This window comes from Desulfonatronospira sp. MSAO_Bac3, assembly GCF_003838035.1.
Lineage (GTDB): Bacteria > Desulfobacterota > Desulfovibrionia > Desulfovibrionales > Desulfonatronovibrionaceae > Desulfonatronospira > Desulfonatronospira thiodismutans.
The window spans coordinates 1-52,178 of sequence record NZ_QYZY01000304.1; the positions used below are offsets into that span (position 1 = coordinate 1).

The 52,178-nt window shown below is 52.2% G+C and carries 50 protein-coding genes; 46 read left to right on the forward strand and 4 right to left on the reverse strand.

All coding sequences use genetic code 11. The features are described 5' to 3' along the window. The first annotated feature begins 788 nt into the window (after positions 1 to 788). From tsoR to D5S03_RS10520, 19 genes are all read left to right on the forward strand, one after another. Positions 789 to 1,115: an ArsR/SmtB-type metalloregulator TsoR gene (gene tsoR / locus D5S03_RS10420; protein ID WP_287043887.1), complete on the forward strand. Its 327-nt coding sequence runs from the start codon at positions 789 to 791 to the stop codon at positions 1,113 to 1,115. A gap of 13 nt (positions 1,116 to 1,128) precedes the next feature. Then, on the forward strand, positions 1,129 to 1,602 hold the full coding sequence (gene tsoA, locus D5S03_RS13810) for an LULAXC motif selenoprotein TsoA (protein WP_353745155.1): 474 nt from the start codon (positions 1,129 to 1,131) through the stop codon (positions 1,600 to 1,602). A 44-nt stretch (positions 1,603 to 1,646) separates the two neighbouring features. Beyond that, positions 1,647 to 3,398, forward strand: a complete 1,752-nt coding sequence (gene tsoB, locus D5S03_RS10440) for a rhodanese/DsbD fusion-like selenoprotein TsoB (RefSeq protein ID WP_332113279.1) — start codon at positions 1,647 to 1,649, stop codon at positions 3,396 to 3,398. A 2-nt stretch (positions 3,399 to 3,400) separates the two neighbouring features. Next, complete coding sequence (tsoC, locus tag D5S03_RS10445) at positions 3,401 to 3,712, forward strand: NEPxGxxU motif selenoprotein TsoC (RefSeq protein WP_353745156.1); 312 nt, start codon at positions 3,401 to 3,403, stop codon at positions 3,710 to 3,712. 38 nt (positions 3,713 to 3,750) lie between these two features. Then, a complete protein-coding gene (locus D5S03_RS10450) occupies positions 3,751 to 4,464 on the forward strand; it encodes a TVP38/TMEM64 family protein (protein WP_287043896.1) in 714 nt (237 codons plus the stop codon). A 194-nt stretch (positions 4,465 to 4,658) separates the two neighbouring features. Further along, entirely contained in the window at positions 4,659 to 4,886 is a 228-nt protein-coding gene (locus D5S03_RS10455) for a hypothetical protein (RefSeq protein WP_287043898.1), read from the forward strand. A gap of 216 nt (positions 4,887 to 5,102) precedes the next feature. Continuing rightward, a complete protein-coding gene (locus D5S03_RS10460) occupies positions 5,103 to 5,546 on the forward strand; it encodes a DMT family transporter (protein ID WP_287043900.1) in 444 nt (147 codons plus the stop codon). A gap of 28 nt (positions 5,547 to 5,574) precedes the next feature. After that, positions 5,575 to 6,834: a glutamate-5-semialdehyde dehydrogenase gene (locus tag D5S03_RS10465; RefSeq protein ID WP_287043902.1), complete on the forward strand. Its 1,260-nt coding sequence runs from the start codon at positions 5,575 to 5,577 to the stop codon at positions 6,832 to 6,834. A gap of 224 nt (positions 6,835 to 7,058) precedes the next feature. Then, on the forward strand, positions 7,059 to 9,098 hold the full coding sequence (ligA, locus tag D5S03_RS10470; RefSeq protein WP_287043903.1) for an NAD-dependent DNA ligase LigA: 2,040 nt from the start codon (positions 7,059 to 7,061) through the stop codon (positions 9,096 to 9,098). Positions 9,099 to 9,285: 187 nt separating this feature from the next. Next, positions 9,286 to 10,068 (forward strand): 4-hydroxy-tetrahydrodipicolinate reductase, encoded by a 783-nt coding sequence (dapB, locus tag D5S03_RS10475; RefSeq protein WP_287043904.1) that lies wholly within the window; start codon positions 9,286 to 9,288, stop codon positions 10,066 to 10,068. A 520-nt stretch (positions 10,069 to 10,588) separates the two neighbouring features. Beyond that, positions 10,589 to 11,098, forward strand: a complete 510-nt coding sequence (locus D5S03_RS10480; protein WP_287043905.1) for a DUF4390 domain-containing protein — start codon at positions 10,589 to 10,591, stop codon at positions 11,096 to 11,098. Positions 11,099 to 11,281: 183 nt separating this feature from the next. Beyond that, the gene (locus D5S03_RS10485; protein WP_008868781.1) at positions 11,282 to 13,507 is read left to right on the forward strand and encodes a sensor histidine kinase; all 2,226 of its coding nucleotides are present in this window, start codon (positions 11,282 to 11,284) and stop codon (positions 13,505 to 13,507) included. A 116-nt stretch (positions 13,508 to 13,623) separates the two neighbouring features. Continuing rightward, positions 13,624 to 14,610 carry a diguanylate cyclase domain-containing protein gene (locus tag D5S03_RS10490; RefSeq protein WP_287043906.1) on the forward strand — a complete coding sequence of 329 codons (987 nt, stop codon included), beginning with the start codon at positions 13,624 to 13,626 and terminating at the stop codon, positions 14,608 to 14,610. 152 nt (positions 14,611 to 14,762) lie between these two features. Next, positions 14,763 to 15,326: a 16S rRNA (guanine(966)-N(2))-methyltransferase RsmD gene (rsmD, locus tag D5S03_RS10495; protein ID WP_287043907.1), complete on the forward strand. Its 564-nt coding sequence runs from the start codon at positions 14,763 to 14,765 to the stop codon at positions 15,324 to 15,326. Then, positions 15,302 to 15,805, forward strand: coding sequence for a pantetheine-phosphate adenylyltransferase (gene coaD / locus D5S03_RS10500; protein ID WP_040417822.1), 504 nt, complete (start codon positions 15,302 to 15,304; stop codon positions 15,803 to 15,805). The genes rsmD and coaD overlap by 25 nt, the downstream gene beginning before the upstream one ends. 39 nt (positions 15,806 to 15,844) lie before the next feature. Then, positions 15,845 to 16,786: a tRNA (adenosine(37)-N6)-dimethylallyltransferase MiaA gene (gene miaA, locus D5S03_RS10505; protein WP_287043910.1), complete on the forward strand. Its 942-nt coding sequence runs from the start codon at positions 15,845 to 15,847 to the stop codon at positions 16,784 to 16,786. A gap of 79 nt (positions 16,787 to 16,865) precedes the next feature. Further along, positions 16,866 to 17,714 carry a TP0624 family protein gene (locus tag D5S03_RS10510; RefSeq protein ID WP_287043912.1) on the forward strand — a complete coding sequence of 283 codons (849 nt, stop codon included), beginning with the start codon at positions 16,866 to 16,868 and terminating at the stop codon, positions 17,712 to 17,714. A 2-nt stretch (positions 17,715 to 17,716) separates the two neighbouring features. Beyond that, the gene (locus D5S03_RS10515; RefSeq protein WP_144311422.1) at positions 17,717 to 18,616 is read left to right on the forward strand and encodes a hypothetical protein; all 900 of its coding nucleotides are present in this window, start codon (positions 17,717 to 17,719) and stop codon (positions 18,614 to 18,616) included. Next, a complete protein-coding gene (locus tag D5S03_RS10520) occupies positions 18,600 to 19,238 on the forward strand; it encodes a CDP-alcohol phosphatidyltransferase family protein (RefSeq protein ID WP_287043915.1) in 639 nt (212 codons plus the stop codon). The genes D5S03_RS10515 and D5S03_RS10520 overlap by 17 nt, the downstream gene beginning before the upstream one ends. 40 nt (positions 19,239 to 19,278) lie before the next feature. Here the strand turns inward: D5S03_RS10520 and D5S03_RS10525 are convergent, their stop codons facing one another. Beyond that, a complete protein-coding gene (locus D5S03_RS10525) occupies positions 19,279 to 19,512 on the reverse strand; it encodes a twin-arginine translocase TatA/TatE family subunit (RefSeq protein WP_008868789.1) in 234 nt (77 codons plus the stop codon). Between the two features lie 289 nt (positions 19,513 to 19,801). Here D5S03_RS10525 and D5S03_RS10530 point away from each other — a divergent pair, with 289 nt between their 5' ends. From D5S03_RS10530 to D5S03_RS10655, 26 genes are all read left to right on the forward strand, one after another. Next, positions 19,802 to 21,418 carry a rhodanese-like domain-containing protein gene (locus tag D5S03_RS10530; RefSeq protein ID WP_287043917.1) on the forward strand — a complete coding sequence of 539 codons (1,617 nt, stop codon included), beginning with the start codon at positions 19,802 to 19,804 and terminating at the stop codon, positions 21,416 to 21,418. A gap of 20 nt (positions 21,419 to 21,438) precedes the next feature. Further along, entirely contained in the window at positions 21,439 to 21,819 is a 381-nt protein-coding gene (locus tag D5S03_RS10535; protein ID WP_008868791.1) for a hypothetical protein, read from the forward strand. Between the two features lie 81 nt (positions 21,820 to 21,900). Then, positions 21,901 to 22,713, forward strand: a complete 813-nt coding sequence (locus D5S03_RS10540; RefSeq protein WP_287043921.1) for a hypothetical protein — start codon at positions 21,901 to 21,903, stop codon at positions 22,711 to 22,713. A gap of 2 nt (positions 22,714 to 22,715) precedes the next feature. Further along, a complete protein-coding gene (locus D5S03_RS10545) occupies positions 22,716 to 23,285 on the forward strand; it encodes a cupin domain-containing protein (protein WP_008868793.1) in 570 nt (189 codons plus the stop codon). Between the two features lie 36 nt (positions 23,286 to 23,321). Further along, positions 23,322 to 24,974: an AMP-binding protein gene (locus tag D5S03_RS10550; RefSeq protein WP_008868794.1), complete on the forward strand. Its 1,653-nt coding sequence runs from the start codon at positions 23,322 to 23,324 to the stop codon at positions 24,972 to 24,974. A gap of 33 nt (positions 24,975 to 25,007) precedes the next feature. Next, complete coding sequence (locus tag D5S03_RS10555) at positions 25,008 to 25,664, forward strand: HAD family hydrolase (RefSeq protein ID WP_287043924.1); 657 nt, start codon at positions 25,008 to 25,010, stop codon at positions 25,662 to 25,664. 86 nt (positions 25,665 to 25,750) lie between these two features. After that, a complete protein-coding gene (locus D5S03_RS10560; RefSeq protein WP_008868796.1) occupies positions 25,751 to 26,053 on the forward strand; it encodes a YggT family protein in 303 nt (100 codons plus the stop codon). Between the two features lie 93 nt (positions 26,054 to 26,146). Next, positions 26,147 to 26,647 carry a DivIVA domain-containing protein gene (locus D5S03_RS10565; RefSeq protein ID WP_008868797.1) on the forward strand — a complete coding sequence of 167 codons (501 nt, stop codon included), beginning with the start codon at positions 26,147 to 26,149 and terminating at the stop codon, positions 26,645 to 26,647. A 66-nt stretch (positions 26,648 to 26,713) separates the two neighbouring features. Beyond that, a complete protein-coding gene (locus D5S03_RS10570; protein ID WP_287043926.1) occupies positions 26,714 to 27,007 on the forward strand; it encodes a DUF167 domain-containing protein in 294 nt (97 codons plus the stop codon). A 22-nt stretch (positions 27,008 to 27,029) separates the two neighbouring features. Continuing rightward, on the forward strand, positions 27,030 to 27,263 hold the full coding sequence (locus D5S03_RS10575; RefSeq protein ID WP_287043928.1) for a DUF465 domain-containing protein: 234 nt from the start codon (positions 27,030 to 27,032) through the stop codon (positions 27,261 to 27,263). A 1-nt stretch (position 27,264) separates the two neighbouring features. Beyond that, positions 27,265 to 28,956 (forward strand): biosynthetic-type acetolactate synthase large subunit, encoded by a 1,692-nt coding sequence (gene ilvB, locus D5S03_RS10580; RefSeq protein ID WP_287043930.1) that lies wholly within the window; start codon positions 27,265 to 27,267, stop codon positions 28,954 to 28,956. 10 nt (positions 28,957 to 28,966) lie between these two features. Then, positions 28,967 to 29,449: an acetolactate synthase small subunit gene (gene ilvN / locus D5S03_RS10585; protein ID WP_008868801.1), complete on the forward strand. Its 483-nt coding sequence runs from the start codon at positions 28,967 to 28,969 to the stop codon at positions 29,447 to 29,449. A gap of 225 nt (positions 29,450 to 29,674) precedes the next feature. After that, positions 29,675 to 30,664: a ketol-acid reductoisomerase gene (gene ilvC, locus D5S03_RS10590; protein ID WP_287043933.1), complete on the forward strand. Its 990-nt coding sequence runs from the start codon at positions 29,675 to 29,677 to the stop codon at positions 30,662 to 30,664. Between the two features lie 239 nt (positions 30,665 to 30,903). After that, positions 30,904 to 32,688 (forward strand): GspE/PulE family protein, encoded by a 1,785-nt coding sequence (locus D5S03_RS10595; RefSeq protein WP_287043935.1) that lies wholly within the window; start codon positions 30,904 to 30,906, stop codon positions 32,686 to 32,688. 207 nt (positions 32,689 to 32,895) lie between these two features. Continuing rightward, a complete protein-coding gene (locus D5S03_RS10600) occupies positions 32,896 to 35,226 on the forward strand; it encodes a cysteine synthase (RefSeq protein WP_287043937.1) in 2,331 nt (776 codons plus the stop codon). Continuing rightward, positions 35,223 to 35,891, forward strand: a complete 669-nt coding sequence (locus D5S03_RS10605; RefSeq protein WP_287043939.1) for a metallophosphoesterase family protein — start codon at positions 35,223 to 35,225, stop codon at positions 35,889 to 35,891. Before D5S03_RS10600 ends, D5S03_RS10605 begins: the two co-directional genes overlap by 4 nt. Next, positions 35,888 to 36,652, forward strand: coding sequence for an exodeoxyribonuclease III (locus D5S03_RS10610; RefSeq protein ID WP_287043941.1), 765 nt, complete (start codon positions 35,888 to 35,890; stop codon positions 36,650 to 36,652). The genes D5S03_RS10605 and D5S03_RS10610 overlap by 4 nt, the downstream gene beginning before the upstream one ends. 9 nt (positions 36,653 to 36,661) lie before the next feature. Then, on the forward strand, positions 36,662 to 37,315 hold the full coding sequence (locus D5S03_RS10615; protein ID WP_287043942.1) for a succinate dehydrogenase/fumarate reductase transmembrane subunit: 654 nt from the start codon (positions 36,662 to 36,664) through the stop codon (positions 37,313 to 37,315). A 9-nt stretch (positions 37,316 to 37,324) separates the two neighbouring features. Further along, positions 37,325 to 39,145 (forward strand): fumarate reductase flavoprotein subunit, encoded by a 1,821-nt coding sequence (locus tag D5S03_RS10620; protein ID WP_287043944.1) that lies wholly within the window; start codon positions 37,325 to 37,327, stop codon positions 39,143 to 39,145. Between the two features lie 118 nt (positions 39,146 to 39,263). After that, positions 39,264 to 40,010 (forward strand): fumarate reductase iron-sulfur subunit, encoded by a 747-nt coding sequence (locus D5S03_RS10625; protein ID WP_008868810.1) that lies wholly within the window; start codon positions 39,264 to 39,266, stop codon positions 40,008 to 40,010. A 27-nt stretch (positions 40,011 to 40,037) separates the two neighbouring features. Beyond that, complete coding sequence (locus D5S03_RS10630; RefSeq protein WP_287043947.1) at positions 40,038 to 40,874, forward strand: fumarate hydratase; 837 nt, start codon at positions 40,038 to 40,040, stop codon at positions 40,872 to 40,874. Next, a complete protein-coding gene (locus D5S03_RS10635) occupies positions 40,871 to 41,413 on the forward strand; it encodes a FumA C-terminus/TtdB family hydratase beta subunit (RefSeq protein ID WP_287043949.1) in 543 nt (180 codons plus the stop codon). Before D5S03_RS10630 ends, D5S03_RS10635 begins: the two co-directional genes overlap by 4 nt. Positions 41,414 to 41,438: 25 nt before the next feature. Beyond that, entirely contained in the window at positions 41,439 to 41,882 is a 444-nt protein-coding gene (locus tag D5S03_RS10640) for a pyridoxamine 5'-phosphate oxidase family protein (RefSeq protein WP_287043951.1), read from the forward strand. Between the two features lie 73 nt (positions 41,883 to 41,955). Further along, a complete protein-coding gene (locus tag D5S03_RS10645) occupies positions 41,956 to 42,483 on the forward strand; it encodes a hypothetical protein (RefSeq protein WP_008868814.1) in 528 nt (175 codons plus the stop codon). 336 nt (positions 42,484 to 42,819) lie between these two features. Then, on the forward strand, positions 42,820 to 43,179 hold the full coding sequence (locus D5S03_RS10650; protein WP_008868815.1) for a molybdenum cofactor biosynthesis protein MoaE: 360 nt from the start codon (positions 42,820 to 42,822) through the stop codon (positions 43,177 to 43,179). Positions 43,180 to 43,311: 132 nt separating this feature from the next. Further along, positions 43,312 to 44,388, forward strand: a complete 1,077-nt coding sequence (locus tag D5S03_RS10655; RefSeq protein WP_008868816.1) for an NAD(P)H-dependent flavin oxidoreductase — start codon at positions 43,312 to 43,314, stop codon at positions 44,386 to 44,388. 31 nt (positions 44,389 to 44,419) lie between these two features. On the opposite strand, the gene D5S03_RS10660 is transcribed toward D5S03_RS10655, so the two are convergent. Next, complete coding sequence (locus D5S03_RS10660) at positions 44,420 to 45,817, reverse strand: coiled-coil domain-containing protein (RefSeq protein WP_008868817.1); 1,398 nt, start codon at positions 45,815 to 45,817, stop codon at positions 44,420 to 44,422. Between the two features lie 337 nt (positions 45,818 to 46,154). Between D5S03_RS10660 and typA the strand changes: the two genes are divergently transcribed. Then, entirely contained in the window at positions 46,155 to 47,981 is a 1,827-nt protein-coding gene (gene typA / locus D5S03_RS10665) for a translational GTPase TypA (protein ID WP_008868818.1), read from the forward strand. Here the strand turns inward: typA and D5S03_RS10670 are convergent. After that, positions 47,978 to 50,041 carry a molybdopterin-containing oxidoreductase family protein gene (locus D5S03_RS10670; protein ID WP_008868819.1) on the reverse strand — a complete coding sequence of 688 codons (2,064 nt, stop codon included), beginning with the start codon at positions 50,039 to 50,041 and terminating at the stop codon, positions 47,978 to 47,980. The two genes, typA and D5S03_RS10670, sit on opposite strands and share 4 nt — an antisense overlap. A 364-nt stretch (positions 50,042 to 50,405) precedes the next feature. Beyond that, positions 50,406 to 51,344, reverse strand: a complete 939-nt coding sequence (locus D5S03_RS10675; protein ID WP_008868820.1) for a methyltransferase domain-containing protein — start codon at positions 51,342 to 51,344, stop codon at positions 50,406 to 50,408. Positions 51,345 to 52,178 lie beyond the last annotated feature (834 nt).

Here is a 52,178-nt window from a genome sequence, read left to right on the forward strand (position 1 = left end):
AAGAGATTGAAGAAGCATGTTTTTTCCTTGCGGGAATAAGAACCCGCAAGGAAAAGGCATCAGCCGCTTGCGCGGGGGAAGATTACTCCCCGGTATCTACCGCGGATGCGGTGGAGGCCATGTGCATACCAGGTTCTTCATTCCTGGTATGCACATAAAAGACCTCTCTTATCTGTGTCAATCTGTGTGATCTGTGGGCAGTAGTCTTTTTCTTAAAAAATAAGTGAGGCACAGTCCCAGTGCCAAGCGATGAACCCCTGTCATGGCTCAAATTTTTCTTGTTTTTTGTGACAGGGTTTCAGGAGTAAGTCACTGACTGCCCATACATGATGTGACTGCAAAAAATCATTTTGTTACGCGAACTACGCGAACCACGCGAGGCGCGTGGCAGGGCGCTTGACAGACCTCTGATTTGCTGACCTCCCAAAACATAGCCATGGTGAGTTGTCATGAGAAAAAGCAACTATTCAACATGGTCCGGAAACTTTGCAAACAGGACGTAAAAACTCACTCCAAGGAAGCGTAAATCAAAACCTATACACGCGTTTGATTGCCAGGATATTTCCTATAATATGCTTTGAATCAAGTTCGGTGTTGAACGGTTTTGATTAACGCTTCCTACGTCGTTCAGACAGTTTACGCCCTGTTTGCAAAGCCCCCGGATCATGCAGCTTGACGCTTAGATTGTTCAGCTTTTGCAGGTGGCGAGTAGTTACGAGAAAATAATATTTGACATGATATAAACAACAATTTATATGTTTATACAACAGATGTAAGAGGCCTATGAAGTGACTGATTCTAAAAACAACCAGCCCAGGGAAAGCCTGCAAAATGCCGCCCAGCTGGCCAAAGCTCTGGGAGATGCCAACCGTCTGCGCATTCTCAGGTGTCTGGGAAGTGAAAGGCAATCGGTGAGCGCCCTGGTGGAGCAGCTGGATCTATCCCAGCCCCTTGTCTCCCATCACCTGCGTGAACTCAAAAGGCTTTTGCTGGTCATTGTGGAAAGGCAGGGGCCTTTTGTCTACTACAGCTTAAACGACCCCAGGGTGCTGGATGTTCTTGATCAACTTGAACAGCTGGCTCATCTGGTTCTGGATAAGCGCAGCAATCTTTAGATAGGATACATTTATGAGTGCAGATACTGAAGCCCTGAAAAAAAATATCCTGGATCTGGTCCTGGATCTGGAGCCTGAAGAGGCCCTGGACGCCTTTTCCGGTGCTCTGCGGGAGGTTTTATCCAGGCTGGAAGACGAGCAGAGGGTAAGGTTTGTCCTGGCACTTCTGGAAAAAGGAGATGAGGACAAGATCTCCAGCATGGTGCATCTGTGAATGGCCAAATGCCTGGACGAAGGTGTCGATCCAACGCATATGTGTCAGAGCCTGGTGGACAGGATCTCCAGGTCCCGGGCCTTGAACAGTATTGCCGAGCCGGAACTCCTGCCTCTTTTCGAGGACTGGCTGGAAGAGCTGGAAAAGGAGTTTGTCAGGCAGGCAGAAAAGTCACAAAGCTCAGATGCCGCCCTGATGGCGGAGAAACTGGGAATAAGCATGGCCGGAGCCCAGTTTTTGAAGGCCAAGCTTGAGCAGGAAGGCAGGATCTAAAAGCCCAGGCAGCATATCCTGCAATTTCAAAACGTGGAGGAGTTATGAGCCCCAGGCGCATTATTGTTCTCATGGTACTGTCTCTGGTGATTTCCGGAACAGCCTTATGGCTTACCAATCTGGAAATTGAATTCGAAGATGCAACCTGGGAAGAAGTGCATGAAGAAGCTGAAGCAGGCGGGTATCAAATCCTTACCACTGAAGAGCTTTATAAAATGCACCAGGAAGTCGAGGACCTGGTGATAGTGGACATCAGGCAGGAATGGGAATACCGCCTGGGACACGTTGAAAACGCAGAAAATTTCTTTATGCAGCCCTGGTTCTGGGACCGGTGGATGAAAAAAGGTGATCTGCGCGACTTTTTAAGCGAGCATGCCAGGGACAAGGAGACGGCCCTGGTCTTTTATTGAGACGGCATGGACTGAGTCGTAAGCGACTCCGCGGCCCGGGTGGCCGTAAGTCTTGGTTATGAAAACGTCTACCGCGACCCCAAGGGCTTCGAGGCATGGGAAGAAGAAGGCTATCCCGTGGACAGCCTCCCGGCTGAAGCTCCGGCCACACCCCTTGAGGCTGAAGGCCCAGGCACTCTGGAAGGCCTGGCCCTTTTCGGCACCCTGGCAGCGGTCTTTGCCGGTGGTCTGGCCCTGAACCTGACACCCTGCGTCTATCCCCTCATCCCCATCACCGTATCCTTTTTCGGGGGCATGGGTGGTCAGGGCCGGGGCAGGCTGCTGATCCACGGCGGGCTTTACATCCTGGGCCTGGCTACAACCAACTCCATCCTGGGAGTGGCCGCAGCCCTGACCGGCGGGCTTATAGGCGGACTGCTGCAAAACCCCTTAGTGCTGGCCGGCATTGCCCTGGTTCTGCTTATCTTCGCCCTGAGCATGTTCGGATTCTGGGAGCTGCGACTCCCGGCGTCTCTAAACCAGGCCGCTTCCAGGTCATTCGGAGGATATTTCGGCAGTCTGTTCATGGGTCTGACCATCGGAGTGGTGGCCGCGCCCTGCATAGGCCCCTTTGTCCTGGGCCTTCTGGCCTGGGTGGCCACCATGGGCAACCCGCTTCTGGGATTTGCCGTCTTTTTCACCCTGAGTCTTGGTCTGGGGGTCCCGCTGTTCTTTCTGGCGGTATTCTCCGGCAAGCTGCAGAGCCTGCCCCGCTCGGGTGAATGGATGATCTGGGTCAGAAAACTTCTGGGCTGGATCCTGGTGGGCATGGCTGTTTATTTTCTCAAGCCGCTGCTGGGAGATCCCGCCGGGACCTTTGTCATGGCTGCTGTTTTTCTGGCTGCAGCCCTTCATCTGGGCGTTCTGGACAAGACTCAGGCCGGGTTCAGGGCTTTTGTCTGGATGAAATCCGCTGTTCTCCTGGTGGGCATGACTCTGGCGGTCTTCATTGCCGGGTCCTACGCCCTGCAGGGACCCGGAGTGGCCTGGGATGATTATTCCGAGGCGCTGCTGGAACAGGCCGGGGAAGAAAACAAACCGGTGATGCTGGACTTTTATGCTGACTGGTGCGCACCGTGCAGACAGTTAGAGAATGTAACATTTCAGGATCAGGATGTAGTTGAGCTTTCCCGGGAGTTTATCACCATCAAGGTGGACATGACGCGCGGGGGAGTGGAGCTTCATGACAGGCTTGTGGCTGAGTACGAGGTGCGCGGAGTTCCCACGGTAATATTTCTCACCCCTGAAGGGCAGGAGATGGAGGATCTGCGCGTGGTGGACTTCATTCCGCCCGGCGAATTCCTTGGACTTATGCACAATGCTTTGCAGAAAACAGAGAAGGAGTGATTATGCTCAAGGTCATGTTTTTCCTCAATGAGCCCAGGGGCAAGCCCTGAAAGAATTTTCTGAAGATGATGCCCAGGCTGGGCGAAAAATACGATGTGGAAATAGAGACGGTTTCCAAGCCCATGCAGGAATACCATACCGATGAATACTTTGAGCAGGACCTGCCTGTGGCTCCGGCAGTGATGGTGGGCGATGAGGTGGTTGTGGAAGGGGCCAACGTGGATCAGTACACAGTGGAAGAGGCCATCTGCCGTCACCTGGGGCTTCAGCCCCCGGAGAAAAAGGGTTTGCTGGGACGCATGTTCGGAAGCTGAGGCCCGGCCCGGCTGTAAAAAATCAAGGGAGTACAGAAATGGCGGAACAAAACGGATCCACCAGAAAAGGCCCCGGGCGCGGGGCTATATTAAAGATCCTGGCTCTTTTGCTGTTTATCGTTGCGGCTGTTTATTCTGTTCAATTTACCCAGCTGCGGGAATACTTCACCCAGGAAACCCTGGGGGCCTTTCTGGAGGATATCGGATGGTGGGCCCCGGCCGTATTCAGTCTTTTATACGCCATCGGGGTGTGCCTGTTTGTTCCGGGAACGCTTTTGACCGGTGTGGGAGCAGCCCTTTTCGGTCCTTACGTGGGCTTTGTCTTCGTCTGGATCGGGGCCATGCTGGGGGCCAGCACAGCGTTTTTCATCGGGCGCACCCTGGGCCGGGAATTTGCCGCCTCCCTTGTAGGCGACAGACTTAAAAAATACGACGAGGCCATAGAGAGAAACGGCTTTGCAACTGTACTCTATCTGCGCCTGATCTACTTTCCTTTCACCCCCATGAACTTCGGGATGGGACTTACCAGGGTCAGGTTCTGGGACTATTTCTTCGGCACCGCCTTTGGAATAGTCGTGGGGACATTTATTTTCACTTTCTTTATCGGCACGCTGCGCGATGTATGGCTGTCCGGGGAATGGAGCGGGCTTCTTTCCTGGCAGGTATTTCTATCCGTGGCCCTGTTTGCTTTTTCCCTTTATCTGCCAAGGCTGGTAAAAAAGATAAGGGGTGAAAACGGGACTCAAGAATAAAACCCTCAAAAAAGGTTCTGCATCCCCTTATACGCAGGGTATCCGGGACGGCGGGATATTTAACTTGACTGAACAGGTGAAAAAAAGCATTCATTCAGTCAGTTTTGAACCGATACTGACGCCGACCCCGGCAAAAGCATTTTCATGGCGAGAGGCTGTGAATTTTCTTTAAATATCAGGCAGGGAGTACTGGTATGTTTTTTTCAAGGAAGCAGGAAGGTTTTTCCTTTCTGGGATTTGTTGTTGTTCTGGCCCTGATTGCTTTTTTGCTTATGATAGCAATTCCCCAGTACCTGGAATACCACGACAGGGATCAGGATAACACAGGCTTGCTGGATGATCCTGTAAAAATTTCTCAGGCCTGGGATAAGGAAATAAGTAATAATAACCTGTACGTTGTCTTATCCAGCACTCACTTTTGAATACTATTATTTACCTGGTACTTCTCCATTGTCAAAAGTGAGTGCCGGATCGAAAAACGTTCCCACGCAGAGCGTGGGAACGATAAAGAAGAGTTTTATCTTTGAAAAGGGCTTAAATATTACCATGAATTAAACATTATCCGGCGGCTGTGCAGCATAAAGGGTAACTATAAAGAATTTGACCGTTTTTTTCTTTTGAATTAAGCGGGGCTGATTGTGAAATTTCTGTATATTTTACTGGCCCTGGCAGCCGGTATAATGATGCCGGTGCAGGCCGGCATCAACGCGTTGCTGGGAGCCCAGATCAAAAGCCCCATCATGGCCGCAGCAGTATCCTTTACAGTGGGTGCTGCATTCCTGATCCTGCTTTGCATCATGCTTCGCATCCCTGCACCGGCTATGTCGCTCTGGGGCAAGCTCCCCCTCTGGATGTGGACCGGAGGTCTGCTAGGGGCTTTTTTTGTGACCACCACAATTATTCTGGCTCCCAAGCTTGGGGCAGTAACCCTTCTGGCTTCACTGATCACGGCCCAGATGACCGCTTCTATTATTCTGGACCATTATGGTCTCATAGGTTATCCTGTACAACCGGTAAGCACGGGACGGATACTCGGGGTCATATTCCTGATTCTGGGAGTCCTCCTTGTGCAGAGATACTGACACAAATCCTTGATATCTGGAGGTTTAAATGAGTTTGGAGCAACAGGTCAAAGATGTTTCCCGCAAGGCCCGGGATGCCGGCAGGCTTATGGCCAGGGCGGACTCGGAAAAGAAAAACAGGGCCCTGGAAATACTGGCGGATTTGCTGGAGCAAAATAGCGCAAAAATCCTTGAGGCCAATATCAAAGATATCCAGGAGGCGGAAACAAGGGGGTTGGACAAAGCCAGGGTGGAGAGGCTCAAACTCGATTCCGGCGCCGTAAAATCCATGGCCGGAGCCTGCAGGGAAGTGGCTGCCATGCATGATCCCGTAGGAGAAATCGAGTCCATGCACAGAAGACCCAGTGGTATTACTGTGGGCAGGATGCGCATCCCCTTAGGCGTGGTGGCCATCATTTATGAATCCAGGCCCAATGTCACCATTGATGCGGCTATTCTCTGCCTCAAGGCGGGCAATGCCGTAATTTTAAGGGGCGGATCCGAGGCGGCCAATTCCAATGAGGCTCTGGCCGGGCTTATATCCACAGCTCTGGCCCAGAGCGGGTTGCCAGAAAGCGGAGTCTGCTGCCTGCCCTCCACTGACCGGGAAGCGGTACGCATAATGCTCAAGCAGGACGACTGCATAGACGTGGTCATCCCCAGGGGTGGTGAGGGGCTTATCCGTGCCGTGGTCCAGGATGCGACCATGCCCGTGCTCAAGCATTACAAGGGAGTATGCCACATCTATGTGCACAACGACGCCGACCTGGATCGGGCTGTAGATATTATCCAGAACGCCAAGGTTCAAAGACCCGGAGTGTGCAACGCCCTGGAGTGCCTGCTTGTGCACTCTGACGTTGCCGGAAACTTTCTGCCCCGTTTGAGCTACAGGCTGGCAGGTGACCAGGTGGAATACAGGGCCTGTGAGAGGTCCCTGCCTCTTCTCGGAGACGCTGCCAGGCCTGCTTCTCCTGAGGACTTCGGCTGTGAATTTCTGTCCCTGACCATGGCTGTGCGGGTTGTAGACAGCCAGGACCAGGCCCAGGAGCATATAGATAAATACGGATCAGGACATTCCGAGGCTATCCTGACCAGGGACTATTCCAGTTCCATGCGATTCATGCGGGAAGTGGATGCTTCAGCGGTCTTTGTAAACGCCTCCACCAGGTTCAATGATGGCGGACAGTTCGGACTGGGAGCTGAAATAGGCATATCCACCTCCAAGCTGCACGCATACGGACCCATGGGAGTGCGGGAACTCACCAGCACCAAGTTTGTGGTCCTGGGGGAAGGACAGATACGTGGTTGAGCATAGGGCATAGGGCATGGAGCATGGGGCATGGAGCATAGGGCATGGGGAAGATGGCATAGGGCATGGGGCATGGGGAAGATGGCATGGAGCATGGGGCATGGGAAAGAAGTATGCAGGTATGGGAGTATCGGTGTATGGGAGTGGGAAAAGGCTGTGTACGGGTGTGGGAATCTGGGCGTGTGGGAGTATGTAAACCTGGATTTTGAGATGGAAACCCTCGCATGAATCAGGGTCAGGAACATATTGAGCACAGGGCGGAGGAGCTTCGCCGGGAAATCAACCTGCATAATTATTATTATTATGTCCTGGATGATCCGGTGATAAGCGACGCCGAATATGACCGGATGCTGGCGGAGCTGAAAGACCTGGAAGAAAAGCATCCCGGACTTAAGCATCCCGGATCGCCCACCATGAAAGTCGGTGCCCCGCCGGCAGGGCAGTTTGAGCACAGGGAGCACTCCCTGCCCATGTACAGTCTGGACAACAGTTTTTCCCTGGACGAGGTCCGGGATTTTGTTCAAAGAATTAAGAAGCAGATTCCGGACGCGGACCCGTATTTCTGGGCGGAGCCAAAGCTGGACGGACTTGCGGTGGAGATAATTTATGAAAACGGACTGTTTGTTGCCGCCAGTACCAGGGGGGACGGGTACGTTGGCGAGGATGTCACCGACAATATCAGGACCATCAGAAATCTGCCCCTGACCCTTTTTTATACCGAATTTTTTCCGGAATACCTGGAGGTGCGCGGCGAAGTGGTCATTCCCAGGCAGGAATTCACCCGTCTCAATGAGGACAAAGCCCGGAAGGGGGAAAAGGTCTTTGCCAACCCCAGAAACGCAGCAGCCGGGTCTGTGCGTCAACTTGACTCCAGGATTACAGCCTCCAGGCCTGTTTATTTTTTTTCCTATGGTACAGGTATAAGCAGGTTCAAGTCCGGGGCCGGCTGGCAGAGCCAGGAGGAAATAGCCCGGGGACTCAATGCACTGGGTCTGCCTGTGGTTCCGGGAGGGCGGATCTGCAGGGATCCGGCAGAAGTGGAAGAATGCTACAGAGAACAGCTGGACCGTCGCGAACAAAGCGACTTTGAAATAGACGGCCTGGTTATCAAGGTCAACGATATAGGCCTGCAGCAAAGACTGGGCTTTACCTCCAGGGCTCCCAGGTGGGCCATGGCCGTTAAGTTTCCGGCCCTGCAGGGCAGAACTAAGCTCAAGGATATCCAGGTGCAGGTGGGAAGAACCGGGGTGCTGACCCCGGTAGCCATACTCGAACCCCTCAACCTGGGCGGAGTTGTGGTTTCAAGGGCCAGCCTGCATAATGAAAACGAGATACGAGCCAAGGACCTCAAGGTCGGGGACACGGTCCTTGTTCAGCGCGCAGGCGACGTTATCCCGGAAGTAGTCCGCCCGGAGACCCGGGAAAGAGACGGTACCCAAAAAGAGTTTGTTTTCCCGGAAAAGTGTCCGGCATGCCAGAGCCCTGTTGCACGCATAGATGACGAAGCCGCCATTCGCTGCCTGAACATGTCCTGCCCGGCCAGGCTGGAGCAGCAGCTTATATATTTCGCGGGCAAACAGGGGCTGGATATTGAAGGCCTGGGCAGGCAATGGATAAAAGTCCTGGTAAAGAAGGGGCTTTTATGCAGTCCGGCGGATATTTTCCGGCTAAGCCTTGATGATCTCCTGCCCCTGGATAAAATGGGCAGGAAGCTGGCGCAAAACATGCTGGACTCCATCAGGCTTGCGGCTCAAAAAGCCACTTTGCCACGGCTGATTGCAGCCCTGGGCATCAGGCATGTGGGAGTGGAGACCGCCAAGAGACTGGCTGCTAATTACAAAGATCTGGATGAACTTGCTGCTGCTGATAAGAACAGCCTGCAGATGATTGAAGATATAGGCCCGGAGGTGGCTTCATCCATCGCCGGATTTTTCGCTAACCCTCAAAACAGAAAGCTGCTGGAAGAGTTTAAGGAAATCGGCCTTTGGCCTGAGCATGCAGCCGCCGCCGGAGAGGATCTTCCCCTTAAAGGAAAAAAGCTTGTTTTCACCGGCGGCATGCACAATCTTTCCAGGGACAGGGCCAGAGAAATAGTGGAGAAGCTGGGAGGAAAGGTATCCGGTTCTGTTTCTGGCAACACAGACATGGTGATTGCCGGGGACAACCCCGGTTCAAAGCTGAGCAAGGCCCGCGAGCTGGGCCTGGATATCTTAAGCGAACAGGAGTTCCTGGACCTGATAGAAAACTGGTCCGCCAGCGCCTGAGCCCTGCTTATGCGCCTTTGAACATGCTCAAGGTTCAAGAAGAACTTCAGGGTTTGCGGATTTTCATTGCAGTTCATGCCTGCTCTTCCCCTTGCAAAAAAGTCATGCTTAGCAGTCAATTGTTTTGAGTTAAGAAAAAATACGCTATACTGGACAGGATCAAATCAATATATTTCAAGGAGGCTTTATGCAGACACAGGTAATAGTCATGGGAGCCAAAGGCCGCATGGGAAGCACTATTTCTAAGCTGGCCATGGAGGATTCTCAGCTTGACCTGGTGGGAGTGGTTGAAAGAGAGGACAACCTGGACGGCCTGGACAGCTTGTCGTGCAAAGTGGACAGCGATCTTTCCAGGATACTGGATTCTTTTCCAGGTGCAGTAGTGATTGATTTTACTGTTCCAGAGGCAAGCATGGAAACCGTGGAAAAATGCTCCAGTGCTGGTGCCGCGGCTGTAATCGGCACCACCGGCTTTACTGCTGAGCAGTCACAAAAGCTTGAAAGCCTGGCCGCATCCACCAGGCTTTTCTGGGCTCCGAATATGAGCGTAGGCATTAATGTCCTCATTCAGATCCTTCCGGAACTGCTCAAGAGCCTGGGTGAGAAGTACGACCTGGAAATAATGGAGATTCACCACAAGTTCAAAAAGGATGCTCCTTCAGGTACTGCGGTCAAGCTGGCCCAGATCCTGGCTGAAACCAAAGGGCTGGATATTGACAGGCACGGCGTATACGCCCGTCACGGCATAATCGGAGAAAGACAGAAAGACGAAGTGGGAGTTCAGACCCTGCGCGGTGGGGATGTAGTGGGAGAGCATACTTTTTATTTTCTGGGACCCGGCGAAAGGGTGGAGGTGACTCACAGGGCCCATTCCAGGGAGACTTTCGCCCAGGGCGCTCTAAGGGCTGCAAGATGGCTTGCAGAGCAGAAACCCGGGAAGCTTTATTCAATGGCGGATATTTTTGCCTGAAAACCATCAGGATAAACACTGAGTAACCATTCAGGTTGGGCAGGTACTGGCCAGGGGACAGTCCCGCACTTATTTTTTTCTGATGAACAATTTACAGATGCGAGCGTTAGAAAAATAAGTGCGGGGACAGTCCCCTGGCCTAATGCCATGAGTCACCACCGAGCACTCCCTGAATGGTTACAACACTAAAAACAGTAGCACCTGGTCAAGGTACGGAACTAAAGGAGTTTAACATGAAAGAAGGATTGATACTTTTTTTGAAGGTTATGGCTGTTCCTATTATAGCCATAACTGTAGTGCTGATTCTTATATTTACCAACTGATATTGCCTTCAGCTACAGTTAAATCAGGGATATGTCCCCGTGCCACATGCAAAAAGCTGAACAGATACAATTTGTAATTATTTGCAAGCTGAAAATAAAGCAACCACACAAATGTGATTCAATCAAAATATGAATTAATGTACAGATCACTTTTTAAATACATTTTGGTCTTTTTTGTGTTTACTGGAATGTCATTTTTGCATGTCTATGAATCCAGAGCACAACCGCTGGACTTTTCCAGCTTCTTGATCGATACTCAGGAAGACTATCTTGTGGCCATGTTTTCCATTGATATCGAGGAGTTTGAAAAGATTCAGAAGGCTTTGCACGATGGAAACAAGATAAGTATGATCTGTACAATAAAGTTGAAAAGGCACAGGACCCTTTTCTGGAATAAAAATATACAAGAGAAGACCATCGAGGTCGACATGGCAAAAGACCTCTTGTCAGAAGAGTACATGATCAAATTTCCAGACAAGACATATACTCTGAAAAAACTGCAGGAGGACAGCTTTGACGCTCTGTTTGAAAATATCAGCATAAAGCTCGCTCCGCTGGAAGAACTTATGCCCCAGAGAGATTACAGACTCCACATTGGAATAAGGGTTATTTCTAAGGACGTCCCCCAGTGGATAAAATCCACGCTGTTTTTTTTGTCATGGGATGTAGTTCCTGAAGTACGCTACGAGAAGGAGTTTTCATTTTAACCCTGCAATGACAATGATTTTACAAGTCACCCATTTTCTAAGCGTCATTGCAGGTTTAAAAAGTAACCATACAGGGGATGCCGGAATCACGCCTCGTGCCAGTAATCACAACCGAGGATTCTCTGAATGGTTACGTTAAAAATATAAGGTACTGCGAGAGAATTCAAGTACAGGGTTTTAAAGGTGAATCAGAACACTATAGAAGTTGCCGGTCCTGATCCCAGGGAAAAACGCAGAAGGCTCAGGGAGGTTTATATTGCCCTGGCAGCAGTGGGACTAATGGGCCTTCTGACCTGGATAGAACTGCACTTTTTCGGAGTTGAATCCTACCTTTTCCTGGCCTTCTTCAATGTGAACCTTATTCTTCTACTCCTGGTACTTTTTCTGGTTGTCCGAAATGTTTTCAAGCTGGTCATTGAACGCAGGCGCAAGGTCCTGGGGTCCAAGCTCAGAACACGCTTGGTGATGACATTTATCGCCCTGTCCATTGTCCCCACTGTCCTGATGTTTTTCATTGCAGTACGCTTTGTCCACACATCGGTGGACTACTGGTTTCAGGAGCAGGTTGGCCAGTCCATGCAGCAGGCACTGGAAGTGGGTCAGGTGTTTTATGCCTCAGTCAAGCAGGGCCTGGAAGTACGTTCGGAAATCGCTCTGGATCAGATCCGTTCCCAGCAGTATCTGTGGGGTGGCCCGGGCATGAGCAATTTTCTGGAGAACAAAAAGGAAATTGAACATGATCTGAGTCTCATGGGGATTATCAGCCCCTCTCTAAGTGAACAGAACTGGTTTGCTGATGAGGAGTGGGAAACTTACTGGCCTGAAATCAGGCAGAGCGTTCCCTGGGATGAACTGCTTGAAAGCCCTGAATACTGGACGGGCATGTGGCCCAGTGAAGAATCTGGAGACCTGGTGGTGGGCATTATGCCTGTGGATGAGGCCAGGACGGGCTTTCTGGTTATGGGGCAGACCCTGGAGCCGGGCCTTTTGTCCAGGCTGGACGGCATCGTGCAGGGTATTGAAGAGTACCGCAAGCTGGAAACCATCAAGAACCCCATGAAGACCGCCCTGTATACCATACTGGGGGTCATCACCCTGCTGATCATTTTCGGCTCCACCTGGTTCGGGTTCAAGCTGTCCAGGGAAATCTCCGCTCCAGTGCAGGCCCTGGCCGAGGGCACCGAAAGGATAGCCAGGGGAGATCTGAGTGTGCGTCTTCAGGATCAGTCCGATGACGAACTGGGGTTGCTGGTTCAATCCTTCAACAAGATGGCCAGGGACCTGGAAAAGAGTCAGAACAGCCTGACCCGGGCCAACATGCGCCTGGCCAGCCAGAATCAGGAGCTGGAATCCAGGGGCAGGTATATGCATGCAGTCCTGGATAACATTACCGCCGGAGTCATATCTGTAGATCATGAAGGCAGGATAACCACGGTAAACAAGGCCGCAGAATACATTCTGGGTATAGACAGCAGGAAAGTGCTGGGTCAGTACCCCTTAGATCTGGTGGGAGGAGAGTACGGCAGTCTGATTCACGAAGTCCTCAATCAGCTGCATGATCTTCCGGAATCCCAGTGGCAGAGACAGCTGGACCTGGAGGTTAAGGGGCGTATTGTCAAGATACTGGTAAATGCTGTGATCCTGAGAGGGGAGCAGGGGGACGATTACGGAATCGTGGCTGTATTTGAAGACATTACCGAGCTGGAAAAGATGCAGAGGCTGGCAGCCTGGAGAGAAGTGGCCAGGCGTATAGCCCACGAGATCAAGAACCCCCTTACCCCCATCAAGCTGTCGGCACAGAGGCTGGAGAAAAAGTTTTCTTCCAGTGTAAGGGATCCATCCTTCGAGCAGAGCACCCAGCTAATTATCAGGCAGGTGGAAAACCTGCAGCAGATGGTCAGAGAATTTTCCACCTTTGCCAAGCTGCCGGAGGTCAGGCCCAGGACTGACTCCCTGGACAGCCTGGTTCAGGAGGTGGTGTCCATGTTTGAACAGAGCCACAGGCAGATAGGCTGGGAGCTGACCATTGCCTCAAATATCCCCCAGTTCAGCTTTGACCGGGATGCCATGAAAAGGGTGCTCCTGAATATCTTTCTTAATGCGGCAGAGGCAATTGATAAAACTGGCGACGGTAAAGTGTCCATAGATCTGGATTATGATGCCCAGCTCAACAGGGTTTTCGTGCAGGTGGCGGACAATGGCCCGGGGCTTAGTTCCGAGGAAAGGGCCAGGCTTTTTGAGCCGTATTATTCCAGCAAAAAAGAGGGAACGGGTCTTGGACTGGCCATAGCCAAATCCATAGTTTCGGATCACGGGGGGTATGTCCGGGTCAAAAGCAATCAGCCACGGGGGACTGTCTTTGTTGTTGAACTGCCGGTGCGCAATCCCGAAAGCGTAAGCATAGCCTGATACCCCCTGGTTTTTTCCTGCAGAGCATCTGTTTACCGCCTTTATGGTAAACAGGAAAACGGTGCAGAGACTGTCAGCTCCCATCAATCTTGAGCTTACCTGGAGGGTCGAGGATTTTGGCCAGCTATACAGAAGAAAACATAATGGTCCTGGAACCGGACCGGGATCGTGCCCTGGAAATTGCAGAAGATCTGAATTTGTGGGGGCTGAAGCCCTGTATTTATGCCAGTCATTTCCGGGCCCTGGGCAGAATGGAGGAAAAAAGGTTTCCCCTGGTTCTTGCTTCCATGGAGTATACCGGAATCGACGGCCTGGAATTCTGCCGCATATTGAGAAAGCGTCAGCAACTGGGGCAACTGGACTTTGCATACATAATCCTCATGGGTGAAAACCAGCATCGTACCAGGATATGTGCAAGCTTTGACGGGGCGGATGACTTTATCATCTATCCTTTTTTAAGGTGTGAACTGAAATGGAGGGTCCTGTCAGGACTTTCCAGGTACCGGCAGCATGAAAAGTTACAGACATCATCCATGTATGACCCGGCTACCCTGGCACTTAACGAAAAGGGCCTGAAAAAGGCATTGTACCAGGAAGTAAACCGCATGGGGCGCAAAAAAGGATTTCTGTCCGCCGCGGTTCTTGATTTCAAAAACAGGGAGTGGATGGAAGTAAGTCTGGGGACCGGCCTTTGCACACGGGTAAAAGAGGAAGTCTTCAGGTTTTTAAAAGAAAAGCTGCGCAACTATGATCAGCTGGTCAGGACAGACCAGGACCGCATATGCATTATATCAGGGGAAAACGATATAGACGGGATCACCGGTATGTTAAAAAGAATTTCCGCTTTCATTGCTGAAATGGAAGTGAATGAACCCGGCACCAGGGATTTTGATTTTTCTCTTGCAGGATCCTTCTTAAGTGTTTCTGTGCACAGCACTTATGCCGACATCACTGCCTGCGCAGAACACGTCCATGACTGGATCAGATCCCGGGACAGTTTTTCAGGCGCAGTGACCGGGTATTCCGGGACCCTGGATGAAAACGGCATACATGTAGATGGAGAACCGGTTCGCATGCATCCCGGGTCAGGCGCAGAGGATTAAGTGAGCCGACTTAGGACCGGGACATCTTTTATCCTCTGCATGAAGCCGGCTCCGGGCTGTAATTTTTTAACCCGCTCTGGCTGGCTGAATACAGGTTCATGTGCAGGACCTGAAGAGATGTTTCCGGACAGCAGGAGCAGGCATCCAAAGCAATGCGCATCATTTCTGGAACCTTGAAGGGAAGAGTTTTGAAGACCGGGTCCGGTCCGGGCTACCGGCCAGCTACCGGCAAGGTACGCGAAGCGATTTTCTCCATGCTCCATGGACAGATTGAAGACTGGTCCCGGGTACAGGTGCTCGATCTTTTCGCCGGCAGTGGAGCCGTGGGCTTAGAAGCCCTGAGCAGGGGAGCATGCACGGCGGTGTTTGTGGAGAATGACGCCCGGGCCGTTAAGATACTGCAGGAAAACCTGCAGAGACTTCAAATCGCAGTAAACCGGGCTAAACTGATAAAAAAAGACGCAGAGTCTTTTCTTGCCCGCAAGGCAGAGCATGGATTTGAACTGGTGTTTGTGGATCCTCCCTACGGAAGGAATCTCTTAAACCAGGTGCTCCCTGGAATTATCAGCCAGGGCTGGCTTTTGCCCCGGGGGGTCCTTTGCGCAGAAGTCGAATCCAGACTCCAGGTAACCCCGGAAACTTATCCGGGGCTGGACCTTATAAAAGACAAGCACTATGGGCAGACAAGGATATTGATGTGGCAAAAGACAAGTTGACAGCGGTTTATCCCGGCACATTCGACCCCCTCACCAACGGTCATGTGAGCTTAGTCAAAAGAGGGCTGGACATATTCGATGAAATAGTGGTGGCGGTTGCACTGCACTCTCCCAAGAATCCACTCTTTTCTCTGCAGGAGCGGGTGGACATGGTCCAGAAAGCCTTTGAACCTTTTCCAGGGGTCGTAGGTGAGCCTTTTGAGGGGCTTTTAATAGACTATGTGCGCAGAAAAAATGCAAAGGCTATTTTGCGGGGTATGCGCGCCGTGGCCGATTTTGAATACGAATTCCAGATGGCTCTCATGAACAGGCGTCTGGACCGCGGTATCCAGACTATTTTTCTCATGACTGACTACAAATGGCTTTATATCAGCTCAACCCTTATCAAGGACGTGGCCAGGCTTGGAGGAGACATTACCGGCCTGGTTCCCGAAAATGTCCGGCTGGAACTGCTCAAAAAGTGCCGCAACAACAGTTGATCCCAGCGATAAAATCTTTGCCGGCGTACCAGTTAATTCATGAGCAAAGATAATGCAGACAGGCTTCCACGGATCATTTGCATTCTTGGCCCTACAGGAAGCGGAAAAAACAGGCTGGCCCTGGAGCTGTCAGGTTTTTTTCCAGTACAGATAATAAACTTCGATTCCAGACAGGTTTACCAGGGGCTTCCCATTATTACGGCTCAACCGGGTAAACACGAACTCGAGGTATGTGCGCATCACCTTTACGGTTTTCTCTCGCCGGACAAGAGCATCAGCGCAGGACGTTTTGTACAGATGGCCAGGGAATGCATCCAGGGGGTCCGCCGGGAATCCGGCATCCCAGTACTTGTGGGAGGTACCGGGTTGTATCTCAGGTCACTGATACATGGACTGGCCGAAATACCTCCCGTGGGAGATGACGTCCGAAGGGCTTTACAGCTGCGCTGCATGCATGAGGGACCGGAAATTCTGCACCGTGAGCTTCAGGAAATTGACCCTGAGTATGCCACCAGGATCAGTTGCAGGGACAGACAAAGGATTACCAGGGCGCTGGAAGTTTACCAGGACACCGGATTCAATATGACCGCCTGGCATAGAAGCCAGCCCAGCGGTCCTTTTTTCCGGGTGCTGAAACTTGGGGTTTATACACAATGGGAATATTTGGAACAGGGATTGCTTAGAAGAATACAGGATATGCTCAGGGCCGGGGCTGTGGAAGAAGTGCAGGAAGTATGCAGAGTGTACGGTTTCAACCGGGACCTGCCGGCCATGACAGGGATCGGATGCAGGGAGGTGATGGACTTTCTTGCAGGAGATACGGATATGCAGAGCTGCATTCAGAGATGGTTCAAGAATACCAGGGACTATGCTAAAAGGCAGATGACCTGGTTCAGGAAGGAATCCGACGTACACTGGATCCAGGCGGGTGATTTTTCCGAAGCCAGGGGCATGGTTGAAAAATTTGTTGAGAGAAGTTGAACACTGGAAAACTATTACAGGTGTTGGTGTTGATAATTTTCGTCAGGCGTATTATTTTCATTACTGGAGCAAGCAGAATATGAAATATTTACTGACGTTACTGATGGTGCTTTGCCTGGCGGCCGTAGCCGGGGCCGGAGAAAAAGACCAGGGGGAAAAAAGGGATTACGTCCGCCATATCGGCACCGGAAGTATGAACTGGACTGAAGGCCGGGTCCATTCAACGGGTTCTTCCAGGATGCAGGAAATGGAAGACAGGACAAAATCGGTCCGGGCGGCCGAGAGGAAGGCGCTGGTCAAGGCCAGAAAAAAACTTCTTGAAAACCTGCAGCAAATCAATGTGGACTCTTCCATCACCGTCGAGGACCTTTCCCGGGAGAATCCAGAAACAGCCGGCCGGCTGCAGACCCTGGTGCATCATTCCAAGGTATGGGATACAGTGTATTACCATCACCCCGAGGGTGAAGTGGAAGTGCATGTCTTTCTGGATCTTCTGGATCAGGACGTGCAGCGCATGCTGCCGGGCAGGGTTTTCGCAGGTCCGCAGTGGAAAAGAAATGGTAATGTGGTTGTGGAACTCACCCCCTATTGCCCCTTGTATATAGATGCCACCGGCCTGTCTGCCAGGCCGTCCCTTATCCCGGCAATACTGGATCGAGACGGCAATATACTCTACAGAGCATCGGTTCTCGGGGAAAGACCCGGGGCGGACAGGGGCCATGTACGTTACATGCGTGTGGACAAGGATCAAAATATTACCAGGCTGTATGAGTCCGGACCTGACGGCTTCAAGATCGAGCCGGAGCGGACAAATGGAAGGCATGACAGCGATTTTGTGCTTTCCTGGGAGGACACCCTGGAATTTCAGGATATCATGGACAGTATCCCCGAAGGCTGCCCGGTGATCATTATCATGGGAGAAGAATAACTTTGTCTATTTACAGGATATTATTGTTCAGTCTGGTGTTTTTTCTTCTGGGATTGTCTTCCGCCCAGGCCTGGCAGCAGGTCCAGGTGGATGTTGAGCTGGACGAGGACAAAAGCTTCCAGGAACTTCAGCAGCAGGGCTTGAGATCGGGCTACAGCCAGGCTGTAATCCGGGAATCCCAGCGTATAGTCCCGGGTGAACTGTCAGAAAAAAGAAAAGAAATGCTCGGGGAGCACCTGGACTGGAGAATTGACGACCTCATCCTTGGATACCGCATTTTTTCCAGGGAGGAGGTGGATGACCGCCTGCTGATGGATCTCGAGGTGAATGTCGACACCGCGGCCTTAAGGAGCATCCTGCAGAGAACGGGGGTTTATTACACAAGTACTGCGCCCTGGAAATACGATCTGAGTACGCGGGGGTCCGGACCCGGTGACTTCGGCATGCTGCAGCGCCTGCAGACAATAACCGGGGTGGAAGTAGACAGCGATGCGCCCACCTCTGTTTCATTGACCCGCCGGCAGGATGGCAGCTGGAGCGGAGTCATAGACTATAAGGACATCACTCATGAGGTTACCGGAGGGAACCTTTACAGTGTATGGTCTGATTTATGGGCGTTCTTTTTTACCCGGCCGGAAGTAATGTCCGAAATGACCATGGATTTCACTTTGAAAACCACGGGCTGGGCCACAACCGATGCCATCATGCACTTCGACGAGATGATTCTTTCCTGGGATGAGAAAGTGGAAAAAGGAAGCATTCTGTATATTCATACCGATGTGCCATCCTACAGGGCCGGTTGGACTCTGACCACCCTGAATCCGGATCTTCTGAAAAAACGTCTTGGAGAGTATCTTCCATCAAGAGGGGTATACCACACTATAGATGAAAACACACAATAAGATCAGGTGTAGTTTACAGGAGCATAAAACAGATATCGGCTGCAATTCTTCCTGGACGGTTCCCAACGCCCTGACACTGGCAAGGTTCGCAATGGTGCCCGTATTTCTGGGCGCCTTTATCCATGAAGCTTATCTTCTGTCCCTGGCAGTATTCATCCTGGCCGGAATAACCGATGCTCTGGACGGTTTTCTGGCGCGTACCCTGGAGCAGCGCTCAAGGCTGGGGGCTGTGATTGATCCAGTTGCGGACAAGCTTCTGGTGCTGACCGCGTTTCTGTGTCTGGGTCATGCAGGATGGATTCCCTGGTGGCTGATAGTGGTGGTTGTCCTGCGGGAAGTCTTGATTGTATCCGGTTTTGCATTTTTTCGATTTACCGGAATGGATGTACGGGGAAAGATCGCCGCCACCCTGGACAGCAAGCTTAATACCCTGGGGCAGATCATGCTGGTGCTTTCGGTCATGTCCTCCATTGTATTTGAGGCGGCTGCCCTTGATCCTGTGTCGGGTATACTGATTTATGCTGTGGGCGGATTGACCCTGATTTCAGGTCTTCACTACCTGCTTCTGGGGCTCGGCCTGGTGTTTTTTTCTGGAAATGATGAGAAAAACACGGATATGTAAAAGGGTCCAGTCCAGCAAAGGTGTTCAGGCAGGGCCTGTATTACTCTTTTTTCTGCTCTTCTTCCTTTTCCTGGCCTTCTTTATCCTTTTTCTGTTCTTTGTCCTTCTCCTCGGAAGGGGTAACATCTATTTCTTCAGGCTCTGTTGTTGCTTTCTTGAAATTCTTGATGGCCTTGCCCATTCCGGCCCCTATTTCCGGCAGCTTGTTGGCTCCGAATATGACCAGGACAATGACCAGAATAATTATCAGTTCTGTCATGCCGATTCCAAACATATACGTTCCCTCCCAGTTTTTGGCTTGCCCATGATCTATACACCCAGGCTACAGGACGGTCAAGGCGCAACTCGGTGCTCTCGCAAAAAGATTTTGCATGTTTACCCGAAAGCATGATTGAAGCAGGGTAAAGCCGACCAGGCAGGGCTGATAAATCATGGTTGAAGTTTTGAGCCGGTACAGATAGAAAAATCTGTTTAAAGGAAACATCGACTGTTTACACAGGATAGATTGAAAGATACCGGGGCGGGGAACCTGCCCCAAAACTCTTGAGCACAGGAGCACCAGCATGGAAAGAGTGCTTGTAACAGGTTATGGATACCCGGCCTACAAGGCGGCTCAATTGGTCAAAAAACTGAAGCCGGAAGTGGATCTTTTATGGATAACCGAGTACAGCGAGGAAAAGTATCCCCTGGAAATGGTGGAACTTTTACTGGGACTGGGCGAGAGCCCGGCTGACTGGTCCAGAATCAGGGCCAGGGTCAAGACCGATTTTGAAAAAAATACACGCATGCCGGTTATCGCACCTGTAAGAGTCAAAAAGATCCGTTTCGACCTTCAGGCCAGGGAGGTATCCTTTCTGTCCAATACGGGCAATATGAACTATTTTTTTGACCAGGCATTTATTTTTCCCGAACCCGCCTTCCAGGCCCCTCAATTCGCACCTTCGGGGGGGCTTTTATGGCCGCAGAGTTCCTGTGTTGAGCACGTGGTGAACAACTGGGGCCACCTGGAGGCCATACAGGTGGTGGGAAACGATATGAGTGCCGTCCAGGCCCTGGCCTGCGGCGAAAAAAGCTTTGAGTGGGTCAGATCGCAAAACTTCTTTTCCAGGCAGGTGCAGTTTTTTGTGGATGAATATCTTAAGTCCAGGGGCGGCAGCATTTCAATATGTTCTGACCTGGATAGAGAATCTCCTGAAACTGAACATGAAGAAACCGGCAGAACTGTGGTTTACTGCTCCAGGCCGGTACTTGACTTAGAGAGACTGAAAGCAATGGGCATTGATTCCCCTGTGGAATACCTGCAGGATTCAGGGGTGTACATCCAGGATAATATCTGCATAGCAGCCCCTTATGCCGCCCGGGATTATCCCCGGCACCCCACATCTATGGAATACAGCCTTCAAACAGGCCTTTTTGCAGTACAAAGTCTTTTGGGGGACGATCCCCCACGGCCTCCCCAGAAAAACACCCGGTCCTGGAACATGGCCGGACTGCATGCTGGAAGCGCCGGGTTAAACCCGCAGCAGGCCCTGGAAAAGGGGTTCAGCCCGGAATGGGCCATAGTAAGCGGTGCTGACCATCCTTTGAAAGAGGCCGGGCATGTCCTGCATCTGACTGTGGACAAGGATTCCCGCCGGATCCTGGGCGCTGAGTGTGCAGGAAGAGAGGCTGCCGCCTGGGTGGACATGGTCGGTCACCTGGTGCAGGAAAATGCGGTGCTTGAAGACCTGGTGAAGCAGGAAACGGTTTCCTTCGGGTTCGGCCTGCATCCCCTGAAGAAATGCGCCCGTATCCTGGAAAACAAACTTGGCTCCAGAATACTGGGCATAAACCCCACTGAGCTTGAAGAGTCCTATAACCAGGGGGCCGAGTTTTTTCTGCTGGATGTCCGCAGTCCTGAAGAATACCAGCGCATCAGGATTTCCGGGGCTGAAAATATCCCCTTGCCGGAACTGAAGAAAAAGGCCGTCCAGATACCCAGGTTTGTCCCCCTGGTTCTTTATTCCAGGTGTTCAGGCAGGGCTTACCAGGGTGCAAGACTGTTACAGTCCATGGGCGCCAAGCAGTTATACGTCCTGGACGGCGGAATGGAACTGTGGCCGCTGGCAAATGAGACCGAGCAGGAGGCCGGTTCCGGACCGATTGTCGTGCCGTCCGGCTGCAGCATATCCTGCTGCTGAAGACATGGCTGAATCAATAAATGGGCAAAGTGACCAGTCTACCCGGGCGAAACTGTGTCTACTACAGTTTCGGCCGCTGCAAATACGAGGAATATCTAAACCCCGGATACCAGTCTTCATGGCAATGCAGGGTGCTGGCTTTCCTGGAAAAGGATTATGACGGCCTTATCAGCAAGGCTGATGCCTTTGACCTGAGCTTTGATCAGGTGGAAAAGATCTGGGAAAAAAGATTTGCCGGCATCGGATCCTGGGCGGATTTATGCGGATCATACCTGCCTGCCGGCTCTGAAGATGATCGCTGCGCCTGTCTGTTCGGCAACGCCTGTGTCCTTATGATGCCGGAATGTACCGGGGTATGCAGACTGTACAGGCCGCGTGTGCAAAAAGATATTGAGAGTTGAGAATCTTTTGCCTATAACGATATCAGGCGTTCAGGCCGGGCAGGAAATTCAATACATTTTTTTAAGCCACCAGGAGCACAAATGGCAGGCCCGCCAAAGATAATTCATTTCCCTTACATGCATGAAGAACTGGTTTCACCGGGGCTTAGGCCCATGGGCCTTTTCCTGAATCCGGGGATAAAAGATCCCCTGGATATCTTTTTTACTCCCCAGGGCCTTGTTCTGGATAAAGGACTTTCTGAGTACTTCCTGGAACAGTGCCGGCAGTTCGGAGAGCAGTTCAAAAAGACCTCGGACATGACCCACTTGGGCATGGCGCAGATGGAGGACTTTTATACCGGCAGCACCCAGTCCATTCAATACGAGCTTTCCACCTACGGCAAAAGTGACGAGGCAAAAGAAGACCATAAGGAAGACCTCCTCCAGGCCCAGCAGTACCTGCTTCTCAATTTCGCCCTTGAAGAGAGGCTGCTGGAACTCGGCAGAATTGATGCCGACCTGAGCCTCTCCTGGAGCAGCTTTGACGAATCCCTGGGGATAGATGATGAGGAGGAGCGCTTCCAGAACATGGCCAGGCAGTCCATCAGCCCCCAGATAAGCACTGATCACTGGCAGAAACTCTTGAAAGCCTATACCGCTTTCCTGCCTCCACAAGGGATTTTGCTGGTACACGAGGAATCAGTTAGCCAGGAACTGCAGGAGTATGGGATTGCCTGGGAAAGACATGATCCGGACCACTTTTTTCCGGGTCTTGCTGACAGGAAGGGGCTGGACTTTTTTTGCGCCACGTTGAATCTTGATAAAATCGACAAAAAAAAGCAGAGCTTTGCCCGGGAGGTGAAGCTGCTCAGGGCGGTGAGCTCAACCAACAGCCTTCAACAGACAAAGGAGTAAGGATGAGTCAGGCTAGCATCGGTAAAAAGATCAAGAAGCACAGGGATATGGAAGAGATCAGCCTGGAAGAGCTGTCCAGGCGCAGCGGCCTGGATACCGATTTTATCCGTTCAGTTGAAGAGGATGATATATACCCTTCACTGGGCCCGCTTCTAAAAATCGCCAGGGGCCTGGGGGTCAGACTGGGCACATTTCTGGACGATACCGTGGTCCAGGATCCCCTTATTGTCAGGGAAAAGGACAGGCAGGAAGAGCTGACAATGCTCAAGGGGAAGGAAAAGCCCGCAGCCCTGCGCTTTTATTCCCTGGGAAAAGGCAAAAGCGACCGCAAAATGGAGCCTTTCTTCATTGAAGTGTTTCCGGAGCCGCCCCAGGACAAAAAGCTGTCATCTCATGAAGGAGAAGAGTTCATCATAGTGGTTGCCGGAGAGATAGAGCTGGTTTATGGTCATGAAACCCATGTCTTAAAAGCTGGAGACAGCGTCTACTACAATTCCATAGTGCCTCATAACGTATCAGCCAGAGGCGAGGGTCCGGCCAGAATTTACGCCGTACTCTATTTTCCGGAATAGGACCGGGCGGCACCGGCATTACGCGGAGAACAATTTATGTGGGACCAGTCTTTAAGGGAGATAACCCTTGGAACGCTTCTGGATGAAGCTGTGGAAAATTATCCTGATAATGATGCAGTAGTGTATGTTGACCGGGATTTCCGCCTGACATACAGGGAGTTTTCCCACGTGGTGGACCAGATGGCCAGAGGGCTTATGACCCTGGGGGTGAAAAAGGGCGAGAAAGTGGCCATCTGGGCCAGCAATGTCCCGCACTGGGTGGCCCTGCAGTTCGCTACGGCAAAGATAGGTGCCGTGCTGCTTACCATCAACACCTATTATAAAGAGCATGAGCTGAGCTATGTGCTCAAACAGTCCGAGGCGGAAAACATATTCATAATCGACGGGTTTCGTGATACCGACTATGTCCGGACCCTGTACGACCTTGTCCCGGAGCTTCGCACCCAGGCCAGGGGGTATCTGAACAATAAGGATTTCCCGCACTTAAAAAGGGTGTTTTTCCTGGGGCAGGAAAAACACCGGGGGATGTATTCCCTGCCGGAGCTTCTGGCACTGGGGGGCATGACCAGCGACAGGGATTACCAGGCGCGCCGGAGAGAGCTTGATCCCCACGATGTGGTCAATATGCAGTACACCTCCGGCACTACAGGCTTCCCCAAGGGAGTGATGCTTACCCACTACAATATCGCCAATAACGGTTACTGGATTGGGGAGCATCAGAAACTGACTCACAGGGACCGCATCTGCCTGCCTGTTCCGCTGTTTCACTGTTTCGGGTGTGTACTCGGGGTGCTTGCGGCTGTAAGTCATGCCAGCACCATGGTCATACTTGAGGGGTTTAATCCGCTTATGGTCATGACCTCTGTGGAAGCAGAAAAGTGTACCGCTCTTTACGGTGTGCCCACCATGTTCATTGCTGTTCTGGATCACCGCATGTTCTCCAAGTTTGACTACAGTTCCCTGCGTACCGGGATTATGGCCGGCTCTCCCTGTCCGGTCAAAGTCATGCGGCAGGTGATGGACAAGATGAACATGAGCGAGGTAACCATATGCTACGGCCTGACCGAAACCTCACCGGTGATGACTCAGACCCGCACCGATGATGACATACGCAGAAAGACCGAGACAGTAGGCAGGCCCATGCCGGAGATAGAGGTACAGGTGGTGGATCCGGAAACCAACAGGACCCTGGGGCCAGGAGAACAGGGCGAAGTCTGCTGCCGGGGATATAATGTCATGCGCGGCTATTACAATATGCCCGAAGAAACCAGCAGAACAATTGATGCTGACGGCTGGCTGCATTCCGGGGACCTGGGCGTAATGGACGAGGATGGGTACCTGAGCATCACCGGTCGCCTCAAGGATATGATCATCAGGGGCGGAGAAAATGTTTACCCCAGGGAAATAGAAGAGTTTCTGTACACCATGGAAGGGGTGCGCGATGTACAGGTGGTGGGGGTGCCCAGCAACAGATACGGAGAAGAGGTAGGTGCTTTTATTATCCTCAAGGAGGGTTACGATTACGCCCCCGAGGATATAAGGGACTTCTGCCGGGGCAGGATCGCCAGGTACAAGACTCCCAAGTATGTTGCATTTGTGGATGAATATCCCATGACCGCCAGCGGAAAGGTCCAGAAGTACAAGCTGCGGGAAATGGCTGCAGAGCTTTTTCCCCAGGCCATGAGATGACCTGACTGACTTAATTTATTATTGGAGAGTTTGTTGATTATCTGCAATCCACTGAGTTCCATGAGCCTGAAAGGGCTTGAAGGGATTATATTCGACTGTGACGGAGTCCTTTTCGATTCCAGGGACGTTAATATCCATTTCTACAACCGTATCCGTGAATATTTCGGGCTCGGACCCCTGAGCGATAATGAAGAGGAGTTCGTGCACATGCACTCGGTGATGGACTCCCTGCGGTACATATTGCCTCCGGAATGTCTGGATCGCCTGGACGAGGTGCGCAGGCAAATAAATTACAATGAACTTCTTCCATACATGCGCATGGAAGAGGGGGTGCCGGACCTGCTGGATCTGCTGCGCTGCAAGGGGCTGCGCATTGCCATAAACACCAACCGCACCACCACCATGAACCTGTTGCTGCAGATGCACGGCCTTGCGGACTTTTTCTGGCCCGTGATGACCGCCGGACAGGTGAACAGGCCCAAGCCCCATCCTGAAAGCATGTACAGGATACTGGAGATGTGGTCGACAAGTCCAGGAAAAGTGGCCTTTATAGGCGATTCTGTGGTGGATCAGTCAGCTGCAGGAGGTGCAGGCGTTCCTTTCTGGGCCTATAAAAACCAGTACCTGGACGCAGACATGCTCATTCCTGACTTCTGGACCCTGAGGGAGTTCATTGCAGGGCGGCTTTAAGCCTTCAACGACACTTTGAGGTTTTAAAACAGGTCTGCTTTTTCACTCAGCAGATGACTGAACCGACAAAATTTAACGGAGGATAGATGAACGTGTTTGCCAATTTTTTGATGGCCCTGGTAAGTGTTTTTGATACCCTGCTTACCCTTTACTTCTGGATTGTGATTATTTCCGCTTTGTTGACCTGGGTCCAGCCCGACCCCTATAATCCAATAGTAAGGGTACTGCGCAACCTGACTGAACCGGTGCTGCACCGGGTAAGGACCTGGCTGCCTTTTGTAAACATAGGGGGAATTGACCTGTCTCCCATTGTGGTGCTGGTGGGTATTCAGTTTATCAAGATTTTCGTTGTCCAGTCCCTTTACCAGGCTGTAGCCGGTATGGGCTGAGGATATGCTTGACTCGGCCTTTCGTACTTAAAAAACGGCCGGGACGTATTTTTAGTTCCGGCTCACTCCCTGTTTTTTTCATAAGGGGGAAAAATGGACATTTCAAAAATTGATATCCTGAACAAAAAATTTTCCACATCTTTATTTGGTTATAAAAAAAATGACGTGGAAATGTTTCTGCAGGAAGTGGCCGACTACGTCGGAGAACTGGCTGAAAAGAAATCACAGCTGGATCAGGAGATAAAACACCTGGAAGAGAAGCTGCAGGAGCACAGAAGCAGAGAGGAAGTGCTGCAGAATACTTTGCTCACAACTCAGAAAATGACCGATGACATCAAGGCCAACGCCAACAAGCAGGCCAAAGTTATTGTCCAGGAGGCCCAGTCCAAGGCCGAGGATATATTAAGGCAGGCGCACAAGAGGCTGGCCCAGATTCACGAAGACATATCAGAACTGAAAAAACAGCGGGCTCATTTTGAAATCAAGCTCAGATCCATGATAGAGTCACATCTGAAACTGCTTGAATCACATGACGAGGAACACCTGCACCTGGAGGAAGCTGAATCCAAACTCAAGTTTCTGCAGAAGTCCTGATTGCAGGCTGATGAATTGATAATGCCCTTGCGTGGGCAAGGGCTGATAAGATATAGTGATACTTGCATGCAGTTTCTGGAAAGATTGGACCCGGAAACCTGGATTTTAAGGGTTGTGTTGAAGCCGGGAGCAGGCAGGGATGAGGTTCTGGGCATACATGCAGGACGGCTCAAGATTTCAGTTAAGGCTCCTCCTGTTGACGGCAAGGCCAACAAGGCCCTGTGTATTTTTTTATCCAGGTTTCTTGGAATCAGAAAAAAACAGGTATGGATACAAAGGGGGCTGCAGAGCAGAAACAAGGATCTAATTGTAAGCGGTGTTGCCGGGACGGTTTTTAATGCCTTGAAGCATGTACAGTAAACTAACAAGGAGGTCATCATAAATGGAGCAATATGAAAAGGATCTGATAGCCAGATACAGTGAAGAGGATGAAGAACTCAAGAAGCTGCTGGAAAATCATCAGATGTATGAAAAGCAGCTGGAACGTTTTGAAAATAAGCATTTTCTTACCCCCAGCGAGGAAAGGGAAGTCAGGGAGATAAAAAAGAAAAAACTGGCAGGAAAGACCAGGATGCACGCTATACTGGACAATTATAAAGCCAAGGAGGGTAAGTAAAATGGAGCTCACCGGAGCTCAGATCCTGCTTGAATGCATGAGGCAGGAGGGCGTACAACACATTTTCGGGTTTCCCGGGGGTGCAGTCATTGACATCTATGATGAACTGCCCAAGTCATCAATTCAACATTTTCTGGTTCGACATGAGCAGGGGGCGGTGCATGCGGCGGACGGTTACGCCAGGTCAACAGGCAAGGTGGGGGTGTGCCTGGTGACTTCCGGTCCCGGTGCAACCAATACAGTGACCGGCATTGCTACTGCCTATATGGATTCTATTCCTCTGGTGGTCTTCACCGGCCAGGTTCCCACGGCGCTCATCGGCAACGATGCCTTCCAGGAAGTTGACATCGTAGGCATTACCAGACCCTGCACCAAGCACAACTATCTCATCAAGGATGTCAAAGAACTTGCTCATTCCATTAAGGAAGCATTTTATATTGCTTCCACAGGAAGGCCGGGTCCGGTGCTTGTGGATCTTCCCAAGGATGTCATGCAGGCCAGGACTGAATTTGATTACCCCAAGACCATCAGCCTGCGCAGCTACAATCCCAATTACACACCCAACAGGAAACAGGTAAAAAAGGCGGCTAACCTGCTGGCCAAGGCGGAGCGTCCCCTGATTTACTCCGGGGGAGGGGTGATCTCTTCCGAAGCCGGAGAGATACTTACCAGGCTGGCCCGCAGGTTTTCAGTGCCGGTGACCTCCACCATGATGGGCCTGGGGGCCTTTCCCGGCAATGACCCGCTCTGGCTTGGAATGCTGGGCATGCACGGCACTTATGCTGCCAACATGGCTGTCAATAATGCGGATGTTCTGCTTTCAGTGGGTGCCAGGTTTGATGACCGGGTCACCGGCAAGGTGAATACTTTCGCCCCCAGGGCCAAGATAATTCATATTGATATTGATCCCACTTCCATCCGCAAGAATGTCAACGTGCATATTCCTATAGTTTCCGACTGCCTCAATGCGCTAAAGACCCTGGACGAGGAAATGGGCGAGATCAATGAGGTTCAGTGGGAGGAAAAGCATGCCTCCTGGGTCAAAACAGTCAAGGGATGGAACCAGGAACAGCCTCTCAAGTACGAAACCGTCCAGTCCGGCAAAATCAAACCTCAGTACGTGATGGAGCAGGTCTATGAACTGACCAAAGGCGAGGCCATCATCACCACTGAAGTTGGGCAGAACCAGATGTGGGCAGCCCAGTTCTACAAGTACCACAAACCCAGGACCTGGATCAGTTCCGGCGGTCTGGGCACCATGGGGTACGGATTTCCGGCGGCCATCGGAGCACAGGTGGCCAACCCGGACAAGCTGGTCATAGACATTGCCGGAGACGGATCAATCCAGATGAATATTCAGGAGATGGCCACAGCGGTATGCTACAATCTGCCGGTGAAGATAATCATCCTGAACAACAGCTACCTGGGCATGGTCCGGCAGTGGCAGGAGCTATTCTACAACAAGAACTACTGCGCCACCTGCCTGGATACTGCCCCGGACTTCGTCAAGCTGGCCGAGGCTTATGGCGCTGAGGGCTACCAGGTGGACAAAACCGAAGACGTGGTTCCTGTTCTGAAGAAGGTCTTTGCTTCCCCCAAGACCTGCATCGTGGACATCCGCGTGGAGCCCGAGGAAAACGTTTATCCCATGGTCCCTGCCGGGGCCTCATTAACCGAAATGCTACTGGTCTAGGAGGCTGGCTATGCGACACGTTTTATCAGTACTTGTGGAAAACGAGCCCGGAGTGCTCTCCAGGGTAGCCGGTCTTTTCAGCGGCCGCGGCTTCAATATAGACACCCTGAATGTCGGTCCCACCCTGGAAAAAGGGGTTTCGCTCATGACCATAAGCACCCATGGCGATGAGCAGATTATCGAACAGATAATCAAGCAGCTGAGAAAGCTCATTACAGTAATCAAGGTGGTGGATCTCTCGGATACCAAGGCCGTAGAGAGGGAGATGGTTCTAATAAAGGTCCATGCATCTGAAAACAGCAGGGCTGAGATCCTGCGCATCGTGGATATTTTCCGGTGTAAGGTGGTGGATGTAAGTACCGATGAGCTTACCCTTGAAGTGACCGGAGATCAGGGCAAGATCAACGCCATGGTCAACATGCTGCAGCGCTTCGGCATCAAGGAATTCGCCAGGACAGGCACTGTAGCCATGAAGCGGAGCATGCAGTTTTAGCCTGGCATGTCCGGGTTTTTATCACTACAGCGAAACTTATTTATTGACCTCCGGGGACTGTCCCGCACCTACTTGGAAATGATTTCATGAAATCGCTGGAACTTGCTGAGAAATCAAGTAGATGCGGGACTGTCCCCAATTGAGATACCATACTGTATTTTATAAGTTTCGCTGTAGTGTTATTGATTGTTGAAAATATATTGTAAATCAGTTTAAGGAGCTATGATGAAGGTTTACTACGAAAACGATGCGGATCTTTCTCTTCTAAAGGACAAGACCATTGCTGTCATCGGGTACGGCAGTCAGGGACATGCCCATGCCCAGAATCTCCGGGATTCCGGCCTGAATGTAGTCATCGGCCAGAGACCGGGGGGAGCCAATTACAACCTGGCCAGAGAGCATGGATTTGAACCAGTGGCCGCGGCAGAGGCAGCCAGGCAGGCTGATCTTATCCAGATTCTGGTGCAGGACCAGTATCAGCCAGGGGTTTTTTACAATGAAGTCCTGCCTCATCTTGATTCCGGCAAGACCATGGTTTTCAGTCACGGATTTAATGTGCACTACAACCAGATAGTCCCGCCAAAGGACGTGGACGTGGTCATGATCGCCCCCAAGGGACCGGGCCACCTGGTGAGAAGGGAATATGCCCGGGGCGGCAGCGTTCCGGCTCTGGCCGCAGTCTACCAGGATCATACAGGACAGGCCTGGGATAAGGCCCTGGCATACGCCAAGGGTATCGGAGCCACCAGGTCCGGGGTAATCCAGACAACATTCGCCGAAGAGACAGAGACCGATCTTTTCGGTGAGCAGGCAGTACTCTGCGGTGGAGTAAGCGCTCTTATCCGGGCCGGCTACGAGACTCTGGTGGAAGCCGGTTATCAGCCCGAGGTGGCTTACTTTGAGTGCATGCACGAACTAAAACTAATTGTGGATCTGTTGTACGAAGGTGGATTTACCCGGATGCACTATTCCATCAGTGATACAGCTGAATACGGTGATTATTCCCGCGGCGAAAGGATTGTCGGGGATCAGGCCAAACAGGAAATGCGCAAGGTGCTGGGAGAAATCCAGGACGGCGGATTCGCCAGGGAATGGATCCTGGAAAACAAGGCCGGACTGCCTGCTTTTTACGCCCAGCGCAGAAAGTACCACAGTCACCAGATCGAGGAAGTGGGTGAAAGGCTTAGAAAAATGATGGCCTGGCTCAACAAGTAAAATATCAGGCAAAAAAACCCCGCACTTATTTTTGTACAGGACACCTTTCAGGCAGTCCATAGCATGAAGCATGTCTTCCAGCCTGAAGGCCGCCTCACTTTTTTTCGTCTGTACAAAAATAAGTGCGGGGTTGCCTGTAGCCTGCCTCAGGCTTATAGTAATAAGCTTTGCAGTATATTATAAAACTTTACCATTAAAAGGATTTTTTTCAGTCCGGACCCTCATTGTCAAGCAAGCAGATGCAACAAGCACCCTCCACTGAATATTCTCCGGAAAATACAAAAACCGGAGGCCGCTATGCATACCTGTTGAATACCGGCGCAATCAGCGACCACGATCTGCAGCAGGCCATGCGCGTGGCCAAAAAGGAAAACCTGCGCATGGACGATGTCCTGGTGGAGAGGCTGAAAGTGGACAAACAGGCACTGGGCCGCTCTCTACAGGAGTATTACGACACAGATTTTGTTTCCTTTGATCAGTCGTATGTCGCGCCATTCGAACTTTTTGAACAAAAAAGGCTGGATCCCGAATTTCTCAAGAAATATGAGTGGGTGCCCCTGGAAAAAGAGGGGGGCAATATTATTGTCCTTGTGAACAACCCCTATGATCTGGGACGTCTGGATGAGATCCGCTTTATTTTCGGAACAAGCAATATCGTGGCCAGGGTGGGGATACCCGGCGATATCCGGCGTTTTATCGAGCATTTTCACCAGCAGTATCTTGCAGAACAGAGCATGGCTTTCCTGGGAGAGGAGGACGGTGCTGCTGCTGAAGAGTCTGAAACAACTACCGACTACATTGACGAGGGAGAGCTTACCGAGCATGACAGCGAGGTGGTCCGGCTGGTCAATGCACTGCTCCTGGAGGCCTGGCGCAGGAAGGCCTCAGATATTCACATCGAGCCCAGTCCAGGTTCCAGATACTGTCTGATCCGGATGCGCGTGGACGGTACATGCCACGAATTCAAAAAAATACGCCTGGCCCTGGCCAAACCGCTGGTGTCCAGGCTTAAAATCATGTCCAGCCTGGACATAGCCGAAAGAAGGCTGCCCCAGGACGGCAAACTAAAGATAAAGCTCCCGGAAGTTTCCCAGGTTCTTGAGTTCAGAGTGGCCACAGTGCCCACCACCGGAGGACAGGAAGACGTGGTGCTCAGGGTTTTGACCTCGGGAAGACCCATTACTCTGAAAGAACTGGGGTTGTCCTCAAATAATCTGGAGCACTTCGACAAGCTTATCAAAAAGCCCTACGGACTGATACTGGTAGTAGGTCCCACCGGTTCCGGAAAAACCACGACCCTGCATTCAGCCTTGAGCTGCATCAACACCCCGGACAAAAAGGTCTGGACAGCAGAGGACCCGGTGGAAATCAGCCAGGAAGGCCTGCGCCAGGTACAGGTCAATCCCAAGATAGGCCTTACTTTTGCGCATCTTCTACGCTCTTTTTTAAGGGCTGATCCGGATGTGATCATGGTGGGCGAGATGCGCGACAGGGAGACGGCTCATATCGCTGTGGAGGCCTCCCTGACGGGACACATAGTTTTCAGTACCCTGCACACCAATACTGCTCCGGAGACCATTACAAGGCTTCTGGATATGGACCTGGATCCTTTCAACTTCGCTGATTCTCTGCTCTGCGTCCTGGGCCAGCGGCTCATCAAGACTCTGTGCCCCAGGTGCAAGGAGAAATATAATCCCGACTCAGCGGAATTGCAGGAACTGGAGATGGAGTACGGAGAAGGTTTCAACGCTTGGAAGGAGCATTATTTCCATAAAAAAGCTGTACTTTACAGGGGCAAGGGCTGCAGGGACTGTATCGGCGGCTACCGGGGGCGTCTGGGCATCCACGAATTGATGCTCAATACGGATAAGATCAAGGATCTTATCAAGTTTCGAAAATCCGCCGAAGAAATAAGACAGCAGGCCACCATGGAGGGTATGCTTTCCCTTAAACAGGACGGCATACACAAGGTGCTGGCAGGGTTGACGGATATCCATCAGGTCCGGGCCGCCACCGGGGCCTGATGCGGCAGGTTTCAGGCGGCCGTGAAGTTTTTCCTTGATTACTTGGTTCAGGGGATTTAGTTGTGTCTTGCTTCCTCAACTTCCACAAAAAACTTTAGAAGCATGGGGCAATGGTAAAAAGAAGTCAATCTGCCCGGGGATGCGGTCATGGCCTGCGTTTATTACACAGTGTTTCACAATTTTTAATCCTGGCTCCTCGATTTTATTATGAGTGATCTTCTTTCTCTAATCGGCAATACTCCCTTAGTGGAAATAAAGGCCCTGTCCCCGAATCCCGGGGTGACCATCCTGGCCAAGCTGGAAATGTCCAACCCTGGTGGCTCGGTCAAGGACAGGGTGGCCCTGGCCATGATCGAGAGGGCCGAGAAGTTCGAAGGCCTGGGACCGGGCAAAACAGTCATAGAAGCCACCTCCGGCAATACCGGCATTGGCCTGGCCATGGTCTGCGCGCTGAAAAAATACCCCATAAAGCTGATCATGCCTGCTTCCGCCTCGGAAGAACGTAAAATGATCATGCGCGCTTACGGAGCGGAAATAGTTTTAACTCCGGGGCACCTGAGTACTGATGGAGCCATAGAAGAAGCCTACCGCCTGGCCAGGGACTTCCCGGAAAAGTATGTCCTCATGGATCAGTTCAACAATCCTGCCAGCATAGAAGCCCATTACCATACTACCGGACCCGAGATCTGGGAGCAGACCGGGGGTAGTGTGACCCACGTGGCCGCCTGCCTGGGCACTACCGGCACCATAATGGGCATCACCAGAAGAATGCGCGAGCTGAACCCCGAAGTGCGCTGCATAGGCATTGAGCCTTATGCCGGTCACAAGATACAGGGGCTCAAGAATATGCAGGAATCCTATCCCCCGGGTATATACAGCAAAAAGGCCCTGGACCGGATAATTCACGTCAGAGACGATGATGCCTGGGCCATGTGCCGTGAACTGGCCCGTAAAGAGGGCATTTTTGTGGGCATGAGTTCCGGGGCGGCCATGGCCGGGGTACAGCAATTGGCCAGAGAGATGCAGGAAGGGGTGCTGGTGACCATATTGCCGGACGGAGGGGAAAGATATCTGAGCACACCTTTGTACAGCATTCCTGAACTGGATGGAATCAAGATCTATGACCTGCAGAAAAGAAAAAAGGCTGTTCTGCAGTGTTCCGGAAAAAAACCCGGAATCTTTACTCCCGGTCCAAGAACCAACTTTTTTCAAGACCCGGATTTCTGGCGGCGGGCTGTATTTCTGGATGTGCTCTGCCGAAGGCTTGAGCAAAAGGGGCATGACCCCAATCCGGTTGCAGCTGTGGCTGATTTCGACGACCGTACCCTTGAATGCATGCGGGAAAAGGGAGTGTCTAGAGAGGACTTCAGCCGTGAGACCCTGGATTCTATCCAGGAGCTGGCCGGCAGAATAAAGCTCAACCGAAACTTTAACTTTTTGCCGGCAGCCGGATCCCTGGATACCGGGATCGAGATGTGCAACAAGCTTCTCTCCAGAGGGCTGGCCTATGAAAAACTTCGCTGCGTATATTTTGACGTGGGCCGGGACAGGGATTACGGACTTCTGGCAGGCATTGATCCGGAAAAGATCATTTCCGGTAAAACAGTGGACCTGGAAGACTATGTAAAGGACAGCCCCCGGGATTTCACTCTGCTCAAAAGGGCCAGTCTCAAGGACCTCAAGGAAGAAAATGTGCTCAAGACCAAGTGGGGCAATGTCCGGCCATCCTGGTATCTGCAAATGGCAGCAGTGGCAGCGGAGAATGCCGGTCATCTGGACCTGGTCATGGCTGGTGAAGCACACCTGTTTCCGCATCTGGACAATCTTTTGAGCATCTGGAAGGGCTCCACCAGTTTAAGGCCGCAGTGCTGGAGCCTGGCCCTGCCGGTTCATCACCAGGAAAAGGGCGCGCCACTGCCGGGAATACAGGAAATGGCCCGGGAGATGGGAGGTTTTCATCCCTTGAGAATGTGGCTTATGTCGGTTTCTTATCACAGGCCGCTAATGTTTTCCCCCAAAAACCTGGAGATGTGGGTCAAAAACTGGAAGCGTCTGCAGGAACTTATGGGCAAACTCAAGATTTGTGCTCGCGGTATCCGTCCCGACAAGGAGACCGGTTCGGAAGTGGAGAAACAGAGCCGGGAACTTGGGCCTGCACTTTCAGACTGCTTGGATGATGACCTGGCCCTTTACAAATTCTGGCCGCAACTGTTCGAGTTCTGCAGAAAAATGCAGAAGCTTCTGGACGAAAATTTGATGGATATCCGGGATGCCGGGTCATGCCTGCATTATATGCAGGATATTGATTCAGTACTCAAAATTATTGACTGGCAGGCTTTGCCCCTTGCTGAAAACGAGTACCCTGTGGAAATCAGTGAATTGCTGCAGGCAAGGGCAAGGGCCAAAGAAGCAAAGGACTTTGTTGCAGCGGATGAGCTGCGGGACAGGGCTTTAAGTTCCGGGTTCCGGCTGGTGGACACCAGGGACGGGACCCGTGTGTATCCAGCCGGGAGTAAAGAGAATACGGAGGAGAAATGACTGAAAAACACTGGATAGCCGTTGGGGACATCCATGAAAATGCGGTCAACCTGCAACGGATCCGCAAAATATCAGAGGCCAGAGGAATCCTTGTTTCCGGAGATTTGACCAACGTAGGGGGCAGATCCACGGCCAGAATGCTTCTGGATGAAATCAGGAAGGTAAACCCCAACGTCTATGCCCAGATAGGCAACATGGATACCAGGGAGGTGGACAGATTTCTGGAAGAGTCCGGGGTGAATGTGCACAACAGGATAGTCCTCCTTGAAGACGACGTCTATCTGCTGGGACTTGGATACTCCACGATCACCCCTTTTAATACCCCCTCCGAGGTAAGCGATGAACAGCTCGAAGAGTGGCTGCTGGCTCACCGGGAAAAGGCATCCAGAATAAAGCACCTGATATTTATGACCCACACCCCGCCTTACGGCACCAAGACGGATATGTTAAACTCAGGGGCAAACGTGGGCAGCCTTGCGGTAAGAGAGTTCATAGAGGACGTGCAGCCGGAAGTCTGCATTACTGGACATGTCCACGAAGCCAATATCGAGGATCACGTGGGGGGCACAAAGGTGATAAACCCGGGTACCCTGAGCGGCGGAGGCTACGTCGTGATCAGGTACGATGGTGTGGGGCTGGACGCACAGCTCAAGCAAGTCTCATGATAATATACTCCTGGAATGTAAACGGCTTCAGGGCGGTTACGGGCAAGGGTTTCTGGGAGTGGTTCCAGGACAGAAATATTGATGTCCTGTGCCTGCAGGAGACCAAGGCTCACCCGGACCAGCTGCCCGCAAAGGACAAAGATATCCCAGGGTATAATATCTACTGGAATCCGGCCCGGATCAAAAAAGGCTATTCCGGAACAGCCTGTTTTTACCGGCTGGAACCACAGCACATAAGTACCGGCCTGCCTCAGGAGCATCTCAATGGAGAGGGCAGGATGATCCTCATGGAGTATGAATCCTTCTATCTCTTTAATGTCTATTTCCCCAACGGCCAGATGAGCCATGAGAGACTGAAGTTCAAGCTGGACTATTACGACCGTTTCCTGGAATACGCCCAGGATCTGCGGCGCAAAAAGCCCATTGTGGTCTGCGGGGATTTCAATACCGCCCACAAGGATATTGATCTTAAAAACCCCCGGGCCAATGAGGACAGGTCAGGATTTTTGCCCGTGGAAAGGCAGTGGCTGGACAAGTTCATAGATCACGGGTACGTGGACACTTTCAGGATGTTCAACCAGGAAGGGGGCAACTACACCTGGTGGACTTACCGCTTCGGGGCCAGATCCAGGAATGCCGGCTGGCGTATAGATTATTTTTTTGTGTCTGAAGAGCTGCGAATCAATGTGCAAAACGCCTGGATAGAACCTCAGGTCATGGGTTCAGATCATTGTCCTGTGGGGCTTAAACTCAACATCTAAGGAGCAGGCATGCAATACCAGGATACCATGTTTTCACCTGCCTCAGGTTCCAGGGCGGCTTTGCTGGATCTTGTCCAGATGCTCACCGGCCTGGCCCTGGTGGTGTTTATGTATCTGCACGCTCTGTTTGTGGCCAGTATTCTGCTTGGTCCCCAGGTTTTCAATACCCTGGCTGACTTTTTCGAAAGGTACTACCTGGCCCAGGTGGGAGGTCCGCTTCTGGCCCTGGTCTTTCTGATCCATTTTTTCATGGCCGCCCGCAGGATACCTTTTTCCCAGCAGGACCAGAAAAAAGTCTGGTCCTTCAGCAGGCTACTTGCTCACAGGGACACCTGGCTGTGGACTGTGCAGGTGGTTACAGCCATGATAATCCTTATCATGGGAGCCATTCATATCTGGGTGGTGCTAACGGACCTGCCCATCACCGCGGATAAAAGCGCCGCCAGAATTCAGACAGGATTCTGGCTTGGCTTTTACCTCCTGCTTCTGCCCATGGTGGAACTGCATGTGGGAGCAGGCTGGTACAGGCTGGGGGTCAAGTGGGGGGTCATTAAGAGCAGTGCCCGCAAAAAGGCCAAAAGGGCGGAATATTATATCACCGGGTTTTTTATCCTCCTGGGCCTGATTACCCTGGCCAGGTTCATGTTTGTTTCAGTTTCATAAGGCTTATCCATGCGCATAATTTACACTGATCTTCTTTGTATCGGAGCCGGCCTGGCCGGTGAAAGGGTGGCCATAGAAGCGGCCCGGGCCGGGTTTGAGACCATCTGCCTCAGCCTTGTCCCGCCCAGACGTTCCCATTCCTCGGCCGCCCAGGGCGGGATGCAGGCAGCTCTGGGCAATTGCATCAAGGGTGACGGCGACTGCCCTGATGTACACTTCCAGGATACGGTCAAGGGCTCGGACTGGGGATGCGATCAGGAAGTGGCCCGGATGTTCGCGGATAACGCCCCGCTGGCCATCAGGCAGATGGATCACTGGGGAGTGCCCTGGAACAGGGTGGTGCCGGGAAAATCCTGCTATTACAAGGGCGGGGAAAAGCTGGAAAAGGAAGAATCAGAGGACAAATCCGGCCTCATCACCGCCAGGGATTTCGGGGGCACGGCCAAGTGGCGGGCCTGTTACTGCAGCGACGGTACCGGCCATGCCATGCTTTACACCATGGACAGCGTGGCCGTACAGCACGGGGTGCAGGTGCATGACCGCACCGAGGCCTTAAGCCTTATTCATGACCAGGAGAGGTGCCACGGTGCAGTTGTCAGGTGCCTTAAAACAGGGGAGCTGAGGGCTTATATATCCAGGGCTACACTTATTGCTTCCGGGGGATTCGGGCGAATTTACCGGGCTTCCACCAATGCCGTGATAAACGAGGGCGGAGGACAGATAATCGCCCTGGATACCGGGGTGGTGCCTCTGGGCAACATGGAGGCGGTACAGTTTCACCCGACAGGCATAGTGCCCACGGACATCCTGGTCACCGAAGGGTGCCGCGGAGACGGGGGGACACTTCTGGACGTAAACCTGGAGCGGTTTATGCCGCAGTACGAACCAGAAAAGGCTGAACTGGCCTCCAGGGACGTGGTTTCCAGGCGCATGCAGGAGCACATGGTCAAAGGGATGGGGGTAAAAAGTCCCTACGGGGAGCACCTGTGGCTGGATATCAGGCACCTGGGCCGGGAGCACATCACCACCAAGCTGCGGGAAGTAGATGAGATCTGCAAGAATTTTCTGGGGGTAGACCCGGCCGAGTCTTTGATACCGGTTCGTCCCACCCAGCATTACAGCATGGGCGGGGTGAGAACGGACAAAAACGGCGCCGCTTACGGCCTGAAAGGGCTTTTCAGCGCTGGAGAAGCCGCCTGCTGGGATATGCACGGGTTCAACCGCCTGGGGGGCAATTCCCTGGCCGAGACAGTGGTGGCCGGCATGCTGGTGGGCCGCAGTGTGGCCGGGTTTCTTCAGGAGGAAGACATGAGGGTGGACACCGCACTGGTGCGCGGCGAACTGAAAAAACAGCAGAAACGTATCGATACCCTCAGGTCCAGTACCAGGGGGGAAGCCCCGTTTGAAGTGCGAAACCGCATGCAGGATATCCTCATGGATTACGTGGGCATTTTTCGCAATGAAAAAGACCTGCACCTGGCAGTGGAAAAGCTGCAGCAGGTCCTGCAGAGTGCGGAAAATCTAAAGCTTTCTTCCAGCGGAGCAGGAGCCAGCCCGGAACTGTCCCTGGCCCTTCGCCTGCCCGGCATGGTCAGGCTGGCCCTGTGCGTGGCCTTCGGGGCCCTGGAGAGGCGCGAAAGCCGGGGGTCCCATGCCAGGGAGGATTATCCGGCCCGAAATGACCGGGACTGGCTGGTGCGGACCCTGGCCTTCTGGCCGGGAGGCCGGGCCCTGCCCAGGCTGGAGTACGAACCTGCAACAAAGGTAGTGGAAATTCCCCCTGGAGACAGGGGGTATGGCGGATGTGAAGTCATCAGTGCTGAAAGTTGAAGTGCAAGTAACTATTCAGCCCGCAGGAGTTTCTCGCCCGCAGGAGCTGAATAGTTACAAATGCAAAAGGATAACCAAATTTTTAATAACTTTAATGGAATAAAAGACGGTTTTTTTGATGAACAGAAAGCTGACCTTTTCCATATTCAGGTATAATCCCCAGGAGCCAGGCTCCAGCCCCGGGACACAGGAATTCAGGCTTGAGGAGACTGAGAACTTGAATCTTTTTGTGGCGCTGAATCTCATCCGGGAAAAGCAGGATCCATCCCTGCAGTTCGACTTCTGCTGCCGGGCGGGTATCTGCGGGGCCTGCGCCATGGTCATCAACGGAAGACCCGGGCTGGCCTGCCGCACCAAGACTGCTGAACTGCCGGATAAAATAGTCCTGATGCCTTTGCCCGGATTCAGACTGGTGGGGGATCTGTCCGTGGATACCGGGGCCTGGTTCAGGTCCATGAACGAAAGGGTCAGGGCCTGGATACATACTGATGAAGATTTTGATCCGGATGCTCCTGAAGTGGTCATGGACAACCATGTTGCTGAACAGATTTATGAACTGGACCGCTGCATTGAGTGCGGATGCTGCATCGGGGCCTGTGCCACGGCCCAGCTGCGAAGCGACTTTATGGGAGCCGCAGCCATGAACCGCATAGCCAGGTTTATGCTGGACCCAAGAGATAAGCGTAATAACAGGGATTATTTCGAAATCGTAGGTACGGACCAGGGTATTTTCGGGTGCATGGGTCTTCTGGGTTGTCAGGACGTTTGCCCCAAGAATCTGCCTCTTCAGGATCAACTGGCCCATGTCCGGCGTAAAATGGGCCGACAGGCTCTGAAAAACATCCTGCCGTGGTACAGGAATTAGATTCACCCAGGTACACAAGGAGAACAGATGCGAAGTATTGATGCCCGGGAAGTCACCAGGCAGGTTTCACAAATGGTGGTGGAGGCCAACATGGTGCTGCCCGGGGATGTTTCCACCGCCCTGGAAAAGGCCTGGGAAAACGAGGACAACCCTTCCGGCCGGGAAATCCTTGGGCAGTTGCTGGAAAACGCCCGGCTGGCCCGGGAAATGAGTCTGCCCCTTTGTCAGGATACAGGGCTGGCGGTTTTTTTTGTGGAACTGGGCCAGGAGTGCAGGTTGCGGGGAGATTTGTACCAGGCTGTAAATGCAGGGGTCAGCAGGGGTTATGAAGAGGGCTTTCTGCGTAAATCAGTCTGCAATCCCCTGAGCAGAAAAAACACCGGCGACAATACTCCGGCGGTTATTCATCTGGATCTGGTACCCGGAGACAGGCTTAAGATCCGGTTCATGCCCAAGGGGGGTGGCAGCGAAAACATGTCCGGTCTGGCCATGCTTACTCCATCCCAGGGTCTGGAGGGGGTTAAGGAATTTGTCCTGCAAAGGGTTGCCGGGGCCGGTCCCAATCCATGTCCTCCGGGAATCATTGGAATCGGCATCGGGGGATCTTTTGACCAGGCACCCCTGCTGGCCAAAAAAGCTCTGTTCAGGCCCCTGGATGATATCCACCCGGAGCAGGAAGTGCGGGACCTGGAAGCAGAACTTTTCGAGGCTGTGAATGCCCTGGGGATAGGCCCCATGGGCATGGGAGGCAGAACCACATGCCTGGGGGTGAAGATCCAGGCCGCGCCATGCCACATTGCTTCTTTGCCTGTGGCGGTGAATATCCAGTGCCATGCAGCCAGGCACAAGGAGGTCAACCTGTGAGTCGGGAGATCAAATTGAGTACACCCCTGCAGGAAGAGGATGTCTTACACCTGAGAACCGGGGACAAGGTTCTTTTAAGCGGGCATATCTATACCGCCAGGGATGCAGCCCACAAAAGGCTTTTACAGGATCTGGACCAGGGTATTGAGCCCCCCTTTAATCTCCAGGGGGCTGTTGTATATTATGTTGGCCCCACTCCGGCCCCTCCCGGGCGGGTGATCGGATCTGCCGGTCCCACCACCAGTTCCCGTATGGATGCCTACACACCTCGCATGCACCAGCTGGGGGTCAGGGCCACCATCGGCAAGGGCCGCAGGAGCCAGGAAGTTAGGCGCGTACTGCAGGAGCAAAAGGCGGTCTACCTGGGGGCCACCGGCGGGGCCGGGGCACTCTTGTCCAGGTGTATTACCGGTTCCCGGGTGCTGGCCTTCGAGGAACTGGGAACAGAAGCCATCCGGGAACTGGAGGTCCTGGATTTTCCCCTCCTGGTGGTCAATGATGCCTTTGGCGGGGAACTTTACGTCAGCGCCGGGCAGTAAGCCTGCAAAACATTCAGGAAAAACCATGCTGGAAACAATCAAGGAAATAATACACCAAAACGACCTGGCGGTACTGGCCACTTCCCACGAAGACAGGCCCCATTGTTCACTTATGGCCTATGTGCCTGACAGTGACTGCACCAGGATCTACCTGCTCACCCTGAAAGATTCCAGAAAATTTGCCAATATTAGCCGCAATCCTTACGTGAGCCTTTTGGTGGATACCAGGGATCCCCATGAGCCCAGGAAAGACTACAAGGCCCTGACCATAAGCGGGACCTGTGCTCCAGCGGACACCACGGAGCAGGAAAAACTCAAGCAGGACATGGTGAAACAGCATCCACAGGTCAAGGAGCTTGCAGATAAACCGGACTGCGTGCTTTTAGTGGTAAACATAAATTCCTTTCTCCTGCTGGACGGGGTGTCTACGGCTCATTATATTGAACTTGATGATCAAACGGCCAGGTAAATGGATAAGGAGGGGCCGGGGTGGTTGCATAAGAACCCTTCCTTTGTTTTCAAGTTTTAAGGGAGTATAAAGCATGAGCAGTGACAGCGTATTTCAGGAAGTCAAAGATTTTTACCGTATCATTCCCCTGCAGTCCCTGAGGCGTACTCCGGGAGTATTTTTTGACAATGTCCCCATGGAGTTCCTGCCCAGGATTGATGCTATAGACCGGGTTCTGCACCAGGGCGGAGCCGTCTCCCCCGGCCCTGTGGGGGATGTACAGCGCCCCTGGTATATGCATCCCCACCAGGATGACAATCTTATAGTCCTTTACGGCGTGCGGGATGTGGATATTTATATAAACGGCCACGGCATGACCAGTTTCAGGGTGACCCCGCATGAGATCATCCAGAACGGGGAGGTACTCTATGACGGCCCGGCCATGCTGGTCTGGCCCAGGTATGTATTTCACCGCATAACCAGCGGGGAAGAGGGGTCCGCCTCTTTGAATTTTGCGGTACATTATCAGGGGCTGGACATGCGCACCAATTTTAACATCTATGACCTGGATACAGAGACTGGAAGCTTCGAGGTGATCCGAGAGGGATTCAGGGACCAGTGAAATGCATGACTGCAGTAACCGGCTTTGAACCATGCGGTTTTTCTTGCCAAAGGCATAGAAGTGCTTAAATACCATACCAGTACAGGTGGAAATATTTTGTAATTTTTCCCGGCAAAAGCTTAAAAAAAGGGTAACCATTCAGGGGGTCCTCGGTGGTGACTCATGGCCGGTACCTGCCCCTGAATAGGCCAGGGGACTGTCCCCGCTGAGTAATGACTGTGCAGCTTCATTTGATTTCGCGCCTGTACTTTTTGTATTCGTGAAGGAAAAGTGTCGCGGGGACTGTCCCCATGGCCGGTACCTGCCCCCTGAATGGTTACAAAAAAGGAGATGCAGATGGATATTTCAAAGGCCATAGCAGAGCTTAAGAAAGAAGAAGGTTTTACGGAAAACGTAGGCATGGTGCTTGTTCACAACGGGGTTGTGCGGGCCTGGTCCAGAAAGGACCGTTCCCTGGTGAAAAAAATTGAGGTTACTCCTGATCATGACAGGGTCGAGGCCATCAGGCAGCGTTACGAAAAAAGCCAGGGGATTTTCAGGATAGTGGTCCAGGCCAACTCAGGTATCCTGGAGCCTGGAGATGACTTGCTTTTTATAATAGTGGCCGGGGATATACGTGAAAACGTCAAGCCGGTACTTTCGGATATACTCGATGAAATCAAAAAAGAAGCCATATCCAAAAAAGAGATGTCCTGATGCCCTGTGTGCCCTCCAGGGCTTGAATCTTTCTGTTTAAAAATCCGGGAAGCTGATCCAAACTGTTTCTTGCCATTTGGCCCGCACTATGTTTAGGTGTAATTATTGAAATTGAGTTTTTGGAGGAAATGAATGGATTTTCCAGAATTAAGATTTAAAGACCTGGTAGCCAGGGTGCCCATTATCCAGGGGGGTATGGGAGTAGGCATCTCTTTATCCGGACTGTCTTCGGCCGTTGCCAGTCAGGGTGGAATCGGGGTTATTTCAGCGGCCATGATCGGCATGAATGAACCTGATATTGCTAAAAAACCTGAAGAGGCCAACATAAGGGCCCTGCAAAAAGAGATAAGAAAGGCCAGGGAAAACTCTTCCGGTATCCTGGGCGTGAATATAATGGTGGCCCTGAGTAATTTCGCCGAACTGGTGAAAACCTCCATCAAGGAGGGGGTGGACATTATCTTCGCCGGGGCCGGTCTGCCTTTTGACCTGCCCCAGTATCAGACTCCTGAATCCAGGACAAAGCTGGTGCCCATAATTTCTTCGGCCCGGGCGGCCAGGATCATGTGTAAAAAATGGCTTTCGCGCTTTAATTACCTCCCGGACGGCCTCGTGGTAGAAGGCCCACTGGCAGGGGGGCATCTGGGCTTTAAGAAGGAACAGCTGGATCTACCGGAGTTTAAGCTGGAAAACCTGGTACAGGAGGTTGTGGCGGAAGTCAGGCCCTTTGAGGAGGAGCACGGCCAGACCATCCCTGTTATTGCTGCCGGGGGGATATATTCCGGAGAGGATATCTGCCGGTTCCTGCGCCTTGGAGCATCGGGGGTGCAGCTTGGGACCCGTTTCGTGGCTACCCATGAGTGCGACGCGGACATGGCCTTCAAGCAGTCCTTTATTGACTGCACTGAAGAAGACCTGATGATAATCAAGAGTCCCGTGGGCATGCCCGGCAGGGCCGTACGCAACGAGTTTCTTGAAGATGTAGAGCAGGGCGGCAGACAGCCCTTCAAGTGCGTCTATCATTGCATAGTCACTTGCGACTACAAGAAAACCCCCTACTGCATAGCCTCTGCTCTGGCCAATGCCAAAAAGGGAAAGCTGCACCGGGGATTTGCTTTTGCGGGCCAGACCGCTCACAGAATCAAGGAACTTACTTCCGTTGAGGAACTTATTAATTCTTTACGCCGGGAATACGTGGAGGCCTGCTCATAAGTTTACCTGAGCAGGCCTTTACGGCTATGATTTATTCCCCGGCCAGCACTTCTATTTCTGCTTCCTGAATAGTGTTGCCGCGATACTTGACCAGGGGCTTGAAGACTCTGGAAACCACCTGCTCTCCGGGGAGCAGTTCATGAGTCAGAACGAATTCCACCCTGGCCTCCATGTCCTCCTTGTACTGCCTGCCCTCCAGGTCCACTATTTCATACCCCTTTTCCTTCAGCGCCTTGTAGGACCTGGACAAAGAGGACTTGATATCCCTGGTGGTTTCATCTTCAGGCAGTTTCCTGGAACGCTTTACCAGTTTGTACAGTTCATCGGCAAGGCTCAGGGCAAGAGCATGATCAATTTCCTGCTGCCCCGGATCACCCTGCGTCCCGTCCTGCTGCTGCCCCGGTTGGGGCATGACCAGAGAAAGGCTTTCCAGGAGTTCAGCCAGTTTTGAGTCCTGCAGGGCCTGCTGTTCCTGAAATTCATTTCGAAGTTCCTGGCTTGTTTCTTCTACCAGTTTCTGCAGTTTTCTGCGTCCACGCCTGGCACCTATCGCCCCTGCCAGCCCGGTGAGACCAAGAAGCAAAGCAAGGGCCGCCGCTCCTGCAGTGTAGAGTATACGTTCATCCATCGCGTCTTCCAGGTCCCTAAGCCCGGCATCTGTCTCCTGCAGCCGGTCTGCAAGGCCCTGGTCCGTATATTCAATTTCCCGGGACAATTGTGAAATCTTATCCCTGAGCTCGGTCTCAATCCCTTCAACCGTTTCCTGCTGATTTTTCAGATTCTGCTCCAATTCCGATGAGATGCGCTCTGCCTGGGACTCTAATTCGGATCTCAGCTCGGATTCCTTCTGCTGCAGGGCTTTTTCAAAATCAGCCAGGCTTTCTTGAAGCTCTCCCAGCTCTCCAATGCGCTCCAACTGTTTTGAATATTCGGCATCGATTCCCGAAAGCTTTTTAGACAGCTCCTCAAGCCTTGAATCCACTTGTTCATGGGAGACTTCCATGCCTTGTACTGCCTGCTGCAGGCTGTCTTTGATCTCCCGCAGTTCCTCCAGAGAGCTTTCCGCCTTTTCCAGGCGGTCCTGCAGCTGCTTTATTGAAGCTTCATGCTCCTCAAGGCCGGTTTCAACCTCATGGATATCCTGACGGTGTATATCCAGGTATTCTCTGAACAGACTCTGGTCACGGCTTATCTGCTCTTCCAGCTCGGAGAACTTGCGGGAGAGCTCACGCTCCAGTGCATGCAGTTCGTCTTCCAGCTGCATTACCCGGGTGGACTCTTGGTCCATGAGGGCGTCCTGCGAGTCCGCAGGTGAACCGTTCAGCTCTTCAGCCCCTGCTTCCTGGTTAGTTGCATGCTGGGAGGCAAAAAAGAGCAGGGTGCACATTAAAAACGGCAAAATTGCAATAAAAAACAGATGTTTTTTCATGTCTGCTGAACCTTATTATTATCTTAATATTCTGGTAACTAACTCATTGTCGGGATAAGAGTATACTCAAGGGTTGCTGCTTGAGGCTTAGACTGTCAAGCTCAATCAGGCTGTGAGTAACAGCAGTATGCTTTACTCCCCTGCCCCCGGGGCAGAGTTGTCCTGAATGATTTGAGCTTAAATCTTTAGTTCTTCATGTGCAAATGACTTTTTGACCACAAAGCTTACTTTTAATCAGGCTCAAAGTTCAGGACAAAAAAACATTGCTATTTTCTGTTCAGGCAGTTAATTTATCCGGCTGTTTTATCAATATTTTAAAAACTGGATGAACCAAGACATGAAAGAAATCAGGCAGAATGATTCCATCCGGAATATCGCCATTATAGCCCACGTGGACCACGGCAAGACCACCCTGGTGGACGGGATGTTCAGGCAAAGCGGGGTGTTCAGACAGGGACTGGAGGTGGAGGAAAGGATAATGGACTCCATGGACCTGGAGCGGGAAAGAGGCATCACCATCTCGGCCAAGAACTGCGCGGTTATGTGGAAGGGGGTCAAGATAAACATCATCGACACCCCGGGCCACGCCGATTTCGGGGGAGAAGTGGAGCGCTCCCTGTCCATGGCTGACGGCGCGGTGCTTCTGGTGGATGCTTCGGAAGGCCCTCTGCCACAGACCAGGTTTGTTTTGAAAAAGACCCTGGAGGCCGGACTGAAGATCATCGTGGCCATCAACAAGATCGACCGCAAGGACGCCCGCCCTGCCGAGGTCCTGGATGAAATCTACGACCTTTTCATCGATCTTGACGCTGGTGAAGAACAGCTGGATTTTCCTGTAATTTACTGTATGGCCCTGGACGGCATAGCCAGAAAAGATTTTCATGAAGACTCGGACAACCTGGATATTTTATTTGATACTATCCTGGATTTTATTCCGCCTCCATCTTTTGAACCGGACAAGCCGTTTCAGATGCTGGTGTCCGATCTGGGGTACTCGGATTACGTGGGGAGGCTTGCCGTGGGCAGGGTTTTCAACGGCAGGGCCAGGCAGAGCGATCAACTGGTTCGCCTGGGACCGGAAGGCAGCCAGGACATGTTGCGGGTGACCAAACTGCAGACCTATGCCGGGCAGGAACTGGTGGAAATAAGCGAGATACAGGCCGGGGACATAGCCGTTATATCCGGTATTGAAGAGGTGCATATCGGAGATACCATATGCACCCGGGATAACCCCATGGCCATGCAGAGAATCACCGTGGACGAACCTACTGTGTCCATGAAATTTTCCATCAATACCTCCCCCATGGCCGGTAAAGAGGGCAAATATGTCCAGTCCAGCAAGATCTGGGAGCGTTTGCAAAAAGAGACTCTGAGCAACGTGGCCATCCAGGTGGAAAAGACACGGGACAAGGACAGCTTTGTGGTCAAGGGCAGGGGTGAGTTCCAGATGGCTATCCTTATAGAGACCATGCGCAGGGAAGGATTCGAACTAAGCGTGGGCCGGCCTCAGGTTATAATCAGATACCAGGGGGATAAAAAGCTGGAGCCCATGGAGCATCTTTTCATAGACTGCGACGAGGCCTTCATGGGGGTGGTCACGGAAAAGCTGTCCCTGCGCAAGGGACGCATGACCAACCTGGTCAATCACGATACCGGGCGGATTCGAATAGAGTTTACCGTACCCTCCAGGGGGCTCATCGGCTACCGGGACGAGTTCCTGACGGACACCAAGGGTACCGGCATAATGAATTCCTATTTTACCGGATATCAGGAATACCGCGGGGATTTTCCCAGCAGGTTCATGGGGTCCCTGGTGGCGGACCGGCCGGGTACAGCAGTGCCTTATGCCCTGTCCAATCTCAAGGCCAGGGGCAACCTGTTCATTACACCAGGCACCCAGGTTTACGAAGGCATGGTGGTGGGGGAACACAACCGCGAGCATGATTTAAACGTCAATGTATGCAAGGAAAAAAAGCTGTCCAATGTCCGGGCCGCCGGCAAGGACGATGCCATTGTCCTGCCCCCGGTACTGCCCATGACCCTGGAGCGGGCCCTGCATTTCATCCGCGAGGACGAACTGGTGGAAGTCACTCCCGTATCCATCCGCCTGCGAAAGACCATTCTTTCGGCTTCACAGAGACACAGTGCCCGGCCAAAAGATTAATCCCGGAGTTTTTCCAGGCTGCACATGAAGCTTCGATTGGAAGGGGTGCTGGTGACAGGGTCCCGGTGATGGTCATCTGTCAGCAGGTTTAAATTATAATCCTGATGCACCTCTCCCCAGCCCCAGGCGATAATTACGTGGCCTGGGCGTACCCTGTCCGTGACCCCGGCCTGCATTTTTATGCTTCCCCTGGGGGTATGCACCCGGACCATCTCCCCGGCTGTGATGCCCAGACTGCCGGCATCCTGCTCATGCAGGTCCACAGTTGGTTTTTCCCCGGTCTTTAAAAGTTTGTCCACATGGTGAAACTGGGTGTGCGTAAAACGGTTTTCCCGTTCTCCGCTCATGCCCACCAGAGCATGACCTGCATGGCTGGAGAAGCTGATGGGGTTCTCCCGGCGTCCATGCTGGTAGGGTACCGGGTCATGTCCGTTTTGCTCCAGCCTGTCAGAGAAAAACTCCACTTTGCCCGAGGGCGTGTTGAATCCCTTTGAGCGGTATTTTTCAAAGACCTGTTCCCCGTCGCGGATGCCTTGAGGTGAGTTTCTAAGCTCCTCTACAGTGATGCCGCTTGGTTCAAGCTGAAAATCTATGGCCTCCTGTACATCTTCCCAGGGAAATTCTTTTTTCAGGCCCAGTTTTTCAGCCAGCGCAAATATTATCTTCCAGTCCGGCCGGGTCCCGGGAAGAGGTTCTATGGCCCGGTCCTGCAGGATGACCGGGCTGGTGCGAAGGGATGCCCGGTTTAGCTGGGTCTTTTCAAAACACATGCTTGCCGGCAGGATAACGTTGGCAAGCTCCGCCGTGCGGGTGAAAAAAGGATCTATAACCACCATGAAGTCCAGGCTTTCAAAGGCCTTTTGTACTCTGGTGGAGTCAGCCATGGTTGCAAGGGGATTGCCGGACTGGACCACCACCATGTTTACAGGGTAGGGTGTCTGGTCCAGCATGGCGTCCACCAGGCAGGACTGGGCATGCAGTCCCCAGTTGGGGTGGAAGCTGCCAAACAGACTGTAGTCCCTGGTGACCGGATAAGTATCCGGGGAAAGCCTGTCCCGCAGCTGGATATTGTGTACCCTGGGGGGCTGGGGGATGATATCCCCGCCGGCAATGTCCAGGTTGCCGGTTATGGCCCGCAGCATGGCCACCGCCCGGGTGGCCTGAAAAGTATGCAGCTGCATGTCCAGGCCGTTGCCGTCCACGATGCAGGCAGGGGAAGAGCGGGCATACATGCGGGCCGCCTTTATAATGTCCCGGGCATCCAGTCCGGCAAAGGGGGCTACCTCGTGCGGGGGATAATTCTGTACTGCCCGGGCCAGTGCATCAAAGCCCAGGGTATAGTCGCGGATGAAGTTCTTATTGTGCAGATCACTGTTGATGATCTCGTGCATCATGGCCATGGCCAGCATACCGTCGTGGGCCGGTTTGACCTGCAGGTGGATATCCGCCATGGCCGCCGCCGGAGTGCGCACCGGGTCCACTACTATGAGTCCGGCCCCGTTTTGGCGGGCATGCAGCAGGGCTTCGAAGGCCCCGGGCATGGTGTTGCGGTCGTTTTTGCCCCAGACCAGGACACAGCTGGAATCCTTGATGCCGGGCATGGTCATGGCCCCGTAGGTGTAAAAGTGAGCCATTTCCCGGGCCACGTGGCAGACCGAGCCATTGCCTATGCTGTTGGGAGAACCAAAGGCGTTCATGAGCCTCTGGGCGTAATCCCAGGGTGCCCCCCAGTCAGCTGCCATGCCCCTGAGCCAGGCAATGCTTTCCGGGCCTGAAACATCCCGGTGCTGCAAAAATTTAGAGGCCACCAGGTCCAGGGCCTCGTCCCAGCCGGCATCCCGGAACCTTGCCGCTCCCTTTTTTCCTTCGCGGATAAGAGGGGAGCTCAAACGTTTTCTGGAATATACTATCTCCGGGGCCCGCATGAGCCTGGGGCAGTTAATCCTTTCGGCAGGGGGAAGAAAGGATTTCCTTTGGGCCGAAATCAGCCTGCCGGATTCCACCCGGGCCTCCACCGGGCAACAGGCGGAACAGAAACGGCATACGGTATGTATTATCATTTTTTTGCTCTGTAATTTTTTACCTTAATGATATGACCTCCAGTGGTCCGGAAATTCGGCAAACAGGACGTAAAAACTCGCTTCAAGGAAGCGTAAATCAAAACCTCTTCAAGTTTTTTCAACCATAAAAGCTTCAATTATATTATGCTTTGAATCAAGTTGAGTGTTTAACGGTTTTGATTAACGCTTCCTACGTCGCTCAGATCCCGCACTTACTTTCTGGTAAATCTTGCTTTAAAAGTTGGTCAGACTTAAGAAAGTAAGTGCGGGACCCTGTTTGCCGAACCTCCGGCCTCTGGCTTTTCGTCCGCAGGTGCTGAATAGTCACTTTTCTCTTTTTGTAACTCACAAGCCTGAACAGTCATCACCTGAAAGCCTTGACGTAGCAGCTGCGGATAAGTTCGTAGTGATTGCGGTGGGTGCGGATTTTCCACCAGACGTGACCTTTTTTTTCGATATTCCATCCCGGTCCGGGATTGTCCCGGGGACGTTCAAGCCATTTTGCAATGTTATCCAGTCCGTAGCCGGCAAAGTCTCCCTCGGGCTTGCCTCCCAGCCAGTATTGCCGGTCAGCGCTCTGCTCGGACCAGGAAAAGGGGTCTGAGAGCAGGAACTGGGCCTTTTTCCTGTGGGCCAGCCTCCCGGCTTCCTGCAGGTGCTTCAGGGGCAGGGGCAATTTATCTACCATATTCAGGGAGGCCAGGGCGGAAAAAGTGCCCGTGGCGAAAGGCAGGGCCATGGCGTCGGCCACTATGAACTCAATGTTTCTGGTCTGCCATTCATCCGGCAGGGTCAGTGTCTCTTTCCGGGACAAAATACCCTCCTGAACAAGCTCAAATTGCACCTGTCTCCGGGTCATGAGTTCCCTGGCCGCCCGGATAAAGGCCACGGAATTATCTATGCCCAGGGCAAAATCAAACCTGGAGGCCATGTCAAAGGTAAATCTGCCCACGGCTGAGCCCATATCCAGGCAGCCCCCGGTATCCGCGTGCATTTGCTCTGCCCAGTCCTTGTAGGCGCTGCTGCCCTCGGGGTCTTCAAGCAGGTCGCAGTAGTGACTCCAGAGATAGGATGAGACCACGGAAGAGTTTTCATATTTTGATCCGGAATCTTTAATCGTGTCCTGCTGCGGGTGTACCATGGCGATGCCTTCCCGTATGGGATATTCTTTCAGGCATTCCGGGCAGTTGAGGGTTCCTTCTAAAACATCGTCATCTTCCTGAGAGTCTGCTTTGAGCTGCAACCCCTTTTCCAGGGGCAGGCAGGCCGGGCAGATCAATATTGAAGTAAGCCAGGTTTTCATGAAATTCCAATGGTTGGTTTTTGCCGTGCAGTCTGCTTATGGCAAAGGTTAAAAATTAAATATGAGTGTGTGCCACTCAGGCCTGATATCCATCTTCAAATTGGTTCCGGAAGACCCAGCCCCTTTGAGGCATAAATAAGTATCGCAGAGATAAGCAGTATTATAAAAAAATGTAAGAAGCAACAGGAATCATACCTGTTGTGATCAACTGTCCTGTACGTGACTGTTTTTATCCGGAATTATTTGAACTTGAGGTTCAGTTTAAAAGATATTAAAGGTTGAATGGTTATTTGTCCTCTCAAGGAATGTCTTCTGGAACTCTTTTTTTTATAATCTCTGTCACGTAACCATTCATGGGGTGCCTAAATCACGCCTCTGGCGTGACCGGGGACAGTCCCGTACTTATTTTTCCAACGCTCACACCTAAGGCGGGCTTTGCCCGCAACCCAATAAAGAAAAGAACTTTTTTGACAGGATTAACCACGCCAAAGACGCGTGGCAGGCATAGATTAAGAGATTGATGAAGAGAAAATCATCTTTGTCCTGGCCGGAAGCCAGGCCAAAAGGTTATCACTCCAGCACTCACTTTTTTCCGGCACTCATAAATGTCGGAAGAAAGTGAGTGCTGGATGGTTAATGCAATCTGCGGCTTCCGGCTTGCCCTGTGAAATTCCGAAGGACAGCGCAGCTGATTTCACCGGGGCCGCAGATTGCTTATCCTGTCAATCCTGTTAATCCTGTCCAAATTTCTTGTTTTTTATGACAAGGTTTCAGCAGTAAGCCACTGTCTAAATTGTTTATCATAAAAAAATAAGTGCGGGACAGTCCCCAGAC

Bases quoted from the DNA above. Each gene is read 5' to 3' on its own strand.
- D5S03_RS10615 (WP_287043942.1), top strand. From the start codon at position 36,662: ATGCAATACCAGGATACCATGTTTTCACCTGCCTCAGGTTCCAGGGCG.
- D5S03_RS10520 (WP_287043915.1), top strand. From the start codon at position 18,600: ATGAAAACACACAATAAGATCAGGTGTAGTTTACAGGAGCATAAAACA.
- D5S03_RS10600 (WP_287043937.1), top strand. From the start codon at position 32,896: ATGAGTGATCTTCTTTCTCTAATCGGCAATACTCCCTTAGTGGAAATA.
- D5S03_RS10570 (WP_287043926.1), top strand. From the start codon at position 26,714: ATGCAGTTTCTGGAAAGATTGGACCCGGAAACCTGGATTTTAAGGGTT.
- D5S03_RS10595 (WP_287043935.1), top strand. From the start codon at position 30,904: ATGCAACAAGCACCCTCCACTGAATATTCTCCGGAAAATACAAAAACC.
- ligA (WP_287043903.1), top strand. From the start codon at position 7,059: ATGAATCAGGGTCAGGAACATATTGAGCACAGGGCGGAGGAGCTTCGC.
- D5S03_RS10565 (WP_008868797.1), top strand. From the start codon at position 26,147: ATGGACATTTCAAAAATTGATATCCTGAACAAAAAATTTTCCACATCT.
- D5S03_RS10670 (WP_008868819.1), bottom strand. From the start codon at position 50,041: ATGATAATACATACCGTATGCCGTTTCTGTTCCGCCTGTTGCCCGGTG.
- D5S03_RS10510 (WP_287043912.1), top strand. From the start codon at position 16,866: ATGAAATATTTACTGACGTTACTGATGGTGCTTTGCCTGGCGGCCGTA.
- D5S03_RS10450 (WP_287043896.1), top strand. From the start codon at position 3,751: ATGGCGGAACAAAACGGATCCACCAGAAAAGGCCCCGGGCGCGGGGCT.
- D5S03_RS10640 (WP_287043951.1), top strand. From the start codon at position 41,439: ATGCTGGAAACAATCAAGGAAATAATACACCAAAACGACCTGGCGGTA.
- D5S03_RS10560 (WP_008868796.1), top strand. From the start codon at position 25,751: ATGAACGTGTTTGCCAATTTTTTGATGGCCCTGGTAAGTGTTTTTGAT.
- miaA (WP_287043910.1), top strand. From the start codon at position 15,845: ATGAGCAAAGATAATGCAGACAGGCTTCCACGGATCATTTGCATTCTT.
- typA (WP_008868818.1), top strand. From the start codon at position 46,155: ATGAAAGAAATCAGGCAGAATGATTCCATCCGGAATATCGCCATTATA.
- D5S03_RS10525 (WP_008868789.1), bottom strand. From the start codon at position 19,512: ATGTTTGGAATCGGCATGACAGAACTGATAATTATTCTGGTCATTGTC.
- D5S03_RS10550 (WP_008868794.1), top strand. From the start codon at position 23,322: ATGTGGGACCAGTCTTTAAGGGAGATAACCCTTGGAACGCTTCTGGAT.
- D5S03_RS10575 (WP_287043928.1), top strand. From the start codon at position 27,030: ATGGAGCAATATGAAAAGGATCTGATAGCCAGATACAGTGAAGAGGAT.
- ilvN (WP_008868801.1), top strand. From the start codon at position 28,967: ATGCGACACGTTTTATCAGTACTTGTGGAAAACGAGCCCGGAGTGCTC.
- D5S03_RS10630 (WP_287043947.1), top strand. From the start codon at position 40,038: ATGCGAAGTATTGATGCCCGGGAAGTCACCAGGCAGGTTTCACAAATG.
- D5S03_RS10535 (WP_008868791.1), top strand. From the start codon at position 21,439: ATGGGCAAAGTGACCAGTCTACCCGGGCGAAACTGTGTCTACTACAGT.
- ilvC (WP_287043933.1), top strand. From the start codon at position 29,675: ATGAAGGTTTACTACGAAAACGATGCGGATCTTTCTCTTCTAAAGGAC.
- D5S03_RS10675 (WP_008868820.1), bottom strand. From the start codon at position 51,344: ATGAAAACCTGGCTTACTTCAATATTGATCTGCCCGGCCTGCCTGCCC.
- D5S03_RS10610 (WP_287043941.1), top strand. From the start codon at position 35,888: ATGATAATATACTCCTGGAATGTAAACGGCTTCAGGGCGGTTACGGGC.
- D5S03_RS10530 (WP_287043917.1), top strand. From the start codon at position 19,802: ATGGAAAGAGTGCTTGTAACAGGTTATGGATACCCGGCCTACAAGGCG.
- D5S03_RS10620 (WP_287043944.1), top strand. From the start codon at position 37,325: ATGCGCATAATTTACACTGATCTTCTTTGTATCGGAGCCGGCCTGGCC.
- D5S03_RS10465 (WP_287043902.1), top strand. From the start codon at position 5,575: ATGAGTTTGGAGCAACAGGTCAAAGATGTTTCCCGCAAGGCCCGGGAT.
- D5S03_RS10625 (WP_008868810.1), top strand. From the start codon at position 39,264: ATGAACAGAAAGCTGACCTTTTCCATATTCAGGTATAATCCCCAGGAG.
- D5S03_RS10655 (WP_008868816.1), top strand. From the start codon at position 43,312: ATGGATTTTCCAGAATTAAGATTTAAAGACCTGGTAGCCAGGGTGCCC.
- D5S03_RS10660 (WP_008868817.1), bottom strand. From the start codon at position 45,817: ATGAAAAAACATCTGTTTTTTATTGCAATTTTGCCGTTTTTAATGTGC.
- rsmD (WP_287043907.1), top strand. From the start codon at position 14,763: ATGCGCATCATTTCTGGAACCTTGAAGGGAAGAGTTTTGAAGACCGGG.
- dapB (WP_287043904.1), top strand. From the start codon at position 9,286: ATGCAGACACAGGTAATAGTCATGGGAGCCAAAGGCCGCATGGGAAGC.
- D5S03_RS10455 (WP_287043898.1), top strand. From the start codon at position 4,659: ATGTTTTTTTCAAGGAAGCAGGAAGGTTTTTCCTTTCTGGGATTTGTT.
- D5S03_RS10650 (WP_008868815.1), top strand. From the start codon at position 42,820: ATGGATATTTCAAAGGCCATAGCAGAGCTTAAGAAAGAAGAAGGTTTT.
- D5S03_RS10605 (WP_287043939.1), top strand. From the start codon at position 35,223: ATGACTGAAAAACACTGGATAGCCGTTGGGGACATCCATGAAAATGCG.
- D5S03_RS10545 (WP_008868793.1), top strand. From the start codon at position 22,716: ATGAGTCAGGCTAGCATCGGTAAAAAGATCAAGAAGCACAGGGATATG.
- D5S03_RS10645 (WP_008868814.1), top strand. From the start codon at position 41,956: ATGAGCAGTGACAGCGTATTTCAGGAAGTCAAAGATTTTTACCGTATC.
- ilvB (WP_287043930.1), top strand. From the start codon at position 27,265: ATGGAGCTCACCGGAGCTCAGATCCTGCTTGAATGCATGAGGCAGGAG.
- D5S03_RS10540 (WP_287043921.1), top strand. From the start codon at position 21,901: ATGGCAGGCCCGCCAAAGATAATTCATTTCCCTTACATGCATGAAGAA.